This window comes from Acidobacteriota bacterium (assembly GCA_026707545.1).
Classification (GTDB): Bacteria; Acidobacteriota; Thermoanaerobaculia; order Multivoradales; family Multivoraceae; genus Multivorans.
Genome location: JAPOWR010000002.1, coordinates 288,357 through 344,727 on the forward strand (window position 1 = coordinate 288,357; position 56,371 = coordinate 344,727).

55 protein-coding genes (2 of these 55 only partly in view) are annotated in these 56,371 nt (G+C 68.8%); 43 read left to right on the forward strand and 12 right to left on the reverse strand.

Annotated elements, in window-relative coordinates; genetic code table 11:
* The 3 genes in view from dctP to OXG83_13460 are tightly spaced (at most 8 nt apart) and all read left to right on the forward strand, a layout consistent with a single transcriptional unit that may run on beyond the window.
* Window positions 1–700, forward strand: partial view of a TRAP transporter substrate-binding protein DctP gene (gene dctP, locus OXG83_13450; GenBank protein ID MCY3966034.1) — the 3' portion only. It extends 365 nt beyond the left edge of the window; 700 of the gene's 1,065 nt are visible here — the last part of the coding sequence; the start codon falls outside the window, past its left edge; its stop codon occupies window positions 698–700.
* A gap of 8 nt (window positions 701–708) precedes the next feature.
* Window positions 709–2,622 (forward strand): TRAP transporter large permease subunit, encoded by a 1,914-nt coding sequence (locus OXG83_13455; protein ID MCY3966035.1) that lies wholly within the window; start codon window positions 709–711, stop codon window positions 2,620–2,622.
* Complete coding sequence (locus OXG83_13460) at window positions 2,619–3,188, forward strand: hypothetical protein (GenBank protein ID MCY3966036.1); 570 nt, start codon at window positions 2,619–2,621, stop codon at window positions 3,186–3,188. Before OXG83_13455 ends, OXG83_13460 begins: the two co-directional genes overlap by 4 nt.
* 4 nt (window positions 3,189–3,192) lie before the next feature.
* Here OXG83_13460 and OXG83_13465 read toward each other — a convergent pair whose 3' ends face one another.
* The 3 genes from OXG83_13465 to recA form a co-directional block, all read right to left on the reverse strand.
* Window positions 3,193–3,483 (reverse strand): Smr/MutS family protein, encoded by a 291-nt coding sequence (locus OXG83_13465; GenBank protein ID MCY3966037.1) that lies wholly within the window; start codon window positions 3,481–3,483, stop codon window positions 3,193–3,195.
* 12 nt (window positions 3,484–3,495) lie between these two features.
* Window positions 3,496–6,438 carry a hypothetical protein gene (locus tag OXG83_13470; protein MCY3966038.1) on the reverse strand — a complete coding sequence of 981 codons (2,943 nt, stop codon included), beginning with the start codon at window positions 6,436–6,438 and terminating at the stop codon, window positions 3,496–3,498.
* Window positions 6,439–6,810: 372 nt separating this feature from the next.
* A complete protein-coding gene (recA, locus tag OXG83_13475) occupies window positions 6,811–7,884 on the reverse strand; it encodes a recombinase RecA (protein MCY3966039.1) in 1,074 nt (357 codons plus the stop codon).
* 181 nt (window positions 7,885–8,065) lie between these two features.
* On the opposite strand from recA, the gene murB reads away from it, so the two are divergent.
* A complete protein-coding gene (gene murB, locus OXG83_13480) occupies window positions 8,066–9,061 on the forward strand; it encodes a UDP-N-acetylmuramate dehydrogenase (GenBank protein ID MCY3966040.1) in 996 nt (331 codons plus the stop codon).
* A gap of 80 nt (window positions 9,062–9,141) precedes the next feature.
* Window positions 9,142–9,672, forward strand: a complete 531-nt coding sequence (locus tag OXG83_13485) for a hypothetical protein (protein ID MCY3966041.1) — start codon at window positions 9,142–9,144, stop codon at window positions 9,670–9,672.
* 34 nt (window positions 9,673–9,706) lie between these two features.
* On the opposite strand, the gene OXG83_13490 is transcribed toward OXG83_13485, so the two are convergent.
* Window positions 9,707–11,134, reverse strand: a complete 1,428-nt coding sequence (locus tag OXG83_13490; GenBank protein MCY3966042.1) for an undecaprenyl-phosphate glucose phosphotransferase — start codon at window positions 11,132–11,134, stop codon at window positions 9,707–9,709.
* A gap of 89 nt (window positions 11,135–11,223) precedes the next feature.
* On the reverse strand, window positions 11,224–12,363 hold the full coding sequence (locus OXG83_13495; GenBank protein MCY3966043.1) for a glycosyltransferase family 1 protein: 1,140 nt from the start codon (window positions 12,361–12,363) through the stop codon (window positions 11,224–11,226).
* A gap of 123 nt (window positions 12,364–12,486) precedes the next feature.
* Between OXG83_13495 and OXG83_13500 the strand changes: the two genes are divergently transcribed.
* From OXG83_13500 to OXG83_13630, 27 genes are all read left to right on the forward strand, one after another.
* On the forward strand, window positions 12,487–13,074 hold the full coding sequence (locus OXG83_13500) for a DUF177 domain-containing protein (protein ID MCY3966044.1): 588 nt from the start codon (window positions 12,487–12,489) through the stop codon (window positions 13,072–13,074).
* Between the two features lie 43 nt (window positions 13,075–13,117).
* Window positions 13,118–13,303 carry a 50S ribosomal protein L32 gene (gene rpmF, locus OXG83_13505; protein MCY3966045.1) on the forward strand — a complete coding sequence of 62 codons (186 nt, stop codon included), beginning with the start codon at window positions 13,118–13,120 and terminating at the stop codon, window positions 13,301–13,303.
* A 96-nt stretch (window positions 13,304–13,399) separates the two neighbouring features.
* Complete coding sequence (plsX, locus tag OXG83_13510; protein MCY3966046.1) at window positions 13,400–14,425, forward strand: phosphate acyltransferase PlsX; 1,026 nt, start codon at window positions 13,400–13,402, stop codon at window positions 14,423–14,425.
* A complete protein-coding gene (locus tag OXG83_13515) occupies window positions 14,422–15,465 on the forward strand; it encodes a ketoacyl-ACP synthase III (protein ID MCY3966047.1) in 1,044 nt (347 codons plus the stop codon). The genes plsX and OXG83_13515 overlap by 4 nt, the downstream gene beginning before the upstream one ends.
* 24 nt (window positions 15,466–15,489) lie before the next feature.
* The gene (gene fabD / locus OXG83_13520) at window positions 15,490–16,416 is read left to right on the forward strand and encodes an ACP S-malonyltransferase (protein ID MCY3966048.1); all 927 of its coding nucleotides are present in this window, start codon (window positions 15,490–15,492) and stop codon (window positions 16,414–16,416) included.
* A gap of 5 nt (window positions 16,417–16,421) precedes the next feature.
* Window positions 16,422–17,168: a 3-oxoacyl-[acyl-carrier-protein] reductase gene (fabG, locus tag OXG83_13525; GenBank protein ID MCY3966049.1), complete on the forward strand. Its 747-nt coding sequence runs from the start codon at window positions 16,422–16,424 to the stop codon at window positions 17,166–17,168.
* A 94-nt stretch (window positions 17,169–17,262) separates the two neighbouring features.
* On the forward strand, window positions 17,263–17,502 hold the full coding sequence (locus tag OXG83_13530) for an acyl carrier protein (protein MCY3966050.1): 240 nt from the start codon (window positions 17,263–17,265) through the stop codon (window positions 17,500–17,502).
* A 71-nt stretch (window positions 17,503–17,573) separates the two neighbouring features.
* Window positions 17,574–18,815: a beta-ketoacyl-ACP synthase II gene (gene fabF, locus OXG83_13535; protein ID MCY3966051.1), complete on the forward strand. Its 1,242-nt coding sequence runs from the start codon at window positions 17,574–17,576 to the stop codon at window positions 18,813–18,815.
* A gap of 84 nt (window positions 18,816–18,899) precedes the next feature.
* Window positions 18,900–19,601: a hypothetical protein gene (locus OXG83_13540; GenBank protein ID MCY3966052.1), complete on the forward strand. Its 702-nt coding sequence runs from the start codon at window positions 18,900–18,902 to the stop codon at window positions 19,599–19,601.
* Window positions 19,602–19,891: 290 nt separating this feature from the next.
* Window positions 19,892–21,433, forward strand: a complete 1,542-nt coding sequence (locus OXG83_13545) for a type I 3-dehydroquinate dehydratase (protein ID MCY3966053.1) — start codon at window positions 19,892–19,894, stop codon at window positions 21,431–21,433.
* Window positions 21,430–22,422 carry an ATP phosphoribosyltransferase regulatory subunit gene (locus OXG83_13550; GenBank protein MCY3966054.1) on the forward strand — a complete coding sequence of 331 codons (993 nt, stop codon included), beginning with the start codon at window positions 21,430–21,432 and terminating at the stop codon, window positions 22,420–22,422. Before OXG83_13545 ends, OXG83_13550 begins: the two co-directional genes overlap by 4 nt.
* Window positions 22,419–23,057 carry an ATP phosphoribosyltransferase gene (gene hisG, locus OXG83_13555; GenBank protein MCY3966055.1) on the forward strand — a complete coding sequence of 213 codons (639 nt, stop codon included), beginning with the start codon at window positions 22,419–22,421 and terminating at the stop codon, window positions 23,055–23,057. Before OXG83_13550 ends, hisG begins: the two co-directional genes overlap by 4 nt.
* Window positions 23,050–24,393: a histidinol dehydrogenase gene (gene hisD, locus OXG83_13560; GenBank protein MCY3966056.1), complete on the forward strand. Its 1,344-nt coding sequence runs from the start codon at window positions 23,050–23,052 to the stop codon at window positions 24,391–24,393. Before hisG ends, hisD begins: the two co-directional genes overlap by 8 nt.
* The gene (locus OXG83_13565) at window positions 24,390–25,505 is read left to right on the forward strand and encodes a histidinol-phosphate transaminase (protein MCY3966057.1); all 1,116 of its coding nucleotides are present in this window, start codon (window positions 24,390–24,392) and stop codon (window positions 25,503–25,505) included. The genes hisD and OXG83_13565 overlap by 4 nt, the downstream gene beginning before the upstream one ends.
* Window positions 25,502–26,101, forward strand: a complete 600-nt coding sequence (locus tag OXG83_13570; protein MCY3966058.1) for an imidazoleglycerol-phosphate dehydratase — start codon at window positions 25,502–25,504, stop codon at window positions 26,099–26,101. The genes OXG83_13565 and OXG83_13570 overlap by 4 nt, the downstream gene beginning before the upstream one ends.
* On the forward strand, window positions 26,098–26,766 hold the full coding sequence (hisH, locus tag OXG83_13575) for an imidazole glycerol phosphate synthase subunit HisH (GenBank protein MCY3966059.1): 669 nt from the start codon (window positions 26,098–26,100) through the stop codon (window positions 26,764–26,766). The genes OXG83_13570 and hisH overlap by 4 nt, the downstream gene beginning before the upstream one ends.
* Window positions 26,729–27,478: a 1-(5-phosphoribosyl)-5-[(5-phosphoribosylamino)methylideneamino] imidazole-4-carboxamide isomerase gene (locus tag OXG83_13580; protein MCY3966060.1), complete on the forward strand. Its 750-nt coding sequence runs from the start codon at window positions 26,729–26,731 to the stop codon at window positions 27,476–27,478. The genes hisH and OXG83_13580 overlap by 38 nt, the downstream gene beginning before the upstream one ends.
* Window positions 27,475–28,287, forward strand: a complete 813-nt coding sequence (gene hisF, locus OXG83_13585; GenBank protein MCY3966061.1) for an imidazole glycerol phosphate synthase subunit HisF — start codon at window positions 27,475–27,477, stop codon at window positions 28,285–28,287. Before OXG83_13580 ends, hisF begins: the two co-directional genes overlap by 4 nt.
* On the forward strand, window positions 28,284–28,937 hold the full coding sequence (gene hisIE / locus OXG83_13590) for a bifunctional phosphoribosyl-AMP cyclohydrolase/phosphoribosyl-ATP diphosphatase HisIE (GenBank protein MCY3966062.1): 654 nt from the start codon (window positions 28,284–28,286) through the stop codon (window positions 28,935–28,937). The genes hisF and hisIE overlap by 4 nt, the downstream gene beginning before the upstream one ends.
* Entirely contained in the window at window positions 28,934–30,430 is a 1,497-nt protein-coding gene (locus tag OXG83_13595; GenBank protein ID MCY3966063.1) for a chorismate-binding protein, read from the forward strand. Before hisIE ends, OXG83_13595 begins: the two co-directional genes overlap by 4 nt.
* Window positions 30,427–31,005, forward strand: coding sequence for an aminodeoxychorismate/anthranilate synthase component II (locus tag OXG83_13600; protein MCY3966064.1), 579 nt, complete (start codon window positions 30,427–30,429; stop codon window positions 31,003–31,005). The genes OXG83_13595 and OXG83_13600 overlap by 4 nt, the downstream gene beginning before the upstream one ends.
* Window positions 30,998–32,023 carry an anthranilate phosphoribosyltransferase gene (trpD, locus tag OXG83_13605; GenBank protein MCY3966065.1) on the forward strand — a complete coding sequence of 342 codons (1,026 nt, stop codon included), beginning with the start codon at window positions 30,998–31,000 and terminating at the stop codon, window positions 32,021–32,023. The genes OXG83_13600 and trpD overlap by 8 nt, the downstream gene beginning before the upstream one ends.
* A gap of 19 nt (window positions 32,024–32,042) precedes the next feature.
* The gene (locus OXG83_13610; protein ID MCY3966066.1) at window positions 32,043–32,879 is read left to right on the forward strand and encodes an indole-3-glycerol phosphate synthase TrpC; all 837 of its coding nucleotides are present in this window, start codon (window positions 32,043–32,045) and stop codon (window positions 32,877–32,879) included.
* Entirely contained in the window at window positions 32,876–33,520 is a 645-nt protein-coding gene (locus tag OXG83_13615; GenBank protein MCY3966067.1) for a phosphoribosylanthranilate isomerase, read from the forward strand. The genes OXG83_13610 and OXG83_13615 overlap by 4 nt, the downstream gene beginning before the upstream one ends.
* Window positions 33,517–34,731, forward strand: coding sequence for a tryptophan synthase subunit beta (gene trpB / locus OXG83_13620; protein MCY3966068.1), 1,215 nt, complete (start codon window positions 33,517–33,519; stop codon window positions 34,729–34,731). The genes OXG83_13615 and trpB overlap by 4 nt, the downstream gene beginning before the upstream one ends.
* Window positions 34,728–35,558, forward strand: coding sequence for a tryptophan synthase subunit alpha (gene trpA, locus OXG83_13625; GenBank protein MCY3966069.1), 831 nt, complete (start codon window positions 34,728–34,730; stop codon window positions 35,556–35,558). The genes trpB and trpA overlap by 4 nt, the downstream gene beginning before the upstream one ends.
* Before the next feature lie 216 nt (window positions 35,559–35,774).
* Window positions 35,775–36,461: a hypothetical protein gene (locus tag OXG83_13630; GenBank protein MCY3966070.1), complete on the forward strand. Its 687-nt coding sequence runs from the start codon at window positions 35,775–35,777 to the stop codon at window positions 36,459–36,461.
* A gap of 24 nt (window positions 36,462–36,485) precedes the next feature.
* On the opposite strand, the gene OXG83_13635 is transcribed toward OXG83_13630, so the two are convergent.
* On the reverse strand, window positions 36,486–36,905 hold the full coding sequence (locus tag OXG83_13635) for a PIN domain-containing protein (GenBank protein ID MCY3966071.1): 420 nt from the start codon (window positions 36,903–36,905) through the stop codon (window positions 36,486–36,488).
* Window positions 36,895–37,122 carry a hypothetical protein gene (locus tag OXG83_13640; GenBank protein MCY3966072.1) on the reverse strand — a complete coding sequence of 76 codons (228 nt, stop codon included), beginning with the start codon at window positions 37,120–37,122 and terminating at the stop codon, window positions 36,895–36,897. Before OXG83_13640 ends, OXG83_13635 begins: the two co-directional genes overlap by 11 nt.
* A gap of 115 nt (window positions 37,123–37,237) precedes the next feature.
* Here OXG83_13640 and OXG83_13645 point away from each other — a divergent pair, with 115 nt between their 5' ends.
* Window positions 37,238–39,559 (forward strand): carboxypeptidase-like regulatory domain-containing protein, encoded by a 2,322-nt coding sequence (locus OXG83_13645; protein MCY3966073.1) that lies wholly within the window; start codon window positions 37,238–37,240, stop codon window positions 39,557–39,559.
* 15 nt (window positions 39,560–39,574) lie between these two features.
* On the opposite strand, the gene OXG83_13650 is transcribed toward OXG83_13645, so the two are convergent.
* The 3 genes from OXG83_13650 to OXG83_13660 are packed head-to-tail and all read right to left on the reverse strand — an operon-like array spanning window position 39,575 to window position 44,586.
* On the reverse strand, window positions 39,575–41,059 hold the full coding sequence (locus OXG83_13650) for an Nramp family divalent metal transporter (protein MCY3966074.1): 1,485 nt from the start codon (window positions 41,057–41,059) through the stop codon (window positions 39,575–39,577).
* 23 nt (window positions 41,060–41,082) lie between these two features.
* Window positions 41,083–42,804, reverse strand: coding sequence for a VWA domain-containing protein (locus tag OXG83_13655; GenBank protein ID MCY3966075.1), 1,722 nt, complete (start codon window positions 42,802–42,804; stop codon window positions 41,083–41,085).
* Between the two features lie 24 nt (window positions 42,805–42,828).
* Window positions 42,829–44,586, reverse strand: coding sequence for a VWA domain-containing protein (locus OXG83_13660; GenBank protein MCY3966076.1), 1,758 nt, complete (start codon window positions 44,584–44,586; stop codon window positions 42,829–42,831).
* Window positions 44,587–44,753: 167 nt separating this feature from the next.
* Between OXG83_13660 and OXG83_13665 the strand changes: the two genes are divergently transcribed.
* The 8 genes from OXG83_13665 (at window position 44,754) to arfB (ending at window position 53,520) form a co-directional block, all read left to right on the forward strand.
* Window positions 44,754–45,746, forward strand: a complete 993-nt coding sequence (locus OXG83_13665; GenBank protein MCY3966077.1) for a DMT family transporter — start codon at window positions 44,754–44,756, stop codon at window positions 45,744–45,746.
* Between the two features lie 105 nt (window positions 45,747–45,851).
* Window positions 45,852–46,475, forward strand: coding sequence for a sigma-70 family RNA polymerase sigma factor (locus tag OXG83_13670; protein ID MCY3966078.1), 624 nt, complete (start codon window positions 45,852–45,854; stop codon window positions 46,473–46,475).
* Entirely contained in the window at window positions 46,472–49,363 is a 2,892-nt protein-coding gene (locus OXG83_13675; protein ID MCY3966079.1) for a FecR family protein, read from the forward strand. The genes OXG83_13670 and OXG83_13675 overlap by 4 nt, the downstream gene beginning before the upstream one ends.
* Window positions 49,363–50,313, forward strand: coding sequence for an ABC transporter ATP-binding protein (locus OXG83_13680; GenBank protein ID MCY3966080.1), 951 nt, complete (start codon window positions 49,363–49,365; stop codon window positions 50,311–50,313). Before OXG83_13675 ends, OXG83_13680 begins: the two co-directional genes overlap by 1 nt.
* Window positions 50,300–51,172 (forward strand): hypothetical protein, encoded by an 873-nt coding sequence (locus OXG83_13685; protein MCY3966081.1) that lies wholly within the window; start codon window positions 50,300–50,302, stop codon window positions 51,170–51,172. The genes OXG83_13680 and OXG83_13685 overlap by 14 nt, the downstream gene beginning before the upstream one ends.
* Complete coding sequence (locus OXG83_13690) at window positions 51,169–52,125, forward strand: ABC transporter ATP-binding protein (protein ID MCY3966082.1); 957 nt, start codon at window positions 51,169–51,171, stop codon at window positions 52,123–52,125. Before OXG83_13685 ends, OXG83_13690 begins: the two co-directional genes overlap by 4 nt.
* Entirely contained in the window at window positions 52,122–52,976 is an 855-nt protein-coding gene (locus tag OXG83_13695; protein ID MCY3966083.1) for a hypothetical protein, read from the forward strand. The genes OXG83_13690 and OXG83_13695 overlap by 4 nt, the downstream gene beginning before the upstream one ends.
* Window positions 52,977–53,097: 121 nt before the next feature.
* The gene (arfB, locus tag OXG83_13700) at window positions 53,098–53,520 is read left to right on the forward strand and encodes an alternative ribosome rescue aminoacyl-tRNA hydrolase ArfB (GenBank protein MCY3966084.1); all 423 of its coding nucleotides are present in this window, start codon (window positions 53,098–53,100) and stop codon (window positions 53,518–53,520) included.
* A gap of 3 nt (window positions 53,521–53,523) precedes the next feature.
* Here arfB and OXG83_13705 read toward each other — a convergent pair whose 3' ends face one another.
* Window positions 53,524–53,916, reverse strand: coding sequence for a hypothetical protein (locus tag OXG83_13705; GenBank protein MCY3966085.1), 393 nt, complete (start codon window positions 53,914–53,916; stop codon window positions 53,524–53,526).
* A gap of 62 nt (window positions 53,917–53,978) precedes the next feature.
* On the opposite strand from OXG83_13705, the gene OXG83_13710 reads away from it, so the two are divergent.
* On the forward strand, window positions 53,979–55,310 hold the full coding sequence (locus tag OXG83_13710) for a PQQ-like beta-propeller repeat protein (GenBank protein ID MCY3966086.1): 1,332 nt from the start codon (window positions 53,979–53,981) through the stop codon (window positions 55,308–55,310).
* Between the two features lie 104 nt (window positions 55,311–55,414).
* Window positions 55,415–55,642: a hypothetical protein gene (locus tag OXG83_13715; GenBank protein ID MCY3966087.1), complete on the forward strand. Its 228-nt coding sequence runs from the start codon at window positions 55,415–55,417 to the stop codon at window positions 55,640–55,642.
* A 61-nt stretch (window positions 55,643–55,703) separates the two neighbouring features.
* Here OXG83_13715 and OXG83_13720 read toward each other — a convergent pair whose 3' ends face one another.
* Window positions 55,704–56,371 carry the 3' portion of an alpha/beta hydrolase gene (locus tag OXG83_13720; GenBank protein MCY3966088.1) on the reverse strand. It continues 238 nt past the right edge of the window, so the window shows 668 of its 906 coding nt (coding positions 239–906); its start codon lies off the right edge, out of view — the gene reads right to left on this strand; its stop codon occupies window positions 55,704–55,706.

Below are 56,371 nucleotides of genomic sequence, written 5' to 3' on the forward strand. Positions count from 1 at the left end.
CCACGTCCTGAAGGAACTGACCCCCGGGCTGCGCGCGAAGCTGGACGAGAAAGGCTTCGTTCTCCTGGGTTGGGGCTACGTGGGCCAGGTGCACTTCTTCACGAATCGGCGGGCGCGCACCGTCGAGGAGATGCAGCGGCTCAAGATCTTCACCTGGGCCGGCGACGAGGCGATGACGGACTGGTGGCGGCAGGGTGGCTTCAAGCCGGTGGCACTCGCCGCCACCGACATCGTCACCGGTTTGCAGACCGGCATGATCGACGCCCTTGCGGTGCCGCCGATCTACGCCATGTCCGTTCAGTTCTTCAAGCAGGCGAAGTTCCTGGCCGACGTGCCGCTGATTCCGATGATGGGAGCCATCGTGGTCACGAAGCGCGCCTGGAATCGCATCTCGGAGGAGGATCGCGAGGTGCTGATCGCGGGCGGCGAACGGGCCGAGAACCGGATCTTCGACACGATTCCGACCCTCGAAGAGACGGCGATCAAACTGATGGGAAGTCAGGGGCTGGAAGTCGTTCAGATCGTGGGCACGGAGGTGGAGGACGACTGGAAGCGCATCGCCCGTGACTTCGCCGAGGACATGCGCGGGAGGACCGTCCCGGAGGCGGTCTTCGACCGGGCGACGGCGGTACGGGACGCGTACCGCAAGCAGCTGGAGGCCGAAGCGGCCGCCCCTGCCGCCTCGGACAGCGGCCGGTAGCGCCGCTCTTGACTGAGGGCGGCGCCGCGGCACCACTTCGGGCCGTCGTACGCCTCGCGCATCGCGTCGAGGACGGCCTCTCGAGCGTGCTGCTCGCCGCCATGGTGCTGCTGCCCCTGGCGGAGATCGTCGTCCGCCAGACGGGAACCGGCATCCCCGGCGCGCTTCCCTTCGAACAGCACCTGACGCTGTGGGTCGCCTTCCTCGGCGCGGCGCTGGCGGCGCGCGAGGGACGCCTGCTCGCCCTGGCCACCGGGAACTTCCTGCCCGAGGGGAGGTTCCGGGCGATCGCCGCGGTGTTCACCGGCGGTGTCAGCGCGATGGTGGCGACGTTGCTGGGCAGGGCCAGTCTGGATCTGGTGCAGATCGAACGCGAGGGTGGCATCGAGATGGCGGCCGGCGTTCCGGTCTGGGTAGGGCAGGCGGTGATGCCGGTGGGCTTCGTCATGTTGGCCCTGCGGCTGGCCTGGAAGTCGTCGGAACTCTGGGCGGGGCGAGCTCTGGCCGCGCTCGGCATCGTGCTGGGGCTGGCGATCGGCGGCAACGCCGAGGCGTTCGGAGAGCTTCCGGCAACCCCCTGGCTGGTCCTGATCCTGGCCTCCACGCTGCTCGGCGGTCCCATCTTCGCCGCCCTGGGCGGAGTGGCGGCGTTCCTGTTCCTCTCCGACTTCGTGCCGCTGGCCGCCATCCCGGCCGAGAGCTACCGGCTTGCCGTGTCGCCGACGCTGGCGGCGATCCCGCTCTTCACGCTGACCGGCTTCCTGCTCGCCGAGGGCGGGGCGTCGGAGAGGCTGCTGCGGGTGTTCCGCGCCCTGTTCGGCTGGGCGCCGGGTAGCACCGCCGTGGTGTGCGCCGTCGTCTGCGCGTTCTTCACTGTCTTTACGGGCGGTTCCGGCGTCACGATCCTGGCGCTGGGCGGCGTGCTCTTCGCCGCCCTCTCGGCCGATGGCTACCGTGAGCGCTTTTCGCTCGGACTGCTGACGTCGTCCGGTTCGCTCGGCCTTTTGCTGCCGCCCGCGTTGCCGCTCATCCTCTTCGGCATCGTCGCCGAAGTGCCGATCGAGGACCTGTTCATTGGCGGTCTCATCCCGGGGCTCCTGTTGATCGCGTTGATCGCCGCCTGGGGTGTCCGGGAGGGGTTGCGAAAGGGCGTTGCCGTGTCCGGGCCTTCGGTCGAGGATCTTCGAGGCCCGTTGGGGGCGGGTTGGTGGGAGCCACTCCCGCCCGCCCTGAAGCGGTTCCTGTCGGTCGTCCTCGAGATCGCGCGTGCGGTCTGGGCCGGCAAGTGGGAGCTGCTTCTTCCGGTCGTCATTCTCGTGGCGTTCTTCAGCGGCTACGCGACCCTGGTCGAAACGGCGGCCCTGGCGGCTCTCTACGCCTTCGTCGTCCAGTGCCTGGTGCACCGGGACGTGAAGCTGGGCAAGCCCCTGCTGGCCGTGTTCCGGCAATGCACCGTGCTGGTGGGCGGAGTGCTGATCATCCTGGTCGTCGCCATGGGCCTGACGAGTTGGCTGGTGGACGCCCAGGCGGCTCAGGGCCTCCTTGAACTGGTGCAGGACAACATCGAGTCGAAGCTCGTCTTCCTGCTGGCCCTGAACGTCTTCCTGCTCCTGGTCGGCTGCCTGATGGACATCTTTTCGGCCACCGTGGTCGTCGTGCCACTGATCATCCCGCTCGGTCTCGCCTTCGGCGTCGATCCGATTCACCTCGGGATCATCTTCGTCGCCAACCTGGAGTTGGGGTATCTGACGCCGCCGGTGGGCCTCAACCTGTTCCTGGCGTCCTATAGGTTTGAGCGGCCGCTCCTGAAGATCTATCGGGCCGCCGTGCCGGCGCTGATCATCCTCGGCATCGGCGTCCTGCTGATCACCTACGTCCCGGGATTGACCCTGGGCCTGCTGGAGTGGTTGGGTCGATCGTGAACTGGAAACTGTTGCAGAGCATCGCCGTCGTCTGGTCGGCGGTCTTCCTGGGGTTGGCGATCCTCACGATCGTCGGGGTCCAGATCGTTTCCCGCGACGTGCCGGGTCTGGTCTGGCTCCTGCACGCGTTGGTGGCCGTGATCGGCTTTCTTTCCGGTATTGCGGCGACCCGGCGCCGGGCCGAGATCGATGTCGAGCGGTGGAAGCTGGTGGACGACCCCGACCTCACTTCGGGCGAACGGGAACACGCGCACCGTGAGGCCGAGTCGCGGTTGCGGCGGGCCAGCGCCCAGTTCCTCCTCGGCGGCGTGACCCTGGGCGGCTGGCTGGCCTACCAGTTGCGGGCGGAACGCCCGGAAGCGGGCGCGGCGGTGACCCGGGTCCTCGGCGGCGAGACGCCGGACGTGCCGGCGCCGGACCAGACGCTGGCCGACGCCCTTGCGGCCGAGCCGGTCTATACCGTGAGCGCGTCCGACCTGCTGATCGCGACGCCGCTGATCGCCTTCGGCCTCGGCATGCTGCTGGCCCGGTACAGCGCGTCTCGCGCCGCGTCCCGGGACGGCTGAGCCTTCATCGAAGTCGGGCCACGGTGGCGCCCCAGCCGCCTCCGCCCGGGCCGCCGCTTCTGAACGATACGACCCGTGGATCCCGCTCCAGCACCTTGCGCACGATCTGGCGCTGCACCCCGATGCCGCGCCCGTGGATGATCCTCACCTCGCGGAACCCCTTCTCGTACGCGGCGTCGAGGTAGCTCTCGACCACGTCCTTCACCTCACGGGGCTGGAAGGGGTGGAGGTCGATCTCGTCGCCGATGGGAACCTCGACGATGTCTTCGGGTTGGAGTTCGTCTTCGGGAGCCATGCCTGGCTATGGCTAGAACAGCTTGAGCACGGCGATGAAGGCGCTCCAGCCGTCGTCGGGGCCGGCGAGGGCGGTGCCGACGTCCATGTTGACGACCGTACCCCAGGGGCCGATGAACGTGCCGACGATGCCGACGCCGGCGAGCAGCTCGTTGTCGAGGCCGGAGGCGGCGTCCGTGGCCCATGCGGCATCGCCCACCAGGTCGATCCGGAAGATCTCGCCCAGTTCAAAGCCGTAGGTCAGATGGGTGGCGGCTGCCCGCTCGGCGCGCACCTTGTCGCTCTGGTAGCCGTGGACGGTCACGTCCGAGAAGAACCCGAACTCGTACTTGCTGAAACGGTCGAGGTCGCTGCCGTCCACGTACTCGAAAGACAGGCCGACCTTCTGGAACTTCGGGAGATGCCAGGTCTTGGCAGCGCCGACGTTCCAGAGCGTGTAGCGATCCGGGGTCAGGTTGGCCCCGCCCAGGCCCCAGGGCTCCCAGTCCGCGCGCACGTTCCAGGTGCCGCCCGCCACCAGGCGGTAGCCGGAGCGGATGTAGCGGAGGGTGGCCCCCAGGCTGTGGCTCAGGTGATCCGAGGGCAGGACGAAGTCGTCGCCGGTCTGGTCGGCGCGCTGGAAGTTGTGCCAGGACAGCTCGTAGCGGAGGTCGAGCTTGGTGAAGCTCCCGAGGGGCCGGCCGAGACTGAAATCGATGTTCGGGCGCAGCCGTTCGACGGTCTCCTCCGGCGCTTCCATGCCGTCGCGGTAGAGGGTGTCCTGGCCGGCGAACGCCAGTGCGAAGACGTCGACGCCGGCATCCCAGCGCGATCCGAACAGGCTCGGGTTGGCGATGTCGGCCAGGATCAGCGGCCCGGCGATGAACAGGTCGGCCTGGGTGCCGGTGCCGCGCCAGTCGAATGAGAGCCAGTTCACGCCGCCGAGGGGCAGCGGGCCGTCCTGGGCCTCGTCGTAGAAGGCGCCGCCGAGGATGAACATCCGGGTCTTGTCGTCCTCCTTGACGACCCGTTCGCCGGTCTCGTTGTCGACGACCAGATAGCGAAGCCCTTCTTCCGTGTCGCGCACCATCGTCGCCTCGGAGCCCAGGGCCGCCTGACGGCGAGCTTCGAACTCGGTCGGGTTGATCTCGATGCCCGTCAGTTGGATCTCCCGTTCGACGATCGTGGTGGCGTTCAGGACCGAGAACAGTTGCTGGCCGATGAGGCGGTTCGGCAACCAGTACGACGACCGGTCCCAGGCCGCGGGCTCGCCGTTCGCGTCGAGCGGCGTGTAGAAGGTCGTCTCGTCGTTCGAGAGGACATCTCCGGTGAGGCCTAGCTGGACCGCCCGGGTCTTCACGCGGGCGAAGAGCTCGCGATCGACCCACACCGTGCCGCGGAACAGGCTGCGCCCTTCGGCCAGAGCGCCGGCCGGCTCGAAGTCGACGACCCAGGTGTCGCGGCCCTCGACGGTCGCGGTGCCGCGGAGCCGGTAGCGGTACTCCTTCGTGAAGGTGATCTCGGCCGGCATGGCCGCGGCCTTCTCCGGCTGGATCAGGGGGATCTCCGGGATCTTCTTGCGCCGCCAGCGGATCCCGTTGACGTAGAGCGTCTGCCAGACCCAGTCGAAGCCGGCCCCCTGACGGAAGAAGAAGGGGCCCTGGAAGGTCGCGTCGACGGACTGCACCCCGGTGCCGAGCTGGAAGCGCATGGACGTCGTGTTCGTGGCGGTGTAGTTCGCGATGCGCCGCGACTGGTCGTCTTCGAAGGCCTGCAGCCGCCTCAGGATCTCGCCCACCGGGACCTGACGCGTGTCGGCGACGGTCAGCGCCTCCTCGACGCTCGCCGCGCCCTCGAGACTGACCGCCAGGTCGCGGTCGAGGCGGAAGACGAAGGGCCCGTCGGTCTCGGCCAGCTCGAGTTCGTAGCCGCGCCGGGTGCGCCGTCCGCCGAACAGCAGGTCGGTTTCGCCGGTCGCCGGATCGAAGCGCGCAGGCGAGCCGATCTGCCGATCGTTGAAGCTGAGGGTCACCGGCGCTCCCGCCGCCGGTGGTGACACGACGATCCGCAAGCTCAGGTCCTCGCCGTGGACGAAGCTCCAGGCGTCGGCACCCGCGGGCGTCGAGTAGGGATCGTAGGCAACGTCGCCCGAGAACTCCTGGGCGATCAGCCGTGCGGCGCGAACCGCCGCGGCGTCGGCGTCGGGGTCGCCGGTGAGTGCGAACAGGGACAAGCTGGCACCTGCCTCCGCCTCGGCGGCGGCGCGCACCAGCAGGGCGCCGCCAGCGTCCGCGTCGGCGGCCGGACCGCGCTCGACCGCCATGAAGGCGTCCGGATCCAGGTCCCGGAGCAGTCGCCTGAGGGCGGCCAGATCGATCTCTCCGACCGCCGCGCCGGCACTGACCGAGACGCCGTCCAGATAGGCGTCGAGTTCCTGCCCATAGAGGCTGCGCATCAGCTCCGCATCGGCCGGTAACGACTGGGAGACGACGACCGCATCCGGTTGCGCGCCGGAGACCGCCACCGCGGCCCGCTTCAGAGCGAGGGCATACTCCTGGACCTGCACGGGCTCGTCCCGGAGCTCCACCGGCCAGACGAGCTGGAAGAAGGCGCCCGGCGAGGCCGTCCGCGCGAGATCGGCCAGTCCCTCCAGTTCCTCGGAAAGCTCGTCCCCGCGGTCCGCCGCCGGCGGCGGACCGGCGAAGCGGACGGCGTACCAGGGCACGGCGCCACTGTCGCGCAGCCTCGATGCCACCTCTGCCGCGTCGTCGATCGCGGCCTCATCCGTCAGATCGACGGGCCACTTGACCACCAGCAGCGCCTCCTCCGGCAACTCCGGCAGCGCACCCAGGATCTCCGCCGCTCCGCTGGGGTCCTCAGTCGCCAGACCGACACACGGATTACAGGGCAACTGCCCGGCGACCGGCAGTGCTGCAAGGAGCGCGATCGCCCCAACCAGTAGAGCTTGTTTCCTCATCGCTTCGGTTTCAGTTCCAGCCTCAGTGGCGGACCTTAGCCCGGATAACACTGTTGGGCGGCTCAGATTCCCGGACTCAATCATCCAGTCCGGCAGCTGCTGGTACGGCGGTCGTCATGCCAGGTTGCGCACCTGCCACTTGTACACGAGGGAAGCGCTTCGGCAGGCCGATGCCCTCCAGCCGGTCCGGAGTCCGGGGAGAGGGTCCCAGCGGGCTCGAAGCGAGCGACGCTCGACGCCGTTTGGGTAACCGACGCCTAACCGAAGCGAGCGGAGTGAAGTGAGCGCCACACCCTCGCATTCCGACTGAGCGCGAACGTCCGTTTGGGACCCTCTCCCCGGACTCCGGATCGGCGGGTGAGCTCTTGGTCCCTAGCCCGCCGCGGCCGTGCGGTCGCCCGACTCCTCAGCGGCGGCCGCGACGATGGGCGGGAGTCCCATCTCGGAGCGCAGGTGGGCTTCGATCTCGTCGGCGAGGTCGGCGTTGTCGCGCAGGAACTGCTTCGCGTTCTCCCGGCCCTGGCCCAGCCGGACGTCGCCGGCCGAGAACCAGGCGCCGCTCTTCGCGACGCGCTTGTGCTGGATGCCGAGGTCGATCAACTCGCCGACGCGCGAGATGCCCTCGCCGTAGTCGATGTCGAACTCGGCGAGCCGGAACGGCGGGGCGACCTTGTTCTTGACCACCTTGATTCGCACTCGCGAGCCGACCACCTGGTCGCCGTCCTTCAGCGCTGCGATGCGCCGGATGTCGATGCGGACCGACGAGTAGAACTTGAGCGCCCGGCCGCCGGTCGTCGTCTCGGGCGAACCGAACATGACCCCGATCTTTTCGCGGATCTGGTTGATGAACACCACGGTCGTTCGCGACCTGGCGATGATGGCGGTCAGCTTGCGCAGCGCCTGGGACATGAGGCGGGCCTGGAGGCCGACATGGGAGTCGCCCATCTCGCCTTCGAGTTCGGCGCGCGGCACCAGGGCGGCGACCGAGTCGATCACGACGATGTCGAGCGCGTTCGAGCGCACGAGCATCTCGGCGATCTCCAGCGCCTGCTCGCCGCTGTCCGGCTGGGAGACCAGCAGCTCGTCGATGTTCACTCCGATCTTCTCGGCGTACTCGGCATCCAGCGCGTGTTCCGCGTCGATGAAGGCCGCGGCGCCGCCGGCGCGCTGCGCCTGCCCGACGACCGACAGGGCCAGGGTCGTCTTGCCGCTCGATTCCGGACCGTACACCTCGACGACGCGGCCGCGGGGAAAACCGCCGGTGCCGATGGCATGGTCGACGGCGAGTGAACCGGTCGAGATCGACTCGATACCGAGGTTCTCCTGCTCGCCGAGGCGCATGATCGCGCCCTTTCCAAACTGACGTTCGATCTGCGTGAGCGCGCCCGAGATCGCTTCCTCGCGGCCGGCTTGCTGCTTGCGCGCCTTCGTGCGGGTTGGGGTCATGGGTTTCTTCGTTCCTCTCTTCTTGCAATGGCGCGTTGGCGGCGGCCCCGGCGTCGTCGACGCGGGGAGTCGTGGCTATACTTCCGCGCGACCGATGCGGCGCTCCCCTGGATCGTCAGACGGTTGAACGGAAGGCGGGATTCGGCCGCTGCGGACGCTCGGCGACGTGGTGTAGAACAACGTGACAGCCGACATCGACAAGGGCGCAGTCAGCGTATTGCAGCCCCCCCTGGCCGTCAACCGCGAACTCAGGGACCTGCTCGCCGTGGTTCCCGGCGTGAAGGTGCGCGAAGCCGTTCCGCTGGCGTCGGTGACGACGCTTCGCATCGGCGGTCCCGCGGACCTCTTCGTCCGCGTGGAGTCCGAGGCGGCGCTGCTCGCGGTCATGACCCTGGTCCGGGAGTGCGCGAGCGCCCTGCATCTGCACGGTCACGGCTCGAACGTCCTGTTTCCGGACCGCGGCATTCGTGGTGTGGTGTGCCGGCTCCGCGGAGAACTCGAGTCGGTCGAGGTGGAGGGCGAGACGGTGCGCTCCGGCGCCGGGGTCACGCTGGCCAGACTGGCGCGGGACACGTCGAAGCAGGGTCTGCTGGGCCTCGAGGCCCTCTCCGGGTTTCCCTCCACCGTCGGCGGCGCCGTGGTGATGAACGCCGGCTGCTACGGCACCGAGATCAGGGACGTTCTCACCGAAGTGCGCGTCGCGCGGCCGGGGCGGCCGGTCGAGACCGTTCCAGTGTTGCGCCTCGAGCCCGGCTACCGGACGACCAACCTGCAGGGGACCGACGCCGTCGTGACCCGGGCGGAGTTCCAACTGCGGAGCGGCGATGGCGCCGCCGCGCTCCGGAGGATCGACGAGCTGAATCGCCGGCGGTGGCGGAGCCTGCCGTCCGGCAAGCCGAATGCCGGCTCCGTGTTTCGCAACCCGCAGGACGACTTCGCCGGCCGGTTGATCGAAGCCTGCGGCCTGAAGGGGCTGCGCCGCGGCGGCGCCGAGATCAGCCAGCGGCACGCCAACGTGATCGTCAACCGGGAGAAGGCAGGCTCAGCCGATGTGCTCGAGCTGATGGTGGCGGCGCACCGGGCGGTTCGAGACCGGTTCGGCGTCGAACTGCGGCCCGAGATCGTGCTGGCCGGCGACCTGGCGGAGGAGTTCTGGGAGCGCGCCCGTTCCGGTTGACCGCCACCTGGACCGGGCGCGACAGGCTATCCTCATGGCTCCATTGTGATCGCGAGGCTGACGAAGCGAAGGGGGAGACGATGAACGGGACTCTGAATCGGACATGGTGGCGGCGACCGGAAGCGGTCCTGGGCCTGGTGGCGGCCGTCGCGCTGCTAGCCCTTGCCTGCGGCGGCGGTGGCGGCGTGGCCGAGGCGCGTGTCGGCTACATCGCCGAAATGCGGTCCTTCGCGGTTCAGGCCCCGGTCGCCGACGAGGCGATGGAAGCCGAAGCCGCCGAGGCCGACATGGAGGCCGAGGCGGAAGGCGAAATGCCGGCCGAGCCCGCCACGGTCGATGTTCTGCTCGACATCCTGGTGCACAACGAGGGTTCGGGAACGCTGGACGGGATCACCGTCGATCTCACGATCGCCGATCCGGACGGGGCAGAGAAGGAACGCCGGCTGCTCTGGATCGAAACCGCGGGTCTCACGAAGGGCTCCCAGTCGCAGGTCGTCTACGAACTGACCGGCGTCGCCTACACCGAGGGCGACGGTTTCCACGTCGAGGTCCGGCACCCGATCCCGATGGAAGAGCGCGGCGACTACCGGGAGTTCGACGGGGAGCAGTAGCGCAGCCAACCCCGTCGGCCGACTCCCGGCGGCGTCAGTAGGCGTTCTTGGTCAGACCCCGGCGCAGGGTCAGCCAGAGGATCTGGAAGTCGAGACGGAGACTCCAGTTCTCGATGTAGTAGAGGTCGTACTGGATGCGCTTCCGGATCGAGGTGTTGCCCCGCCAGCCGTGGACCTGGGCCCAGCCGGTCAGCCCGGACTTCACGCGGTGGCGCAGCATGTAGTTCGGGATCTCGTCGCGGAACTTGCGCACGAACGCGGGTCGCTCGGGGCGCGGGCCGACGATCGACATGTCGCCGCGGAAGATGTTCCAGAGCTGGGGAAGCTCGTCGATCGACCAGCGTCGCAGGAAGGCGCCGATGCGGGTGCGGCGGGGGTCGTTCTCGACCGCCCACACCGGCCCGGTCGTGGATTCGGCGCCCATGCGCATCGAGCGGAACTTGAGGATCATGAAGGAGTGGCCGTCGAGTCCCATCCGCTCCTGGCGGTAGAACAGCGGTCCGCGGTCCTCCAGCTTGATCAGCACCAGCACGACCGGCAACAGGGGCAGCAGGACGGTCATGGTCGCCACGGAGATGCCGATGTCCATCGTTCGCTTGGCCAGGCTCGACCAGCCCTCCATCGGCACGTGGGAGAGGTTGATCACCGGCGTGCCGTCCACGTCCTCCATCTCGGCGCGCAGCGTCGCGTACTGCAGGACGTTCGGCACCAGGCGAATCTCGATCAGCTCATTGCCGATCCGGTCGAGGAGGTTGAGGATCTTCCGGTGCGCCTCGAATGGCAGGGCGATCATCACCTGGTCCACGCTGTACCGTTCGATGGCGGCTTCGAGGTCCTCGAGGGTGCCGACCACGTTGACGCCGCTGACCGGCTCGCTGGCTTGCTTGGCCGGGTCGTCGTCCAGGAAGCCGACGACCTCGTAGCCGAGCTCGCGGTGGCGGACGAGCTTGGCCGCGATCTCCCCGCCGCTGTCGCCGGCTCCCACGATCAGGATGCGGCGCACATTGTGGCCGCTCCTCCGCACGACGCGCAGGAAGGCCCGGGTGACGAAGCGAAGCAGCGCGACCAGGAAGATGTCGCTGGCGACGAACAGGGCGAAGAAGGCACGGCTGTAGGAGAACGGGTCGTCGCTGCCGGCCTGGGTCAGCCGGTCGAACGTCAACACGGCCGTGAGGATCACGAGTGCCAGCATGGTCGCGACCACGATGCTGATCGCCTCGTCCACGCGGCTGTGTCCGCGGCGTATGCGGTAGAGGCCGTGGAAGTAGTAGACGATGGGCCAGATCAGCAGGATGAAGGGCAGCATCCTGAGGTAGGGCTCGAAGTCCGGTACGGACTTCGTCACTTCGATCACCGGCTGCACGAAGCGGAGGTACCAGGCGAGGAAGAAGGCGCCGACCGTGGCGAGGACATCGCCGGCGATGTTCAGCGTGGCGGTAACGCGGAGTCGCTTCTGGAGCACGGTGCTGAAGGTCGTATGAGTGGGACGCCCGACCCTGGCGGGCGCCGGATGTTAACAATCCAGCCAGGCCTCCCGCGGCTGGCCGATGCTCAGCTTGCCGTCTCCCCGAGCACGTCCCGGTAGATCGCGAGTGTGCTCTCCGCGGCGGTCTGCCACTGGAAGCCGGCGGCTCGGGAGGCGCCGCGGTCGGTGAGCTGCCGTGCGTGGCCCCGGTCGTTCATGCACCGCTCGATGGCAGTAGCGATCTCTTCCACCTCCAGGGGGTTGACGAGTTCCGCATAGCCCTGTGCGATCTCTTTGAGCGACGATGTGTTCGACGTGATCACAGGCACACGCGAGGCCATTGCCTCGACCACGGGCAGCCCGAACCCCTCGTACAGGGTCGGGTAGAGGAACAGGCTGGCTCCCTGATACAGGGCCGGGAGGACGCTTGCCGACACGTGGCCGACGAGCTGGACGTGGTCGCCGACGCCGAGCTGGCGGGCGCGGCGCTCCAGCTTGAAGTCGCTGCCGGGCCGCGCGCCGACGCAGACCAGGGGCGCGTCGAAGCCGGCCCGCGAGCGTGCTCTGGCGTAGGCCTTGATCACGCGGTCCAGGTTCTTGTGGGGTTTCGGATTGCCGACGAACAGCATGTACGGCTGACGGACGCCCACGTCCTTCAGGTGGGCGTCGAGCTCCTCCGCGCTCAGCAGCCTCCGGAAGCGATCCTCGACGCCGTTGTACACGACGTGGATCCTCTCTTCCTGGATGTCGAAGTAGTCGAGCAGGTCTCTCTGCGTGTTCCGGGACACGGCAATGATCCGGTCGGCTCGGCTGACGCTGTGACGGAACATGTGCTGGGCGTAGAGGGACGCGGCACGGCTGGGCAGGAAGCCGGGGTAGAGCAGGTGGATGATGTCGTGGATCGTGACCACCGTCGGGCAGGGGACGACAGCCGGTAGAACGTAGTGGGTGGCGTGGTAGAGGTCCAGGCTCGAGCGTGAGATGCGCCAGGTCATCATCGCGATCTCGCGCACCGAGTACACCGGGGACCGTTCGACGACAGAGCGGAAGTTCGGCGGCAGGTCCGCCGCGAAGTCGCGATCCTCGGGTCGGACGAACAGGACGTACTCGTTGGCGCCGGCTTCCCCCTCGGCCTCGATCCGCGCCAGTCCGTGGATCAGATTCGAGACGTAGACACCGATGCCGAAGTCGCGAACCTTGCGGGCGTCGATGCCGATGCGGGCCACCCGCCAAGCCTAGCGCCGGTCGCTCGACGCCCGCGCCGAGATTGACAGTTGCCGCAACGATTCGTAGCCTCTCTGGTTTGCGCGGTCGCGCCTGGCCGGAATGTGCGGGGGCCCTGGTTCGCGATGGCGGCACGCCTGGTGGAACGTGAGATGCACCTGCAGCTCGACCAAGCCCGCAACGGTCCGCTGCGCTGGCATGAACACCTCGAATCGGCCGCTGCCTGTTCCGGGAAGGACGGGGCCGGGCGGGACGGGGCGATCGTGCTGGGCAGCGTCGACTGCGAGGGCAGTCTTGTCTTCGTCGGCCCGGACTACCTGCTGGAGGGGACACTTCACTACAGGCAGAGGCTCCACTGTGATCGCTGCCTGACCGCGTACGAGCAGGAAGTTGACCTGCCGCTCGCCTTCGTCGTGACGAATCGGCATGACGATGTCTCCGCGACCGACGACGGCGCCGGTGCGCGCGAACTCGAGCCGGAGGACCTTTCGACGCTCAGTGCGGTAGAGGGGGCGGTCGACCTGGCCGTGCTGGTCCGGGAACAGGTGGAGCTCAACCTGCCGATGAAACCGATCTGCGATCCGTCCTGCCGCGGACTCTGCCCGCAGTGTGGAGCCGACCGCAAGAGGGAAGTCTGCACCTGCGCCGGGGAACGGCCGGACCCGCGCTGGTCGGGGCTGGAGGCGATCCGCGAACGACTTGGCGGAGTATGATGCCGCGCCGCCAGAGCGGCGGTGTGGAGAAAGGAATACTGGAATGGCAAATCCCAAACGGCGGCATTCGAAGGCGCGCCGTGACCGCAGGCGGTCGCATGACTACTTGAAGCGGCCGGCGGGGTCAGTGTGCCCGAATTGCGGCGAAACGAAACTTCCTCACCGCGCCTGCAGTCACTGCGGTCACTACCGCGGTCGCGACGTGGTCGACATGGAGGACGTGCTGTAGCAGCCCACCGGAGTCCCGCCAGGCGCTACACTGATGGTCTACCGACCCGGAGTTGACCCTGAATTGACGGATCGAGGTTCAGCGCGAACCCCAGCCGTGATCGCCGTCGACGCGATGGGTGGGGACCACGCGCCCCGAACCGCGGTGGAGGGCGCCCTGCTGGCGGCACGGAGGCGTGGGCTGCGGCTCCTCCTCGTCGGCCGGCGATCGATCCTGGAGGAGGAGATCGAGGAGTTCGGGCCCGGAACCGCCGTCCGGGACCGGGTCGAGGTGGTGCATGCCGGCGAGGTCGTCGGCATGTGCGAGTCCGCACTCGCGGTGCGCCGCAAGCGCGACTCCTCGGTTCGCGTCTGCGCCCGCCTGGTCAAGGAGGGGCGGGCGCAGGCCATGGTCACCGCGGGCAACACCGGCGCCGCCCTGGTCGCGGGGAAGATGGTGATCGGCGTGGCTCCGGGGGTCGATCGACCCGCACTGGCGGTGGCCATGCCGCGGCGCGTCGGTCGGACCATCCTGCTGGACGCGGGCGCCAACGTCGACTCCAAACCCGATCAGCTCCGCCAGTTCGCGGTCATGGGCCACTACCTGGCCCAGCAACTGCTGCGGATGAACTCGCCGCGCATCGGCCTGTTGTCGATCGGCGAGGAGGCCGGGAAGGGCACCGACCTGGTCCGTGAGGTGTTCAAGTCGCTCGACGCCACGGGACTCAACTTCGTCGGCAACGTCGAGGGCCGCGACGTGTTCAGCGGCGCCGCCGATGTCGTCGTCTGCGACGGCTTCGTCGGCAACGCGATCCTGAAGAGCGCCGAGGCGCTTGCGGAGTTCGTGGGCGCTCAGTTGCGCGAGGAGATGAGCCGCACCCTGCGCTCGCGGCTCGGCTATCTGCTGGCCAAGCCGGCCTTCGATCGTTTCAGGAGCCGGGTCGACTACAGCGAGTACGGCGGAGCGCCGCTACTCGGCCTGCGCGGCGGCTGCTTCGTGGCCCACGGGCGTTCGTCGGCCCATGCGATGTCGAGCGCAATCCAGCGGGCCGTGGAGTTCTGCGAGGCCGGCATCCACCTCAAGGTCAGCGCCAAGCTCTCGGAGGTCGACTTCGAAGCGGCGCCAAAGGCGGTCGCGGGATGACGAACGGGTTGAGGGGCGATTCCTCCAATCACACGCGGCGGGTCTGGATCGCAGGTACCGGAAGGGCTGTTCCTGATCGGATCCTGACCAATGCCGATCTCGAGAAGATCGTCGACACGTCGAATGAGTGGATCATCGCCCGTACCGGCATCGAGGAGCGGCGGGTGGCCGAGGACGACGAGTACACGTCGCAGTTCGCCGTCGGCGCGGCGCGGCAGGCGCTGGAGATGGCCGGTGTCGAGGCCGCCGACGTCGACCTGGTCCTCATTTCGACGGTGACGCCGGACATGCCATTTCCGTCGACCGCCTGCCTGGTGCAGGAGGAGATCGGGGCCAGGGACGCGACTGCCTTCGATCTGAACGCCGGATGCACCGGCTTCGTCTACGGCCTCTCCGTGGGTCATCAGTACGTGGCCAGCGGCGCCGCCTCGACCGCTCTGGTGATCGGCGCCGAGTCGCTGACGAAATACACGGACTACGAGGATCGCTCCACCTGCGTCCTGTTCGGCGACGGAGCGGGTGCGGTCGTGCTGCGAGGCGACGATCAGCCGGCGTCCGACGCGCGGAACGGGCTGCCGGGCGTCCTCTCCGTGGCGATCCACAGCGACGGTTCGCTGGCCCACCTGCTCGAGATGCCGGGCGGTGGCAGCCGCAATCCTCCAAACCGGCCGGAGACACTGGAAGCGCGGCTGCCCTTCATCCGGATGCTCGGGAACGAGACCTTCAAGGTGGCGGTTCGGACCCTCGCCGAGGTCTCCGGCGAAGTGCTCGCCGACGCCGGCCACGAGGCGGAAGACGTGAAGTGGCTTATCCCCCATCAGGCGAACCGCCGGATCATCGATGCCGTGGGTCGACGAATCGACGTGCCCTCCGAGCGCGTGTACGTCAACGTCCATCGCTACGGGAACACGTCGGCCGCGTCCATCCCGATCGCGCTGGACGAACTGAATCGCGACGGGCGGATCGGCTCGGGGGACCTGATCCTGATGGCCGCCTTCGGCGCCGGGCTGACCTGGGGCGCCGCCGCGGTCCGCTTCTAGGGCTGTCGTCGCGGGATTGTTCAGATGAGTGGGGTGGCGTACGTCTTTCCGGGCCAGGGCTCTCAGCGCGTCGGCATGGGCCGGTCGCTGGCCCTGGCCTTCGAGGAGGCGCGGGAAGTCTTCGAGGAGGCGGACGACACGCTTGGTTTCGCGCTCTCCGGGCTCTGCTTCGAGGGCCCTGAGGACGAGCTTCAACTGACGGCGAACACGCAGCCGGCGATCGTCGCAGTATCGGTGGCGGCGCTCCGCTGCTTTCGGGCTCGGGGTCTGGAGACGGAGACGCCGAACTTCGTCGCCGGTCACAGTCTAGGCGAGTATTCGGCGCTTGTCGCGGCCGGCGCACTCGAACTCGGCGACGCTCTGCGTCTGGTCAGGGCTCGGGGCGAGGCCATGCAGAAGGCGGTGCCGGTGGGCGATGGCGCGATGGCGGCGGTGCTTGGCTTGAGCGTCGAAGACACGGTGGAGCTGGCGGCCGAGGCGGCCGCGGACAGGGGCGGCGTCTGCCAGCTTGCCAACCTGAACGCGCCGGGTCAGATCGTGATCGCGGGTTCCAGCGAAGCGGTGGAGCGGGCGATCGAACTGGCGAGCGACCGGGGTGCGCGCCGCGCGATCCCGCTGCCGGTCTCGGCCCCCTTTCACTGCGCCCTGATGTCGCCGGCTCGCCAGGCCATGGAGCCGTTGATTCAGGCGGCGCCGATGGCGGACCCACAGGTACCGGTGGTCTGCAATGTGGATGCGGAGCCGGTGAAGAGCGCTTCCGCCGTTAGGTGCGCGCTGGTGCGGCAGATCGACGGCGCCGTCCGTTGGGTGGAATCGGTGACGGTCATGGCGGCGGACGGCGTGGGCCGGCTGATCGAGTTCGGGCCGGGCAAGGTCCTTTCGGGCCTCGCGCGTCGGATCGACCGGAGCCTCGAGGTGCGCGCGGTGGCCGGGCCGGACGACATGGAGTGACAACGGTGAGCATCTTCGATCTGAGCGGACGGACTGCCCTGGTCTCCGGGGCCTCGCGCGGCATCGGCCGCGCCTGTGCGGTGCTGCTGGCGCGGCAGGGCGCGCGCGTCGTGCTGGCCGCCCGGAACGAGGAACTGCTGGACGAGGTCGCCGGTGAGATCAGAGCCTTCGGTGGCGAGGCGCATCCCATGGCGCTGGATCTGGCCGATCATGAATCGCTGCCCGGTGCGGTACGGCAGCTTCCGGGGGAGTTCGCCGCGGTCGACATCCTCGTCAACAACGCCGGCATCACAGCCGACAACCTGCTGGCCCGGATGACCCTGGACCAGTGGCAACAGGTGCAGGACGTCAACCTGACCGGCGTCTTCGTGCTGACCAAGGCTCTCGTGCGGGGCATGATGCGCCGCCGTTACGGACGGATCGTCTCCGTGTCGTCCGTCGCGGGCGTCCTCGGAAATGCCGGCCAGGCGAACTATGCCGCCGCCAAGGCCGGGCTGATCGGGTTCAGCAAGTCGCTCGCGCGCGAGCTGTTGAGCCGGGGGATCACGGTCAACGTCGTGGCGCCGGGCTTCATCGAGACGGACATGACCGCCGCGATGCCGGAGGGTGCCGGGGAACGCTTCCGCGAGCAGTACGGCGTCATGCGTCTGGGAACGGTGCACGACATCGCTCCCGCGGTGCTGTACCTGGCGAGCGACGAGGCGTCCTACGTCACCGGCGAGGTCCTCTGCGTGAGCGGCGGGATGACGTGAGGGATTCCTGGCTCGGTTGGACGGATCGCCCTGGTGGTGGCATAGTCTTCATCCGTCAGCGGGCCGGAAACGCCAACCCCAGAGAGGAACGAGAATGTCCGTAGTCGAAAAGGTCAATAGCATCATCGTCGAGCAGCTCGGAGTCGATGCCGACGAAGTCACTCCGCAGGCGAGTTTCACCGACGATCTCGGCGCCGATTCGCTCGACATCGTCGAGTTGGTCATGGCCTTCGAAGAAGAGTTCGGCATCGAGATCCCCGATGAGGATGCCGAGAAGATCGGCTCCGTCAAGGAAGCCATCGACTACATCCAGGCGCACGGGAACTCCAACTAACTTCCAGAAGCCGGCGCCCTGGCCGGCTCCGGCAGTCCCGAGCGGATTCGCTGACGTACGGATTCGTGCCCATGAACGACCGCAGACGTGTCGTCATCACCGGTGTGGGCCTCGTGTCCCCGCTCGCCGTGGGCACGGAGGAAACGTGGTCCGGCCTGATGGACGGAAGGAGCGGCGTCGGTGCGCTGACGCGGGTTGACGCCTCCCTCTACACGACGAAGATCGCCGCCGAAGTGCGGGACTTCGACGCGGAGCGGTTCCTTCCCCGGAAGGACATCCGCCGGGTCGACCTGTTCATCCAGTTCGCCCTGGCTGCCGCGGCCCTGGCACGCGAGGACTCGGGGCTCGAGATCGACGACCGCAACGCCGACCGCGTCGCGACGGTCGTCGGTTCGGGCATGGGCGGACTGCCGCTGATCGAGCACATGCACGGCATCTGGCGAGACCGCGGGCCGCGCAGGGTGTCGCCGTTCTTCATTCCCGGCCTGATCGCCAACATGGCGTCAGGCCAGATCTCGATCCGGCATGGCGCGAAGGGGCCGAACACATGCCCCACGACCGCTTGTACGACGGGCCTGCACGGGGTGGGCGACGCCTTCCGCCTGATTCAGCACGGATACGCAGACGCCGCCTTCGCCGGCGGCACGGAGGCCACGACCTCCGACCTGGCGCTGGCCGGTTTCGGCGCGATGAAGGCGCTCTCGGTCCGTAACGACGAGCCGGCCAGGGCCTCCCGACCATGGGATGTCGGCCGCGACGGTTTCGTTCTCGGTGAGGGAGCGGGCGTTCTGATCCTGGAGGAGCGCCAGGCGGCCCTGGCCCGGGGCGCTGAACCTTACGCCGAAATCCTGGGCTATGGCATGAGCGCCGACGCGTACCACGTGTCGGCGCCCGAACCTACCGGCGACGGTGCGGCGCGGGTCATGCGGGCGGCGCTCGACGACGCGGGGATCGCGGCGGAGCGAGTCGACTATGTCAATGCACACGGCACGTCGACGCCGCTCGGGGACATCGCAGAGGTTCGGGCGATCAAGCGCGTCTTCGGTGACCATGCCTACCGGCTGGCGGTGTCCTCAACCAAGTCCTCCACCGGTCACCTGCTGGGAGCGGCGGGCGGCGTCGAAGCCGGCATCCTGGCGCTGGCCGTCCACCGCCAGGTGCTGCCGGCGACGCTCAACCTCGACCAGCCCGACGAGGAGTGCGACCTGGACTTCGTGCCCCACGAGTCCCGTGACGCGAGGGTCGACGTGGCCCTGACCAACTCCTTCGGCTTCGGCGGCACGAACGGCGCCCTGATCATGGCCAGGGCCTGACCGCGAAGTGCGCGCCCGAGGAGGCTGGTAGGATCGCCACATCCTCAGTCTCAGCAGGTGCCCCGCGCCAGAAAGGAAGTGGACATGGCCCCATCCACCACGTCGAACCCCGTCACCAGACAGGGAGGGTTGGCCCTGATCGTCGGTGTCGTCCTGTCGGTGCTCGCATCGCTCCTCTTTCCGGGCGGCGTAGTGGACCGTGTGGACCAGACCGACTTCCCGGCCGCCCTCGACGCGGCGGCGGCGAACGCCAGCCGCGCGCATCTGGCGTCCATGCTGTCGATCCTCGGGATGTTCCTCTACGGTTACGCTGCCTTCACATGGCTTCGCCTGGCCGAGCAGGGGCCCGGCGGTTTGTGCCTGCGGCTGGGGGCGTATGTAAGCGTGTTCGGGTGGAGCCTCTACGTCGTCGCGATGGGCATGCGGCAGTTCAGCGTCCACCTGATGCAGCGCGGCATGGAGGACCTGGCCCTCGGCACTTACGTGTCGATGGCCGGTATCGTCATCGCGTTGGTTTCCGTCTATCCGATCGGTTCCATTCTGGTGGGCCTCGGCCTTTCCGCCCGCTTCGGCTCAATGAGCATTTTCAAGCTGGCCTCCTATGGATTCGTCCTGCTCGGGGTCCTGGCAATCATCAACTTCCTGGTCCTGCAGCACGTGTCGGGGATCGAGCCGCTGGTGCTCCTCACGAACGACAACGCCCTGCAGGCGTTCGGTTCGCTCATCTTCGTCATCATCGGGATTGGGATGTACCGGGGTAGAAGCGAGCTCACATCAGAGGTCTGAGCAGCCCGTCCGCAGCAGCGGAAGCTGCTTGACAGTCCGCACCTTCCGGTACAGTATCCGGCCTCCCGGAGCCATTCCGACCCGTTCCACCCTCACCGCGTCATGAACTCACAGGACAGCACTTCCGCGTTCGTCGCTGCCTCCGTCGCTCCGGCGACCGGGGTCGTCGCGACGTCCTGGTGGGCTCACGGTCACGGCAAGGGCTGAACCCGGGCCAGGTCCCGGTACGCACGGTCCGGGACGAGGGTGAGCGAGAAGACCTCCTTCCGGATCGAAGGAGGTCTTCCCGTTTGAACCCGACAACCGACGAACCCCGAACCGCCACCCCTGCGGAGGTCGCAGCGCGTGCGACCTTGGTGGCGTCGTTGACCGAGGCGCCCAGCGCGTCCGGCGACGAGGTGCGCGCGCTCTCGGAGCTGGCGGACTGTCTGGAGGTGCGCGCGGACCTGGTCGGGGCGATCGATCCCGGCTGGCTCCGGGAGCGCTTCGCGGGGGAGCTTCTCTACACTCTGCGCAGCGAGGCGGAGGGCGGTCACGGGCCGGTTGATGCGGACCGCCGGGAGAAGCTGCTGGCGGCTGGCGCGGGGTACGACCTGATCGACCTCGAGGCGGACCGCGACCTGGTTTCCGGGGTGCTGGACGCCGTCGAACCACGCCGCCGCCTGGTTTCCTGGCATGGTCGAGCCGGTCACCTCAAGGCACTCCGGAGTCGGTTGAAGCAGGCCTCGGCCACGGAGGCTCGGCTCTACAAGCTCGTGACCGCGGCGGAGCGTTCCGGCGAGGAGTTGGCACCGCTCGAACTCCTGCTCGGGGAAGGCCGGGAGGATGTCGTGGCCTTCTCGATGGGCGCGGTCGGCGCATGGACGCGGTTGTTGGCGCCCCGGCTCGGCGCGCCCTGGGTCTACGGTGCGGCAGGTTCGGTGGCCGCCGCTCCCGGCCAGCCGTCCGTCGAACGTTTGCGGGCCGACTACGGCCTGCCGAGTCTGCCGCCGGTGGCGCGACTGTTCGGCGTCGTCGGACATCCTGCGGCGCACAGCATGTCGCCGCGGCTCCACAACGCCGGCTACCGGGCCCGCAGTCAGGCCGCGCTCTACGTCGCCTTCGACGCGCCCTCCTTCGAAACGTTCTGGGAGGAAGTCGTCCTCAGCGACTTCCTCGAGCGCGCGGGACTCCCTCTCGGCGGTCTGAGCGTGACGGCGCCGCACAAGGCCGCGGCGCTCGCCGCCGCCTCGGAGGCTGGCGATGCGGCGGTGCGCGCCGCGGGTGCGAACACTCTGCTTCCGGCCCCGGGCGCGGCGGCCGAAAAAAGGTGGCGGGCTGAGAGCACGGATCCGGAGGGTGTCGTCGGCCCGCTTCGCCGCCGGGGGATCGAGACGGCGGGCCGCACCGCCCTGGTCATCGGCGCCGGCGGCGCCGGACGGGCCGCCGTGGCGGGTCTCGCGGCGGCGGGCGCGGACGTCTCACTAGCCAACCGCACCGTCGAGGCGGGGGAAGCGGCCGCGGAGTCCCTCGCGGTGAGCTTCGTCCCGCTGACGGAGTTGGACCCCGGACCGTTCGACATCGTGGTCAACGCGACTTCTCTCGGGGGTCGTCCCGGCGATCCTCTTCCCTGCGATCCGGACGCGCTGCGCCCGTCGGCGGTCGGCGTCGAGTTGGTCTACGGCGGCGGACCTACGCCGTGGAGCCGGGCGCTCGGGGCACTTGGCGTGCCGGTCGTGGACGGACGGGAGGTCCTGCTACACCAGGGTCTGGCGCAGTTCAAGGCGATGACGGGTGGGCCGCTGCCGTTCGAGGTCGGCGCCGCTGCCCTGGGTCTGGAGACGCAGCGATGAAGATCTCCGCCGGCTTACCGACTGGGGTGTCGGCCGCCCTGTTCGACAGCGTGAAGCGACGCCGCCGGCTGGAGGCGCTTCTCTCGGGTCTGCTCGAAGAGAGGGGCTTCGCCGAGGTCCTGCTGCCCATCCTCGACTACTTCGAGCCTTACCGGCCGCTGCTGCAGGAACGGCTGCTCAAGCAGCTCTACCGCTTCGTCGACCGGGACGGCCAGTTGCTCGCCCTGCGCGGCGACTTCACGCCGATGCTGGCGCGGCTCCTGGCCCCCCACCTGGACGACCTGGAGCTGCCGCTTCGTCTCTATTACCGGGGCGATGTCGTGCGGCACCAGCCGCTTCGTCCCGGCCGGATGCGTGAGTACTCGCAGTTGGGCGCCGAACTGCTGGGCGGCGACCCCACCGAGGCGGACTTTGAGGTGGTGACGCTCTTCCTGGACCTGCTGCTTGGGGCCCGAGGCGAGGACTCAGGGGGCGGCGACGACGCCGCGGTCCGGGTCGTCCTCGGTATCGCCGGTGCGCTCGACGAGGCCCTGCTGGCGACGGCTGGAGACGGCGCCGCCGGCGAACTGGCGCTTCGGATCGCGAGCCGCGACCGCAGGGCCGCGGGCCGGGCTCGCCTGACCGAAGTCGTCGAACGGGGATACCCGTCGGACCTCTCCGTGCTGGGCGGAGCCGCCGAGGCGGTGACCGATCTCCTGGCGCTCCGCGACCGGCTGGCCGAGACGTACGAGGCCCGGAGCGTCCAGGTCGAGGTCGACCTCGCCGAGTTCGCCGCCGCCGCGCTCGACCCGAGGGTCGGAGTTTCGGCAGGTCCGCGCGGCTACTACGACGGCCTCATGTTCGCGGCCTACGCTCCGGGGACCGCCCTGGCTCTCGGGGTCGGCGGCCGCTACGACAAGGTGTTCCGGTCGCTCAGTGGCGACTGCTCGGCGGTCGGCTTCTCGTTCGGGCTCGACCTGCTGACGGAACTGGGAGATGTCGGAGCATGATCACGTTCGGTCTGCCCAAGGGACGCAACCTGGGACCGGCCCGCGACGCGCTCGCCGCTGCGGGCGTGGGTCTCGCCGACCTCGATGCTTCGCGCTTGCGCCAGCGCTTCAGCGACGAAGACGTGCTGGGGGACGAGATCGAGGTGCTGCTGCTCAAGGACTGGGATCTACCGCTCTATGTGGAGCATGGGATCGTCGATTGCGCGATCGTAGGGAGCGACGTGCTGGAGGAGACACAGCCCGACGTCTTCCAACCGCTGCGGCTTCGGTACGGCCGGAGCCGGCTGTCGCTGATCGCCGAGACGCCGGAACTGCCGCGCCGTGGCGGCCAGCTCCGGGCTGCGACGCGCTATCCAGCCTGGGCCGCGCGGCTGCTTGCCGCGCGCAACCTGCACGTCGAGGTTCTCCACCTGACCAGTTCCATCGAACTCGGCCCTCTGCTCGATCTGACGGACGTCGCCGTCGATATCGTGCAGACCGGCACGACGCTACGTACGCACGACCTGCACGAGGTCGAGGTCCTGGCGCAGGTGGCGCCGACCTTCGTCGTCAATCGGGCTTCGTTCCACGCCCACCGGCGCCGGCTCAGCCGGCTGCTGGGCGCCCTCGAAGAAGCGGGGGCTGCCGGTGACTGAGGTCGGCAGCAATCGAGCACTTGAAGTCCTGGCGGTTGACAGCCGCGCCGGGCGGGAACGCCTCGCACTGCTCGACCGGCGGGGCCGGAGCGATGTTGCGGCCGGGATCCGGCAGGCCGCCGGGGAGATCGTGGACGGCGTCCGCCGCGGCGGCGACGCGGCCCTTCTCGATGCGGTGCGGTGCTTCGACGGCTTCGAGGCATCCTCGGCGGCTTCGTTGCGACTGGACTCTGGCCCGCATCCGGAGTCGGTCGCCGTCGATCCCCACGTGGCCGAGGCCATAGAACGCGCGCGAGCCGCGATCGAGGCGTACCACCGGGCGCAGCCGCATGGCCCGGGCGTCCTCCGCCTCGAGCGGGACGGCGTTGCGATCGAGGAGCGCCGCCTGGCGATCCGCCGGGTCGGGATCTACGTGCCGGGGGGCCGGTTCCCCTATCCGTCGACGGTGCTGATGACCGCGGTGCCGGCACGGCTCGCCGGAGTCGAGGAACTCGTTGTCGCCACGCCGCCTCAGGCGTACCGGGGGAGTCCAGTGTTGCGCCATGTGCTGGACCTGGTCGGAGCGGACGAGGTCTGGGGCATGGGCGGCGCGCACGGCGTCGCGGCGCTGGCCTACGGCACGGAGTCGGTCCGGCCGGTCGACCTGATCGCTGGGCCGGGCAACGCCTGGGTGGCGGCGGCGAAACAGCTTGTTTCGCGTGACGTGGGCGTCGACCGCGATGCGGGTCCATCCGAAGTGGTCATCGTGGCGACCGACGGCGCTCCGGCCTCATGGGTCGCGGCCGATCTCCTGGCGCAGGCGGAGCACGATCCCCTGGCGGTCCCGGTTCTGGTCTCCGACTCCAGGTCGCTTGCCGATCGGGTGGCGTCGGAAGTGGACCGGCAGCTCGCCGGCTTGCCGACACGCGAGACCGCCGGCACCGCGCTCAAGGCCCACGGAGCGGCCTTCGTCGCCGTCGACCTGGACGGGGCGCTCGCACTCGCCGAACGGCTGGCGCCGGAGCATCTGCAACTGATCGGTGACGCCGCGGAGGCGCGCGCGGACGAAGTACGCAACGCCGGCGCGCTGTTCGTCGGCGCTTGGTCGCCGGTGGTGTTCGGGGACTACGTGGCCGGACCCAGCCATGTGCTGCCCACGGGCGGCAGCGCTCGCTTCGCCTCGGGCCTGGGCGTGGAGGACTTCGTGCGGCGCAGTCACACCGTTCGGTTCTCCGCCGAGGCCGCGGCGGACTGGGCCGGCGCCGCCGAGACGCTGGCGAACACGGAGGGTCTGTCCGCCCATGCCGCCGCGGCCAGGCTGCGCCGCGGGTCAGACGATCGGGAGACCAGGCGATGACCGGCCGTGCCGAGCGGGCGGCGGCTCTCGTGCGGCCGGAGGTGCGCGACCTGTCGCTCTACTCGCTGCACCAGGTCGAGGCCCGCTACAAGCTCGACCAGAACGAAGCGCCCTGGGACCTGCCGCGGTCGCTCAAGCGAGAGGCGCTGGCCCGGCTGGCCGACCGGCCATGGTCGGAGTACCCGGACTTTCACGCCGACCGGTTGCGCCGGCTGATCGGCGACTTGCACGAGTGGCCGATGGAGGGCGTCCTGGTCGGCAACGGCTCCGGCGAACTCCTCACGACCGTGCTCGAGGGCGTCGTTCGCCCCGGCCAAGAAGTGCTCATCTGCGATCCGAGCTTCAGTCCCTACAGGACGTTCGTCGCGCGCGCCGCCGGCGTGCCGCGGCACTTGGAACCGGCTCCCGACCTGGGTCTGCAGATGGACGAACTGCAGGCCGAGGTCGACCGCGACCCGCGGCGGCCCGTGCTCCTGTGCACGCCGAACAACCCGACGGGGGCGGCGGCGGATCCCGAAACCGTGGAGCGCCTCGCGCAGTCCCTCGACGCGGCGCTTCTGCTCGACAACGCCTACGGTGAGTTCTGCCGCCACGACTACCGGCCGCTGCTGCGGGCGAACCCGAACGTCATCCTGTTCCGCACCCTGTCCAAGGCGTGGTCCCTGGGCGGCATCCGTCTTGGCTACCTGCTCGCCGCGCCGGAACTCGTCTCGCAACTGATCAAGGTCAAGCTCGCCTACAACGTCGGCCGCGCCGCGGCCACCATCGGCGAGGTGGCACTGGAACACGCCGGCCGTTTCCCGCGCCGGGTCGCGGTCGTGCGGGCGCGGCGGGGGCAGTGGACGGCGATGCTCCGGGACCTCGGCTTCGAGGTCTTCGACTCGGAGGCGAACTTCCTGCTCGCTCGGCACCCGCGCTGCGCCGAGATCCGCAACGGTCTGGCGGCGGCCGGCGTGCTGGTCCGGGACGTGAGTGGTTACCCGGGCCTGGCCAACTGCATGAGGATCGGCGTCGGAGGCGGTCCGGCGCTGCGCGCCGTGCGGCGCGTCCTCGCGGGCATGCGGCCGGCACGTGCTGAAGCGATGGACTCTGAGGGGAGAGAGAAGTCATGAGGCGAGCTGTCATCGAACGCAGGACGTCCGAAACAGAGATCCGCGCCGAGCTGTCGCTCGACGGCGGGCCGAGCCGGCTCGATGTGCCGAACGGCTTCTTTTCGCACATGCTGGACGCGCTGTCCCGTCACGGCAGCTTGGGACTCGACCTCGAAGCCCGCGGCGACACGGATATCGACCTCCACCATACGGTGGAGGACGTTGGGCTCGTGCTCGGCGACGCTCTCCGGGAAGCTCTCGGTGACCGCGCCGGGGTGCGCCGGTTCGCACACGCCTTCGCACCGCTCGACGAGGCTCTGGCCCGCGCCGTGGTCGACCTCTCGGGCCGCGGTTCCTTCCATTTCCGCTTGCCTGCCGAACTCGAGCACGCGTGGGTCACGACCGAGTTCCCGCTCACGCTCGTGGGGGACTTCTTCGGCGCCTTCGCCGACCGCGGACGGCTGACGCTGCACTTGGACGTGCTCCGCGGCCGCAACCCGCACCACGTGGCGGAGGCGTCGTTCAAGGCGGTGGCTCTCGCCTTGCGTGAGGCGGTGTCGCTCGGGGCTGGAGCGGCCGCCGAGGTGCCGAGCACGAAGGGGAGTCTGACCGCATGACCGGCACGGAAGTGGCTGTGATCGACGCCGGGGTCGGCAACATCGGCAACCTGGTGCGGGCGCTCCGGCATCTGGGCGCCGAGGTCGGGATCACCTGCGATCCAGCGACGATTCGTGCTTCCCGCTGCCTCGTGCTACCTGGCGTCGGCGCCTTCCGCCCGCCGCGCGAGAGGCTGCGCGGCGCGCCCGAAGAGGCGATCCGGATCGCGCTGGAACGGGGCGCCTGCCTGCTTGGCATCTGCATCGGCTACCAGCTGCTGTTTGACAGCAGCGAGGAGTTCGGGACGACGGACGGTCTTGGCCTGCTCGGCGGGCGGGTCACCGAGCTGCCGGGTGGCGTGCCCCTGCCGCACATCGGCTGGAACCGCGTCTTCGGTATCGCGGAGCACCCCCTGCTCGAAGGCAGCACCGAGGACGATCACTACTACTTCGTCCACTCGTTCGCGCCCGAGGGCGTACCGGAGCAGTCGGTGCTCGGACGCTGCCGTCACGGCCGGAGCTTCCCCGCGATCACCGGCCACGGACGGGTCGCGGGTACCCAGTTTCATCCCGAGAAGAGCGGCGCCGTCGGCCTGCGGCTGCTGCGCAACTATCTGGCCTGGGCCCAGGAACTCGAAGGCGGCGCCCATGAAGGAGGCAACTGTGCAACTCCTGCCGGCGATTGACTTACGCGGCGGCCAGGTCGTTCGTCTCGAGCGCGGCGACGACGGGCGGCGGACGGTGTACGACGCCGATCCGTCGGGCGCGCTCCAGCGCTACTGCGAGGCGGGGGTGTCCCGCATCCACGTCGTCGACCTGGACGCGGCGTTCGGCGATTCGCCGCAGCGGGACGTCGTCCAGGAACTCGCGCGGCGGGCGGCGGAGGGCGGTCGCGCCGGCATCCAGCTCGGCGGCGGCCTGCGCGACCGCGAGGCGGTCGAGTGGGCCTTCGGGGCCGGCTGCGAGCAGGCCGTCGTGACCTCGCTCATCGTGCGTGACTTCGACGCCTTCGCCGGTCTCTGCCGCGACTACCCGGGACGCATGGTGGCGGCACTCGACATGGACGGCGGCGAGGTCCGGCTGGCGGGCTGGACCGAGTCGGCCGACCGGTCGCCGGCCGCGCTCTGCGTCCAGCTCGCGGATCTGCCGATCGCCGCGGTCCTGGTCACCGACATCTCGCGCGACGGGATGATGAAGGGGCCGAACATCGACCTCGCGTGCCGGATTGGCGACCTGGCCGGGGCGCCGGCGATCCTCTCGGGCGGCGTGCGTTCGGCGGCCGATCTCGAAGCCGCGGCGCGGCGGCCGGAGATCGAAGCCGCGATTGTCGGTCGGGCGCTCTACGACGGTTCGCTCGGTTTGGACGAGGCGATCGAAGCCTGCGGGAGCGTGCGATGAGAGCCACGATCGAGCCGACCGGCCTCACCCGGCGCATCATCCCCTGCCTGGATGTGGCCGCCGGGCGGGTCGTCAAGGGAGTGCAGTTCAAGAACCTCACCGACCATGGCGACCCGACGGAGGCCGCCGCGCGCTATGCCGCCGAGGGGGCCGACGAGATCGTCTTCCTCGACATCACCGCCGCGCCCGAGCGGCGCGACACGGACCTCGACTGGGTGCGGCGGACCGCGGAGCAGGTGTTCATCCCGCTCAGCGTCGGCGGCGGCGTGCGCAGCGTGGACGACGGACGCCGCCTGCTCCTCGCCGGCGCGGACAAGCTGGGGATCAACACGGCCGCGGTTGCCGAACCGGAGTTGCTCACCAGGCTCGCCGAGCGGTTCGGGAGCCAGTGCGTCGTGCTCTCGGTCGACGCGAAGCGGCGCGACGACGATGCGGCCGGCAACGGTCCAAGGTGGGAGGTCGTCACCCACGGCGGCCGCACGCCGACCGGTCTCGACGCGCTGGAGTGGATCGAGGAAGGAATCGAGAGGGGTGCCGGCGAGATCCTGCTCACCAGCATCGACAGCGACGGTACGAAGGAGGGTTACGACCTGGAACTGCTCCGCAGGGCATCGGCGCTGTCGCCGGTGCCGGTCATCGCTTCCGGCGGCGCTGGAACCCTCGAACACCTGGGCGATGCTCTGGATACAGGCGCCGCGGCGGTGCTGGCGGCGTCGATCTTTCACCAGTCCACGTACTCGGTCGGCGCGGTCAAGGAGTATCTCGACCGCCGCTATCCGATCCGCATTCAGACAGGAGTCACAGCGTGACCGAAACGACGATCGACCCGGCGACGCTCATGTACGACGACCGGGGCCTGCTGCCCGTCGTCGTCCAGGACGTGCTCTCGGGCGCGGTGCTGATGCTCGCCTACGCCAACCGGGAGGCGGTGGAACTCACGCTCTCCACCCGCGAGGCCCACTTCTTCAGCCGGTCGCGGCAGGAGCTGTGGCGCAAGGGCGCGACCTCGGGCAACACCCTCGCGGTGGTCGAAGTGCTCCAGGACTGCGACCGGGACGCCCTGCTGGTGCGGGCGCTGCCGGCCGGGCCGGCCTGCCACCTCTACACACGGAGCTGCTTCGAGCCGAACGCGGCCGAGTTCGAACTCGGCTGGCTTCGGCGCGTGCTCGCCGAGCGGTCGGAGGCGGCGCCGGAGGAGAGCTACACGGCGCGTCTCCTCGACCAGGGAGTCGACCGGATTGCGCGCAAGGTCGCGGAGGAAGCGGGCGAGACGGTGATTGCCGGCGTAAGGGCCGACGCGGAGCCGGATTCGGCCGGGCGTCGGAACGACCTCGCGGCCGAAGCCGCCGATCTCGCCTACCACCTGCTCGTGTTGCTGCAGGCGACCGGCGTCGAGCTCGGCGACGTTGCTGCCGAGTTGGGCCGCCGCCACCGCGGCGCGGGGGGGGCGTCGTCGTGAGTCGTCCCGCCGCCGCCATCGCCCACACGCGCGAGTTCCTGGCCGACACGTCGACGCCGCTCGGCGTCTACCGCAAGCTCACCGCGGCCGCGGAGGCGGACGCCGGGGCCCGGCGTTTTCTGCTCGAGAGCATCACCGGCGGCGAGCACGTCTCCCGGTACAGCTTCCTCGGCGCGCGTCCCTCGCAGGTCTGCCGCGTGTACCTCGATCGGCTGGAGACCGAGGACCTCCGGAATGGCGGCGGTATCGAGATCGAAACCGGCGAGCCGCTGCCGAAACTGCGGCGCCTGCTCGACGGCGTGAGCGCCGACCCCGCGCCGCCTTTGCCGTTCGGGGGCGGTTGGCTCGGCGCCTTCGGCTTCGACGCGATCCGGCTCGCCGAGCCGTGCCTCGTCGATCACGCGGCCGGCCGACCGCCGGACCCGTTCGGTCTGCCGATCGCGATCCTCGCTCGCTACGACGACGTGCTCGTATTCGATCACGCCCGGCAGCGGATCGTTGCGGTTGCAAACGAGATCGAGGGCGAGAGCACGGCCGCCGACGCCAGGGAGCGGCTTGACGCGCTGCAGGCGGTCCTCGAGAGTCGGGGTGAGGCGGCCACAGCGGCTCGGGTCGAGGACAGGGGAGTCAAGGCGGAGACCGCCGACCCCACCCTCAGCGACGAGGACTACTTCGCTGTCGTCAACAGGGCGAAGGAGTACATCGCCGCGGGAGACATCTTCCAGGTCGTGCTTGCCCGCCGCTGGGCGCTCGACCTGGACGTCGCGCCGACGACCGTGTACAGGGCGTTGCGGCTGGTCAACCCGTCGCCCTACATGGTGCTCTTCGAGTCGCCCGAGGTGTCGCTGATCGGCGCGTCGCCCGAGATGCTCGTGCGGCGGACGGGCCGGCGGCTGGAGATGCGGCCGATCGCGGGGACTCGCCCGCGCGGGCGAACCGCTGCCGAGGACCGGGTTCTCGCGGAGGAGCTCATGGACGATCCGAAGGAGTGCGCCGAGCACGTGATGCTGGTCGACCTCGGCCGCAACGACCTCGGCCGGGTCGCCTCTCCCGGCGCGGTCTCGGTCGAGGAGTTCATGGTGATCGAGCAGTACAGCGACGTGATGCACATCGTCAGCTCGGTCGAAGCCGAGCAGGCGGACGGCGCCGGAAGTGGTGCGGGGTCCGCCCTCGACGCCCTTCTGGCCTGTCTGCCTGCCGGCACTCTCTCCGGGGCGCCGAAGATCCGCGCGGTGGAGATCATCGACGAGCTCGAGCCGGAGGCTCGCGGCATGTACGGCGGCTCCGTCGGCTACTTCTCATTCGGCGGCGACATGGACACCTGCATCACGATCCGTACCCTGGCGATTACGAACGGCGAGGCGTCGATCACCGCCGGAGGCGGCATCGTCGCCGACTCGGACCCGGTGCGGGAAGCGCAGGAGACCCGTGACAAGGCCGCGGCGCTCTTGCGGGCGGTGGCCCTGGCGCGGGAGCTCGAGGGCCGGGCATGATCCTCGTCATCGACAACTACGACTCCTTCACCTACAACCTGGTCCAGATGCTGGGCGGGATCGGCGCGGAGCTGGAGGTGGTGCGCAACGACGTCGAGACCGTGCCCGAGCTGCTTGCGAGGAGGCCGGACGGCATCGTCCTGTCTCCGGGCCCGGGCCGGCCGGAGGACGCGGGCGTCTGCATCGACCTCCTGCGGGCACGCCCCGATGTGCCGCTCCTCGGCGTCTGCCTCGGGCACCAGGCGCTGGGGTCGGCGTTCGGCGGCACCGTGAGCAGGGCCAGAGTGCTGATGCACGGCAAGACTTCCGAAGTCGAGCACGGCGGTGTCGGCGTGCTCGCCGGCCTGCCGTCGCCCTTCGTCGCCACCCGCTACCACTCGCTGGCGGTCGAAGAGGACAGCCTGCCCGGGACACTGGAACCGCTGGCCTGGAGCGAGGACGGCACACTCATGGCAATGCGCCACCGCGAGCTGCCGTACTGGGGCGTGCAGTTCCACCCGGAATCAGTGCTCACCGATACCGGGCCGGACCTGCTGCAGAACTTTCTGGACATCTGTGAGGCAGCCGATGACTGAACTGGACCTATCAGCCCTCCTGCGAACGGCGATCGCCGGCGAGGATCTTCCCGCGACAACGGTGGAGGAGCTCTTCGGCCGCCTGATGGACGGCGAGCTCTCCGAGGTGTGGAAGAGCGCGTTCCTGGTCGCCCTGGCGGCCAAGGGCGAGTCGGTGGGCGAGATCGCGGGCGCCGCCCGCGCGATGCGAGCACGCGCGGCGCGGGTCGCGCACACGAGTTCCGGTGTGATCGACACGTGCGGCACGGGCGGCGACGGCCGCGGCACGTTCAACATCTCGACCGCGGCCGCCCTGGTGGCGGCGGCGGGGGGCGCGCGAGTGGCCAAGCATGGCAATCGGGCCGTCTCGAGCCGCTCCGGCTCGGCCGACGTGCTCGCCGCGCTGGGCGTGCGGCTCTCCGGCTACACGGAGCCGCTGGGGCGTTGCCTCGACGAGGTCGGCATCGTGTTCCTGTTCGCACCGATGCTGCACCCTGCGATGGCGCAGGTCATGCCGGTGCGCAAGGAACTCGGCGTGCGCACGCTCTTCAACGTGCTCGGGCCCCTGACGAATCCGGCGGGGGCGAAGAGGCAGTTGATCGGCGTCTTCGCGCCCGATCTGGTCGAACCGATCGGGCGCGTGCTACTCGAACTCGGCAGCGAGCACGCCTTCGTCGTCCACGGCGACGGGCTGGACGAGATGACGACCACCGGAACGACCGCGGTCGCCGAGGTTCGGAGCGGCGAGGTCAGCCTGTACGAAGTCCGTCCGGGCGACTTCGGCATCGCGGAAGCGTCGCCGGAGGATCTGGTCGGTGGCGAACCCGAGTTGAACGTCGAACTGATGCGCGGGGTACTCGGTGGCGGCGGAGGAGCCCTTGCCGACATCACGTGTCTCAACGCCGGAGCCGCTCTCTACGTCGCGGGACGGGCCGACAGTCTGACCGCCGGCGTAGCCGCCGCGTTCGAGATCCAGCGCTCGGGAGCGGCGGCCACGAAGCTCGAGGCACTGGTCGGCTGGACTGGCTGGGACGACTGAGACGGGGAGGCCAAGGTTCGTGTCCGAAGTACCCGACATCCTGCGGCGCATCTGCGATCAGCGTCGCCGGCGTGTGGCCGCTGGCGACCAGGGCGTTCAGCCGGGACCTGCTTGCGTGTCCGCAGCCCCGGGTCTCGCGCCCGACGCCCCCGGCCGCCGATTCCTCGACGCGATCTCCGAGCGCCGGGGGAGCGCCGTGATCGGCGAGATCAAGATGGGATCTCCGAAGCTGGGAGACCTGCGAGGGCGGTTCGATCCGGTCGGCCGCGCCGCGACCTACCGGTCCGCCGGAGCCGCCTGCCTCTCCGTGGTCGTCGAGCCGGACCACTTCTACGGCAGCTACGAGCTGCTCGCGGACTGCATCGCCGCCTCGGGCCTGCCCGCGGTGGCGAAGGACTTCGTCGTCTCCGATGCGCAGGTCGCCTGGGCGCGGGACGCCGGCGCCTCCGCGGTGCTGCTGATCGCGGCGCTCTACGACCCGCCGGAGTTGCGCCGGCTGGCGCGGCTCGCCCGTGACCTGGGCCTCGTGCCCCTGATCGAGACCCACGACGACGCGGACTTCGAGAAGCTGCGAGGCGCCGACTCCCCGGAGTGGGAGCTGGTGGGAATCAACAACCGCGACCTGCGCACGTTCGAGGTCGACCTGGAGCGCAGCGCCGACCGCATCGGCCGGCTTCCGTCTTCGGCGCTCAAGGTCGCCGAGTCGGGCATTCACTCGGGCGCCGATGTCACGAAACTCCGGCAAGCCGGCTTCGACGCTTTCCTGATCGGCGAGCGGCTCGTGCTGTCCGGCGATCCCGCCGCCGCACTCGCGGAACTCACTGGTGAGCAGGCAACGTCGGGGGTGACCCGATGAAGGTCAAGATCTGCGGCGTCACGACCTCCGCGGACGCCCTGCTCGCCGTCGACCTGGGCGCGGACTTCGTCGGCCTCAACTTCTATCGACCGAGCCCCCGCTGGATCGACATCGCGCAGGCGGCCGCGATCCGTCGCGCCGTGGGGGACCGCGCCCGTGCGGTCGGCATCTTCGTGAACCCCACGCGCGAAGAGCTCGAGACGATCGACCGCCGGGTCGGCCTGGACTTCCTCCAGTTCAGCGGCGACGAGAGCCCGGAACTGGTCGCCGAGTTCAGCGACCGCGCGATCCGGGTCCGGCGCGTCGGCGGCGCCGCCGCAAGGGACGCCGGGATTCCCGACGAGGACTCCTGGGCGGTCCTGATCGACCGCGCCCACGACCGCCTGTATGGCGGTTCCGGAGAGAGCTGGGATTACGCCGCGGCGGCCGGCTTCGTCTCATCGCCCGCCGCTGGCGGCAGGCCGCGCCGCGTGTTCATCGCCGGCGGCGTCCACCCCGGCAACGTCGCCCAGGTCGCTGCCGCGGTCCCCGGCGCCTACGCCGTCGACACCTGTTCGGGTGTCGAGGTCTCGCCCGGCCTCAAGGACCGCGTCAAGCTGGAGCGACTGTTCGCCAACCTCGCACAGGGAGTAGCACGATGAAGGTAAGAACACCCCTCGCCGCCGACGTCCTGGCGCCGGACGAGGGCGGCCGCTACGGGGTCTACGGCGGCCGCTACGCTCCCGAGACCCTGATGGCGCCGCTTGAGGAGTTGAGCCGCGCCTACGACCGGCTGCGGCGGAAGCGTTCCTTCACGCGGCGGCTTCGCCATCTGCTGGAGCACTACGTCGGCCGCCCGACGCCGCTCTACTTTGCCGAGCGATTGACCGAGCAGCTCGGCGGCGCGCGCATCTATCTGAAGCGTGAGGACCTGCTCCACACCGGCGCGCACAAGATCAACAACGCCCTGGGCCAGGTGCTGCTGGCCAGGGAGATGGGCAAGACGCGGATCATCGCCGAGACCGGCGCCGGCCAGCACGGCGTCGCCACCGCGACCGCGGCGGCTCTCCTGGGCCTCGACTGCGTCGTCTACATGGGCGAGGAGGACATGCGGCGCCAGCGCCTGAACGTCTACCGGATGCAGCTTCTTGGCGCCGAGGTGGTGGCGGTCGACGCCGGCAGCCAGACGCTCAAGGACGCGATCAACGAGGCGTTCCGCGACTGGGTGGCCAGCTTTGCGGATACCCACTACGTCCTTGGCACGGTCACGGGGCCGGAGCCCTACCCGCGCATGGTCCGGCAGTTCCACAGCGTGATCGGAGCCGAGGCGCGGCGCCAGTTGCGCCGTCTCGCGGGCACGGCGGATCCGGACGTGGCGGTCGCCTGCGTCGGCGGCGGCAGCAACGCGATGGGCCTGTTCTCCGCCTTCCTCGATCGGCCGGATGTACTGCTGGTCGGCGTCGAGGCGGGTGGCCGGGGGCCGGCCCTGGGCGATCACGCGGCGCGCTTCGCGGGCGGCACGCTCGGGGTGCTCCACGGTGCGCGGACGCTGGTGCTTCAGGACGAGGAGGGCCAGGTCGTCGGCACCCACTCGGTGTCGGCGGGACTCGACTACCCCGCGGTCGGACCCGAGCACGTGTTCCTGCACGAACACGGGCAGATCGAGTTCACCTCGGCCACCGACCAGGAGGCGATCGACGCCTTCCACCTCCTGTCGGCGACCGAAGGCATCCTGCCGGCGCTCGAGTCGGCGCACGCGATAGCCGAAGTCGAGCGGCGCGCGCCCGGGATGGACGGCGACCAGGTCATTCTCGTCAACCTCTCGGGCCGCGGCGACAAGGACGTCGAGTCCGTCCTGGAGTACGACGCATGAGCCCCCTTCGCAAGGGTAACTCGAGCGACGGCGAGATTGCGGCGGCCTTCTCCCGCTGTTCGCGCGGGAAGCGTTCGGCCTTCATCCCGTTCCTGGTGGCCGGTGACCCGTCCCTCGAGGCCACCCCCGACCTGCTGCGCGCCCTGGTCGCCGGCGGCGCCGACGTGATCGAACTCGGGGTCGCCTTCAGCGATCCGATCGCCGACGGGCCGACGATCCAGCGTGCCTCGCATCGGGCGCTCACAGCGGGCTCGTCGCTCAGCGCGGTGCTGGGGATCGTCGAGCGGCACCGGGAGGAGCTCGGGGTACCGATCGTCCTGTTCACGTACTACAACCCGGTCCACGCCCGGGGCGTCGAGGTGTTCGCCGCCCAGGCCGCCGACAGCGGCGTCGACGGGGTGCTGTGCGTCGATCTGCCGCCGGACGAGGGCCTGCGCGAACTGCAGCCGGCGTTGGGCGAACGAGGCGTCGATTCGATCTACCTGATCGCGGCCACCAGCACCCGGGAACGGATCGATCGGGCCGCGGCGTCGTCGAACGGTTTCGTCTACTACACCGCCCGCTCCGACGTGACGGGCGAGCGCGATGAACTGATCCCCACCCTGGCGCGGGAAGTCAAGCGCGTGCGCCGGCGGGTGCGCCTTCCGGTCGCGGTCGGTTTCGGTATCTCCACCCCCGAGCAGGTCGCGGAAGTGGCCCAGGTCGCCCACGGCGTCGTCGTCGGCAGCTCCCTGGTGCGGCTGGTCGAGGAGAACGCCGCCGAAGCGGATCTGGCGGCACGGCTCGAACGTCGGGTCGGCGAACTGACGGCACCGTTGCTCCGCTGAAGCGGGAAGCTGCATACCGCGTTTGATGAACGCGATCGCTGTCGGAAGGGCTCCGTGAGGGCCACCGACCGGCGAGCAGGTTGAAGAGTGTCCGGATCTGGCCGGTCTTGGACGAATCTGGCCGGAATCCGATAACTGGTGTCCGCTCTTCTCCCGTCTTCCTCCCTAGACTGGTCGAGGCGTTGATCCGTACAACATTCACAGGACAAGCCGGGAATGACGAGAATGAACGCGACCATGTTTGGAACAATGGCGCCGCTCGTCCTGATCTCGGCGGTCGCGGGTCCACCGCACAGATTCGCACGACAGGCGGCGGACAGCGTGGAACTCGGCGTCGCCTTGACAGTCGCCGTTGCGCGCGACGAGGTGCCGGCCGGTGACGTAGAACTTGAGTTCATCGAAGCGGCGACGCGCGAGCCCGTCGTCCTGTACATCGTTGAGGCGCCGGCGGGGGAGCAGACCTTCCAGGTGACCCTGCCCGTGTTCGACTCGCGATCCGGCTGGTTCGCATCGGCGCGGTCGCCTGGTTGGTGGAGTTCTACCGCGTACATTCCTGCGGACGAACGGGCCGTATCGCTGACCCTGGTTCCCGAGGGGCTTGTACGGTTCGCGGTCGACGGTATTGACCGCAAAGTGGACCGACTCGAGACCGGCGATGTATGGATCAGCGGCCGGGTCGGCGAAGGGGGCGTACACCTTGAGCCTGGGACCTACGGTGGCCCGTGCTTGGTCGATAGCAAGCCGCATCGGCGCGAGGTGCTGATCGTTTGCCCCTTTGCCCGGGACGAGACGGTGGACTTGCGGGTCCGGTTGGGGCCGTTTCTTCCTCTTGTGCGGTCCGAAGTGCCGATTGCCGCCGACACGGACCTGGGCTCGATCGGGCCGGTTCGAGGACCACCATGAGTGAGGATCGAACCCTGCTCGCAGTCAGAATGGGTTGGCGACGGTCAGCGATTCGATCTCCTGGCCGTCCTGCAGGTCTTCGCTGTAGAGCACGTTGCAGTTCGACTCCAGGGCCGCCGCGACGATCAGCGAATCGTAGAAGCTGAATCGCCACCGCCGGTGGAGGGAGAGGGCCGTTTCGTAGAGGGAGATGCTGGGGAAGACAGAGCACAGCGGATCCAGCACGTCCCGCAGGTAGCGAAGCGCCTGTTCGTCCGAGAGAGGGCGCTCGAACTTCCGTAGGGCAACGTTCAGGAACTCCTGCACGACCTGGGAACTGACCACTCCCTCGCCGGTCCCCAATGCACGCTCCACCAGGTTGCGAGCGAGAGCCTGCTTTTCCGGGTCGCGTTGATCGAAGGTGTAGACGAAGATGTTGGTGTCGAGGAAGAAGTCAGCGGGCATTCATCTCATCCCGGGAGAATCGACGGCCTGCCGAAACCTCGGTCATCGCGTCCATGAGTCGGCCGTACTCCCTGACTCGGCGTGCGCCCTGCTGGCTGCGGGCGTACTGGGCCAGCCAGGCACGGAACTCCGCGTTCAGCGTGGTCCTTCTTCGCCGGGCTTCTTCGCGAGCCGCGTCGATCAGCTTCTCGTCAGCACTGAGGGTGATGTTTCTCATGCTGCTTCCTCACCATTGCAGTGTACACGATTGCAAAGTGTACACGGTTCCAGTGCTGCATCAAAGGGTACGACTCCGGCGTGCTTCCGTAGAATCGTCGCGGCGGAACGCGAGGATGAAGTATCGCGCACCAGGCAGACAGTCTCTGGTCGCCGTGGTGCTGACCATTCTGGCCTTCGCGGCAGATACGTCGAGCGGCCCTGCCCAGGCCCAGACCGCGGACTACGTCGAACTCACGGTCCACCTGGACGCCATCGCGTCTCGCGATGAAGCGCCGTCGGGCGACGTGACGATCGAGTTTGCCGAGGCATCGACGCGCGCACCGGTGGCTTCCTTCATGATTGAGGTCGCTGCGGAGGACCAGAGTTTCCAGGTGGCCGTCCCTGAGGCCGAGTCACGGTCCGGCTGGGTCGCGTCCGCTCGGTCAGAGGGTTGGTGGAGTTCCACGGCTTACATCGCCCCGGACGACGAGGAAGTGTCACTGACCCTGGTTCCGGAGGGGGTAGTGCGATTCGCCGTCGACGGTACGGATCGGGGAGTCGACCTCCTGCGGAGCGGCCACGTCCGGATCGCCGGCCGGGTCGGCAATCGCGGCGTGCGGCTCGAACAGGGGAGCTATGGCGGCCCCTGCGAGGTCGACCGTCAGCCCGAACGGCGCGAGGTGCTGATCGCCTGTCCGTTCGCCCGCGACGAAACGGTGGACCTGCGCGTCCGCCTGGGCGTCTTCCTGCCCGTCTTGCGGTCTGAAGTGACCGTTGCGGCCGACACGGATCTGGGACTGATCGAGCCGGTTCGGGGGGCAGTGGTCACCGGGAGCATGGACTCGCAGGACGCGTCGAGCCACAGGTTCGGGATGAGGCAACGGGATGCTTATGGGGCATTCGGGTGGTCCTCCTGGACCGACACACGCGGCGTCTTCATGTTCGAGGGGCTTTCGCCGGGGTTGTATGAACTCAGGCTGGCCGGCTCGGACGGTGACAGTTGGTCGGTGCGTATCGGGTCGCTGAACGACCGGATCGACCTGGGACAGCTCCAGTCGGCGGCGGGGAATCTGTTGACCGTTTCCTTCCTGGCGCCCACTGTTCTGGAGATCGGCGACCTGAAGCCGATCATCTTCGCCGTGACGCTCGGGCCCAATGGTGACGTCGAGGGCTGGAATCGCGACTTCGAATTCGGGGAACGGCGAAGCGACGGTACCTTCGTATGGCGTGGTCTGCCGGCTGGCGACTATGAGGTGCACGTCGAGGACCGTCGAGGCAACCGATGGCACCAGGAGGTCATCCGTTTCTTCGGCCAGGATCACTACACGATCGAACTGGATGCCGTTCCGCTGGTCGGTCGGATCGAGCGAGGAGGGGAACCCCTCGAAGACGCGATGGTCTGGTTCGGCGGCATGTGGGGGTTCGAACGGATTTCCTTTCGGAGTCGGGAGGAGGGCCGCTTCAGCGGCCTGCTGCCGCGGGAGGGCTTCTGGCCGGTCGAGGTGACTCCGGCTCCTGGCTGCGATCCCTGCGAAGGCGGTTGGGACTCGGACGGTTGGGACGGTTTCGATGACCGCGAGGTCAACGACGCCGGCAACTTCGAGATCGCGGCCGATTCGGATGGCGTTGCGCGAGTGCGGATCGAGCTGCCGGGAAGCACGATCAGCGGCCGCGTCGTGCGGAGGAACGTCGCGACGGGACTCCTCGAGCCGGTGGAAGGCGCATACGTCTGGATGGTAGCGATTGATGAAGTGGCGGGTGAGCCGCTCGACCACCTGATGCCGGCCACGTGGCGCAGAAAGACCGATTCGTCCGGGACGTTCGAGATCACCGGTCTACCGGAGTGGGAGTACAGCCTCTCTGCCGAGGGCTGGATCGATGACCGCGAAGTCCGTTCGCGGGAGCTACAACTTCAGGTGGCGAGTGACGACCGGATCGAGGATGTGGAGCTGCTTCTGGAGGACCTGCGGCCCGTGTCCATCGTCGTCCGTGCGGGCGGTGTACCCGTGTCCGGCGCTCAGACGTTCGTCCACTTTCCGGCCGGGACACGACGCGTGGACTCGAACGGCTACACCGACGGCTCGGGCACCGCTCCTCACTGGTTACCGATGGAAGCGGAGGTGGTGGATGTCGTCGTCCGGGCTGATGGCCTCGGAATGGTCGGCTGGCGGTTCGAGATCCGGGATGACGCTCCGATCGGGGTGGAGATGTCGCCCGATCGCGGCGCTCTGCGCGTACCGGACTCGTGGGAAGCCTGGCTGGTCACGCCCGGGGGCGCCCTGGTCGATGTCGGCGACACCCTGGCCGCAATAGCTGATCGAGGCCAGGTTCAGAAAGACGGGGACGAGTTCGTGGTGATGGATCTGGCCCCGGGGACCTACTCGTACTGCTTGCCGGACGGTGTTTGCACGAGGGTCGACATCGTCCCCTGGGCCGAGAGCAGGGTCCGCGACTAGCTCTTCCCTGCTGGTCTAGCCGCCGGTCACCATCCGCGCGACCTTCTCCGCGACGGTGTACACCGCGAACGCGATGTACATCACCGAAGCGATGCTCACGAAGAGGATGTTGATCCAGCCGGGTCGCGCCGACTTCGGCAGCTTCGTCAGGTTCATGTACAGGAGCAGCGGCACGTAGACCGCCATGGCGAATCCGCCGATGAGCGCCGAGTAGAACAGGAAGTCGAGTCCCGCCGTCCCCCTTCTCTCGAAGAAGGCGACACTGGCCGTGCCGATGACGATCGTCGCGCCCACCAGGACGAGATACCACTTCTCCAGGGAGAGCCGGCGCCCGAACTTGAAGCTGGTGTGGAGCATGTCCGCGAAGATCCGGCTCCCCCCGTCCACGCCTCCCAACTGCGAGCTGAACAGCGCCGCCATGCCGACGACAAGAAACAGATAGTGCCCGGAGGTGCCCATCGTCTCTTCCAGCATCTTGGCCAGATCCCACACCAGGCTTCCGCGGCTGGGAACGAGACCTTCGGGATGCAGCACGGCGAGCGAGCCGAAGATGAACAGGAACATCGTGAAGCTGCCGAGGATCCAGAAGCAGAAGACCTGGTCCACCCACACGTACTTCATCCAGTCCCGGAAACGCCGGTGGTTCTCCTCCGACTCCGTATAAACGTAGCCGGCGTCTATCTCCTTGACCTCGTGCTTGTGTGTCGGGCTCATGAGGGGCGGCATGCGCTGCCCCATGCCGACCTTCTTTTCGCGCAGGTAGTACGCGTAGTAGAGATTGCCGAGACCGCCCAATCCCGCGAACACGAGCGCACCGAAGAACTGGCTGAATGCGAATGGCGGGCGCGCTTCGCCGTCGACCGGCGGGATCTCAACGGGAAAGTCCGGGAAGCGCCCCACATTCAGTAGACCGCGCCACATGTCACCGAAGAGATCCGCTGATCCGATCGTCCATACGACGTAGATCAGACCGACGACGATGATGGCGACCAGCCCCATGATGCAGCGTTCGACCGCGGTGTAGATGACCTTGGGCCCGAACAGAATGGCCGCGATCACGGCGAAGACGATGGCGGTCCACACCCACTCCGCCCAGAGCCACTCGGGGAGACTCGTGTTCTCGACGCCGAAGATCAGGCTCCGGAGGGAGACGCCGGTCTCGCGAGCCCAACCCGGAAGGAACTTCCCGACGACGACGAGAAAGACCCAGAGATAGACGATCAGCTTGACGACCCGGACCATGCCGATCAGGGGGCTTTCGCCGGTGACCACGGTCCACCGTCCAACCTCGACGTTGATCCAGAGTTGGAGGAAGATCCCGATCGCGGCTGCCCAGATGAGCTCCGCCCCGACGATCGATGTGATCCACGGCCACATGATCAGCTCGCCGGAGCCGATCGCGATTCCGGCCATGACGATGCCCGGGCCCATCATCTTCAGAAGCGCGGTCTTGCGCTTCGGCAGTTCAGCCTGCTTCAGAGGCGGGACGGGTACGGGCATGGGCGGGTCCTCGTCGACGGACGCTACCGCGACGGCACCTGCGCCACCTCCCGGACCAGGGACATCTCTCCCGTCGTCTCGTCCCGGACGCCGACGACGACCTGGTAGTCACCCTCGGCCAGACTCACCGAGACCTCGAAGCGAAAGGCGCCCTCGGTGGCCTGGACGTCGCCGGCAGGGCCCACGGGCACCGTCATCTGTCGCACCGGCGCGCGCCCGCGCCTGTCCTCGTCGACGGCGAGCAGGAGAAGACGGAGCGCGCCGCTCGGTCCGCCGTCGCCCGGCACCAGCAGGACGGCCTCTTCGGGTACGACAATGCTGACCGGTTGCCGGTGCACCTTCTTCTCCCGCGGGGTCGTCGCGCCCAGGTCGACCGCGACGCCAAGCGGATTCGGGGTGCTGCCGAGGTAGGCCGCGGAAATCAGTCGTTCCGCGAGTTGCTCGTCCTGGGTCTTGTCGCGGTAGGACCGGCGGTACTCCACGCTGCGGCCCCGAGCGGCGTGGGGCGCGAGTTCGACCTTCAGGCGGCGTACCTCGCCCGACCTTCGCTCGTCCGGGGAGAAGCCCAGGGAGTAGGTGGAGGCGAGCTGCTCGGTCACGTCGTCGAGCAGGTCGGCCAGGTCGTTCGAGTTGAGAAGCGCCTTGCCGCCGGTTTCAGACGCGAGCTGCTGCAGGCCGCCCTGGATGTTCGTCCAGTGCAGTCGGTCGTTCTGGTACGACGGCGCCCTTCCATCGAACGACATCGACTGGCTGAGTCCGGTGCGAATGCCGCCGGCGTCCAGCGTGAAGAGAGTGACGCGGTTCGCGTTGGCGTGCGCCGTGAGCTGCTGGAAGCGGCGTGTTTCGTCGTGGCGCTGAGCGGCCGCGTTCGTCTCGGGGACGATGCGCGGGTCGTTCGGGCAGAGGTCCTGGGCGATGTAGTCGAAGGCCGAGAGCCCGGGCTGCTGCGGCAGGCCGTCGCTCATGTAGACGATCGCCTTCCTCCCGGGGATTCCGGCCAGGGTGCTGGTCAGATCGGCGAGCCCGTCGGCCGCGATCGCGGCGCGATTCGCCTGCTCGACCGCGTACGTCTCGGCGAGCGCCACGAGCTGGCCGGTGTTCTGGCATCCCCGGCTGTTCACGTTGATGTCCTCCAGCGTGAACTGCCGGGACCGCTGGTTCCGGACGGCGCGGGCCAGTCCCTTGGGGCGCTTGGCCGCGGCCTTGAGGATCGCGTCGAGATCCCGGGTCGGCGGCACGACGACTTCCAGCCGGTTGACGAACCGCGCGAACATGAACCGCGCGTTCAGGGACCGCCACGACTCGACCGCCTTCTCCAGGCGCCTGAGCAGACGGGAGCGGTAGGGCGGGAAGAGGTTCGCGTCGTCCATGTAGAGGACGATCGTGAGCGAGGCGGGATCGGCCGCTGCCTCGGCTTCGGACGGCTCGGCATCGGCGGTCGGCGCGGCGGTCCGGTCCGCTGGCTCGGCCGCTTGGCCCAGGATCTCCGACTCGAAGAAGTTCGTGATCTCGACCGGTTCGCCGTCCACGTAGAGCTCGAAGTCGTCACGGGTCAAACCCCTGACCGGGCGGCCGCTGCGGTCCGTGACCACGACATCGACTTCGACGACCTGCACGTCGAGGGTGTCGATGAAGGTCTCGCTCGGCTGGGCCTGAACAGCGGCGGCGCCGGCGAGCACAAGCAGCGTCGCCGTCGTGGTGGATGGAAGATGGCTCTTCATGCGCGCGAGTGCGTTCTGCTGCAACGTCTGGCCTCCCTCGGCGGCCGCCTACTCCGGCGGCACGGATACTGGTTCGCGAATCAGGGACGTTAACCCCGTCGTCTCGTCCCGGATTCCGACCGCGACCTGATAATCCCCTTCGGGCAGGTTCATCGCGACTTCGACGCGGTAGTTACCATCCTTGGCCGCGACGCCCGCGGCGCCGCCGACGGTGATCGCCTTCTGCCGGACGGTGGTCCGCGCGCCGTTCTCGTCTTCGACGGCGACCAGCCAGAGGCGGAGTTGGGCGCTCGCGTTCGGCGACGCGCCGTCCCTGCCGGGCAAGCTCAGGATGGACTCCGCCGGCACGCTGACGCCGACGGTCAACTCGTGGATCTTCTTCTCCAGCAGCTTGGTGGCGCCGAACTCGACCACCGCTTCGAGCGGATTCTCCCGGTTGCCGAGGTACGCGACCGAGAGAAGCCGCTCGGCGAGCCGCTCGTCCAGTGACTTGTCGCGGTAGGTGCGCCGGTACTCGATCCTGCGGCCCTTGTCGGCGCCGGGCGCGAGTTGCACGGAGATTTGCCGCGTTTGGCCCAACCTGCGCTGCTCGGGAACGAAACCGAGGGAGTACGAGGCGGAGAGTTGACCGGTCATGTCGTCGAGGAGGATCGACAGGTCATTCGCGTTGATCAGGGCCTTGCCGCCGGTTTCGTTGGCCAGGAGGTGGAGCCCGCTCTGCGCGTTCATCGCCCGGAGGGTGGCGTTGTGGGGAGATGGGGCGCGAGTGGGGTTGTCGAACGAGATGTCCGGGGCTGCACTTCGGAGGCCGGCCGCATCCAGACCGTAGAACGTAACGCGATTGGCGTTGGCATGAGCGGAGATCCGGTTGAACCGGCGGCTCTCGTCGTACTGGACGATTTCCGACATCGTCTCCGAGGCCGCGGTGGGTCTCAGGTCTCTGCAGAGCTCGTTGCCCAGGAAGTCGAGAACCGAGATACCCGGTCGCTGGGGCAGGCCGTCGGTGACGTGCACCACGGTCTTCTTCCCCGGCACGCCCCCGAGGGTCGTCACCAGGTCGGCCAGCCCGTCGGCCGCGATCGCCGTGTTCGTCGCCTGATTGTCCGCGTGCTGCCTCGCCAGGGACAGCAGTTCGCCCCAATTGTCCACGCAGGGGCGGCAGAAGCGCGCCATCCTGCAGAACTCGTCGTTGTCGAGCATGTTGCTGATCGCCAAGCGGCGGGCGCCGTCGCCGTTCTGGATCGCGCGCGGTGACCCCTTGGGGACGCTGGCGGCTCCCGCGAGGATCGCGTCCAGGTCGCGGGTCGGCGGGACAAGCACTTCGAGCCGGTGGACGAACCGCGCGAGCATGAAGCTCGCGTCCATCGATCTCCACGGTTCGACCGCGGCCTCCAGGCGCCGCAGCAGGCGAGTGCGGTGGGACGGGAAGATGTTCGGATCATCGAGGTAGAAGACGACAGTGAGCGCACCTTCGTCCGCGGTGCCGAGGGTGTCTTCGCTGCGGACGACAGGCCGTTCCCTGTTGCGGCGTTCGGCCCGTTGCTCGACATAGATCGCCGACTCGTAGAAGTTCGTGATCTCGACCGGCTGGCCGTCGACATAGAGCTCGAAGTCCTCGCGTGCCAGACCCTTGATCGGACGACCCTTCCTGTCGGTGACGACGACGTCGACCTCGACCACCTGGACGTCGACCGACTCGACGAAGGGCTGGTTGGGCTGAGCTTGCAGTGCCCCTGCCAGGATGAGGCACAGCAACGACGCCAGGGCCGGCGCCGATCGCGGACTTCGCTCAGATCGGGTCACCATGCTGCCTCCCATGCTCCACCTGGAGCTTCGTTGGTCGATCCTGACGCGTGGTGGAAGCAACTTCCGTGCCGGCGTATGAGTTCCGCACCCATGCGGGAGCACGGTCCGCAGACTGCTAGCAGATCCCCGGCCCGGTACGATACAGGCTTGTTGCGGAGTCGTTTCCGATGACGTTGCGCTCGTCCGCGGCGTTCCAGGCGATCGTCGCCGGCATCCTCTTCTCGACTGGTGGCGCCGCGGTCAAGGCGACGCAGCTCGATGCCTGGCAGGTGGCCGGTACGCGCTCCCTGATCGCGGCTGCCGTCCTGCTGGTCGCGATTCCCGCGGCGCGGAGGTGGGCGGGTGGCGTGAGCCGGGCGAGCCGAGTGCCCGCGGCCATCGGCTGGTGGCGCAGCCCGCAACGGCGCCGCGCTTTCCTCCTCACCCTGGGGACCGGCTGCTGCTACTGCCTGACCCTGTTGCTGTTCGTCCACGCGGCGAAGCGGACGACGGCAGCCGAGACGATCTTCCTGCAGTCGACCGCGCCCCTGTTCGTGCTGCTGCTCTCGCCCCTCCTGTTGCGGGAACGACCGGACGGGCGGCAGCTTCTCTTCGTGCCGCTGTTCGGCGCCGGTCTGGTGATGGCGTTCTTCGGCGGCGCCGATGCCGCGGCCACCGCGCCGGATCCCCGGACGGGGAACGTGCTCGCTACATTCTGCGGCCTGGCCTACGGCCTGACGCTGATCGGTCTGCGCGCCGCGGGCCGGTCGCCGCCGGCGGGACGAGCGGCTGGTGCGAGCGGCGGTACGTCCTCTGCGGGGGACGGAGCTGCGGCCCGCGCTCCCGGGATCGCGGCCGCTGCCTGCGGCAACGTGATCGTCTGCCTCGCGTGCCTGCCGGTCATGGCGCCGCTCAACTCCGCCGCCCCCGGCGAGCTCCTGATCGTGGTGTATCTCGGCCTGTTCCAGGTCGCGCTCGCCTACGTCTTCGTGACCCGGGCCGCCCGCGTCCTGCAAGCTCCCGTCGTCGCGCTCCTGCTGCTCCTGGAACCGGCGCTCACCCCGTTCTGGGCGATGTGGTTCCACGGCGAGCAGCCGCACCTGCTCACCTGGCTGGGCGGCGGCGTCGTCGCCCTGGCGACGGTGCTGCTCGCGGCCGTGGTGCGGTCCGCGGAGGAGTAGGGCGCCCTCCCGTCTGCTAAACAAACGTCCGTTGCGGCGTCTTCAACCATGAACCCACCGGTGCGCGGTGTCGAGCCGCCACACACGGAGCCAAGGAGACGTCACTTGACGATCGCAAGCGTTTCGATGACCGAAGAGCCGCCCGCTGCGCCTCCTCCGATCCCGGATCCGGGAGCGACGCTGCAGGAACTGTTCGAGGAGCACAACCGGCTCATCTTCTACACGGCCTACCGGGTCACCGGCAACGCGACGGACGCCGAGGACGTGCTGCAGACGATCTTCCTGCGGCTCGTGAAGCGGCCGCCCGCGGCGCTTGTGCCAGGGAACGCCGGGGGCTACCTGAGGCGGGCGGCGATCAACGCGTCGCTCGACCTGCTCCGCTCGCGCAAGCGTTCCCGTCTGGTGGCGCTCGATCAGCAGGTGATCGAGGAGATTGAACCGGCGGTCGACGGGACGAGTGACCCGGATCGACGCTTCGCCTCGCGGGAACTGCGTGACCGGCTGCGGCGGGAACTGGCGAAGGTGAACCCACGCGCGGCGGAGATGTTCGCGTTGCGCTACTTCGAGGGCTACCGCAACTCGGAGATCGGACCGATGCTCGGCACCTCGCGGATGACGGTGGCGGTAACGCTGCACCGCCTGCGGAAGCGCCTGAGCCTGGCGCTGGCCGAGGAGCAACCGGAAGCGGAAGAGGAAGGACAGGCAGGCAAGGGAAGGATGCTGCGATGAGCAACCGCAACCAGATGAATCGGACCTTGATCGAAACCGCGGAGGCGATCGCCGCCGAGCAGCCGCCGGCCGGTGCCGCCAGCGCGGCAGCGGCGCGTGTGCAGAGTGCCCTCGCCGCCGCGACCGCGGATGCGGGAGCCGCCGGGGAACCGGGCGACGCCTCCTCGACGTCAGGGACCCTGACCTCCTGCGCCGACTACCAGGCACGGATGCCGGCCCTGGTCGCGGGGACGCTTCCCGAGGCCCAGCGCCTGCTGGTCGAGGATCACAGCCGCGAGTGCATTCCCTGCCGCAAGCACCTGCAGGCCGTGCGCGCGGGTCGCGCCGTTTCGGACTGGTCCGGACCGGCGGCGCCGGCGCGGGTCGGCCGCTACTACGCCGCGGCGGCCGCGGTGGTCGCCCTAGCAGCGGCAGGCGTCTGGACCTCTCAGCGCGTGCTGCAGCCGCCACAGGACGGGATCGTTCAGGTCCAGAACGTCGACGGCCGGATCTTCGTTGCCGGTTCCGGCAGTGACTCCGAACTCGTGCCGCTCGCGCCCGGAGACGCGATCGACGGCGGCGCCCGGGTCCGCACCGGTGCCGGCAGCCGCGGCGTGTTCGAACTCGTGGACGGATCGCGGATCGAGGCCGCCGGCCTGACCACGTTCCGCGTCGATGCCCGCCGTCGCGGCGACCGCATCCGGGTCGACCGGGGCAGCGTGATCGTCCAGGCGGCGGAGCAGGAGAACCGGTCGCTGGTCGTGTCGACCGAGGAGATGCTCGTGTCGGTCAAGGGCACGATCTTCGCGGTCACTCACGGCGTGAAGGGTTCGCGGGTCTCGGTGATCGAGGGCGAGGTCGAAGTCGAGAAGGGCCGCGAGCGGCACAGCCTGCTGGCCGGCGATCAGTTGCGGAGCCGGCCGACACTGATCGCGATGACGCTGCAGGAGGAGGTTGGCTGGAGCCAGGACGCCGACCGCTACCTGGCGGTGCTCGAAGAGTTCAAGTCGCTGCGCAGCGAGCTGAACCAGTTGATGGACGCGGCGCCGGCGCGGCACTCGACCCGGTTGCTCGACCTGATGCCGAGCGATACGAAGTTCTACCTGGCGATGCCGAACGCGCCGGCGACGCTTGGGGACCTGTTCGAGCTGGTGCGCTCGCGGATGGAGTCGAGCGAACTGCTCGCCGGGTGGTGGGAGGAGTTCGAGGCCTCCGACGAGGCGGGCACGATCGAAGACGTGGTCGGCGCTCTGCGCGGCCTTGGGGATGCGATGGGCGACGAGACGGTCGTCGCCGTCGTCGGTGACCTGGTCGAGGAAGACATGGCCCCCCTGGCGGTCACCGAAGTGACCGACTCCGCGGCCCTGCGTGAGGCGATCGAGGATCACCTGGCGGAACTCGCGCCTTCAACCGACGAAGCGCCGGTCAACATCGTCGACGACCTGGATTCGGCCACCGGGCAGGACGAGGGGCTGCTGCTGTGGATCACCGACGACCTCGCCGCGGCGTCGACTTCGCTGACCGCCCTGCGGACGGTGGCAGCAAACCGGGATGGCGCCGCCAACCCGTTCGTCGGCTCGCGCCTGCACGGCCGGCTGGCGCAGCGCTACGCGGAAGGCGCGGAGCTGCTCGCCGCGGTCGACTTGGCCGGCGTCATTGCCGGGATTCGCGACGCGGAGGAAGACGAGGAGAACGAACAGGAGGAAGAGGGCGACGAGGATGACGAGGACGTGGAAGAAGTCGCGGTCTTCGCCTTCACGGGGCTCGACAGGGTCCAGGACCTCGTCGTCGCCCGTACCCAGGACGGCGACCGGGCCGACATCACGGCTGCGCTGAGCTTTGACGGTGAGCGCTCGGGAATCGTGTCGTGGTTGGCTGAACCGGGTGCCAACGGAGCGCTCGAGTTCTTCTCGCCCGATGCGTCGTTTGTTTCCGCCGGCGTGATCGAGGATCCGCTCACGATCTATGACGAGCTGACGGGCTTCTTGAGCGAACACGGCATCGACATCGCCGAGCCGATGGCGGAGGTCAGGGCCGAACTCGGACTGTCGCTGCGCGACGACCTGCTCCAGCACGTTGGCGGCGAGTACGCGGCCGGCATCGACGGTCCGGTGCTGCCGGTCCCGGCGTGGAAGGCGGTGGCGGCCGTCTACGATGCGGATGCGCTGCAGAGTTCGATCGAGGTGCTGGTGGACAAAGCGGCCGAGGTCACGGGGAACCTGGACGGGAACGGGAATGCACGGCTCGTTCTCGACGAACAGGAGTCGGGCGGCCGCACCGTCTACCGTCTCGGCCTCGAGGTGGACGACGGCGACGGGGAGGACGACGAAGCGGGCGAAGGCGACGAAGACGCCACCGCTGGCGCGGCCATACTGCGCCTGCTCGAAACTCCCGAGATCTTCTACACGTACTTTGACGGGTACATGGTGAGCGCCTCCAACGTGGCAACGATCGACACCGCGATCCGGTACCGCGGCAGTGGCGCGTCGCTGACCTCGAGCCAGGAGTTCCTCGATCTGCTGCCCGAGAACGGCTACGCCGACTTCTCCGCGATGGTCTACAACCGGCTTACCGAGACGGCGAGCGAACTGTTCGACCTGCTGCCGACCGAGGTCGCCGGCGACGATCAGCAGGCCGTGGTCCAGGCGATCGAGGAACAACTGAACAGTCAGGGGCCGGCGCTCTACACGGTGTACGCGGGCCAGAGCGAGATCGTCGTGACCTCCAGCGGTCCGAGCTTGCTGGCCTTCACCGGGTTGGGCCCGCTGTTCGGACTCCCCAATCTCCTGGAGGGCCTGGAGTCGATCGACGACGGGGCCGATCCCGAGCCGGAGGGCGAGCCGGCGGCCGGCGTGGACGATCAGGTCGCGGAGAGATTGCCGGACACCCGCCTGAGGCCTGCTGCTTGATGAGTGAGGCGCCGCCGGTCATCGACCTCGACGGTCTCGGGGTCCGGTTCGGCCGGCACCAGGTCCTCGACGACCTGCGCGGCGCTTTCTCGGGCCGGGCGATCGGCCTCCTGGGGCCGAACGGCGCCGGCAAGACGACGCTGCTGAACACCCTGCTCGGCTTCTACAAGCCGTCGGCCGGCACCGCCCGCCTGTTCGGCATGGACATCCAGGCTCAGGGCCGGGAACTGCGGCGCCGGATCGGCTACATGCCGGAGCGGGACGCCTTCATCGCCGGCATCTCCGGCGTCCGCTTCGTGCGCCTGATGGGAGAACTCTCCGGGTTGCCGTCCGAAGCCGCCCTGGAACGCGCCCACGAGGTGTTCTTCTACGTGGGCCTGGGTGAGGCGCGGTACCGCAACGTGGAGACCTACTCCCTGGGCATGAAGCAGTTGCTCAAGCTGGCGCAGGGCATCGTCCATGGTCCCAGCCTGCTCTTCCTCGATGAGCCGACGAACGGGCTCGACCCGCCCGCCCGGCTCCGCATGCTGCGCCTGATCCGGGAGATCCGGGATTCGGGGAAGGCGAGGATCGTCGTCTCGTCGCACCTGCTACGGGACGTGGAGGAGTGCTGCGAGGAGGTGCTGGTGCTGAACCGTGGGCGGATCGCCACCTACTGCAACCTGGCCGAGGAGCGGCGCGCCAACCGCCGCTTCCTCGAACTCGATCTCGCCGCCGACCGCGAGGGCGCGGGGAGCAGCTTCCGGGCGGCGATCGAGGGGCTCGGCTGCGAGGTCGCGGTGGTCAACCGCCGCCGGATCAAGGCCGTGCTGCCGCCGGGCGTCAAGGTGCGCCACATCTACGCCTCGGCGATCGAGCAGGACGTGACCATTCGCCGTCTGGATCACAAGCGCACTTCGCTGGAGGACATCTTCCTCAAGGCGATGGAGGGCGACGATGGCCGTCTATGACCACGGCTACAAGGGTTACAGCGGCCCCCTGATGCCGGCCCGGACGCGGTTCCTCGTCATCAGCCGTTACGGTCTGCGCGACGTCTTCGCGTCGAAGCTCTTCCTGGCCTTCTTCGCCTTCTGTTTCGCCTGGCCGCTGGTGCTGCTCGTCGCCATGTACCTGCGCTACAACGCGGAGGCGCTGGCCCTGATCAACATCGATTCGGGCGACCTGCTCGAGTTCGTTCAGGTCAACACCTGGTTCTTCCAGAACCTCTTCCTGCGCGCCCAGCTCTATCTCGCGTTCATCGTCGTCCTGGTCGTCGGCCCCTCCCTCGTGTCGGCGGATCTCCGCAACCGGGCGATGCCGCTCTATCTCTCGCGGCCGCTGACCCGGACCGACTACGTGCTCGGCAAGCTCGTCGTGCTCGGCGTCCTGGTTTCCGCGATCACCTGGGCGCCGGGGCTGCTCCTGTTCGTCATTCAGGCGTCACTGGGCGGCCGGGAGTGGTTGCTGGAACATTGGCGGATCGCACCGTCCCTGGTCCTTCTGTCGGCGGTCTGGACGCTCTGCATGTCCTTGCCGATGCTGGCGATCGCGGCCTGGGTGAAGTGGAAGCCCTGGGCCCGGATCGTGTTCATGGGCGCGATTCTCACCGGCACGGCCTTCGGCGAGTTCTACAAGCAGTTCTACGACTCCTGGCTGGGTAGCATGGTCGTGGCGTTCGACGTGACGGACGCCCTCTCGGACGCGGTCTTCGGCGTCGAGTCGCCCGGCGAGATGCCGGCTGCGGCGGCATGGGTGGCTGTAGTGGGGCTGGCCGCGCTGTCGGCGGCCCTGCTCTACCGGCGCGTGCGCGCCTTCGAGGTCGTCAAGTGAGCGGTGCCCGCAACATCGTGATCCGCGACGTCTCGAAGTTCTATGGCGACGTGCTCGGCGTCAACCGGGTCGATCTGGAGATCGAGCCCGGCATCACCAGCCTGGTCGGCCCGAACGGGTCCGGCAAGAGCACGCTGATGAACCTGCTCGCGGGTCTGTTGCGGCCGACGCGGGGCGAGATCAGCATCCTCGGCCTCCCGGTCACCAGGCCGCAGGATCTGTTCCACCGCTTCGGCTACTGCACGCAGTACGACTCCTTCCCGCGCGGCGCCACCGGCTGGCAGTTCGTCTTTTCCTATCTGCTGCTGCACGGCCTGGACCGCGGCGAGGCGGAACGCCTGACCGCCCGTGCGCTGGATCGGGTCGGCCTCGTCGACTCGGCTCACCGCCGGATCGCGGGCTATAGCAAGGGCATGCGGCAGCGGATCAAGCTGGCCCAGGCTATCGCCCACGGGCCGCAGGTCATGGTGCTCGACGAGCCGCTCAACGGCCTCGATCCGATGGTGCGCGCCGAAACGATCGAACTCTTCCGTCAACTGGCGCGGGAAGGCCAGCACGTGCTGGTCTCGAGCCACATCCTGCACGAGGTCGACCTGCTCTCGGACCGCGTGATCCTGATCTCGAACGGGTACATCGTCGCCGAAGGCGAGGTGCCCGGGATGCGGGCGGAAGTCGAGGAAGTGCGCGAGCAGCCGCTGCAGGTGTTCGTGCGCTGCGATCGCCCGCAGTGGCTCGCCAGCCGCGCCTTCGAGCTGGACCACGTGACCGAAGTTCAGCTTCACGACGACGGCGGCGGCCTGCACCTGCGCACCCGGGACGCGGACCGCTTTCTGCGCCTGGTCGCCGAACTCGTCGCCGAGGGCGGCGTGGAGGTCGAAGCGGTCGGCCCGGCCGACAGCGACTTGCAGGCGGTCTACCGCTACCTTGTCCATGAAGAGGAGGAACCCTCGTGACGGTGGCCCAGGAGACGGCGGCGCGGACGCGCATCGACTGGGCGCTGCTGGCCCGACAGGTCGGGGGACTCGTGCGGTTGGAGCTGCGCCGGCTGCTCCTGACCCGCAGGGCGGTGATCCTGGGGCTCGCGTCGGCGGTTCCGGTGGCGATCGTCCTGCTCGTCGGCTCCATTCCGATCGGCGGCCAGACGGTGCTGGAGCGGTTCGGCAACCGGACCGTCTACGAGACGATCTTCGAGACGGTCTTTCTCGGCGCCATCCTGTTCTTCGGTTGCCTGTACGTGTTCTTCAACCTGTTCCGGGGCGAGATCCTCGAACGCAGCCTGCACTACCTGCTGCTGACGCCGCTGCGCCGCGAACTGGTCGTGGTGGCCAAGTACCTGGCCGCGGTCGCCGCCGTGGCCGTGTTGTTCATGGCCAGCACCGTGTTCAGCTACGTCCTGATCTACCTGCCCGTTGGTTTCTCGGGAGCGATCGAGGACCTGACCGCCGGCCCGGGTGGCGGTCATCTGGTGGCCTACCTGGGCGTGACCCTGCTCGCCTGCATCGGCTACGGCTCGCTGTTCACGCTGATCGGCATGGTGTTCCGGAACCCGATCATCCCGGCGGGCCTCCTCTACGTGTGGGAGATGCTGCACTTCCTCCTGCCGCCGGCGCTGAAGAAGCTCAGCGTGATCCACTACCTGAAGGGCTTGCTGCCGGTGCCTCTTTCCGACGGTCCGTTCGCCGTGGTGGTCGAACCGCCTCCCGCTGCCGTCTCCGTCCTCGGCCTGCTCGGCCTGGCCGCCGTCGTACTCACGGCAACCGCCCTGATCATCCGCCGCATGGAGATCCGGTACACCGAGGACTGACGAGGGGCGTGGCGGCCACACACTGGGTGCGCCGGCCTGGGTGCGCCGGCCTTCTGGCCGGTATTCGCGCGACGCCGCGAAGCGGCGAGCCCGAGTCGCCGCGTCTGAGAGCATAGGAACCATGGCCCCCATAGACATCGGCGGCCTGGAGATCCCCGAAACCGCCCTGACCTTCAAGTTCGTCCGCGCGTCCGGCCCAGGCGGGCAGAACGTGAACAAGGTCGCGACGGCCGTTCAGTGCCGGCTCGACCTCGACGCGGCCGGCATCGAAGGCCCGTTGCGCCAGCGCCTGCAACGCCTGGCGGGGAAGCGCCTAACCGTGGCAGGTGAGATCGTCGTCTTCTGCGACACTCACCGCACGCAGGCCCGGAACCGGGAGGCGGCGCTCACGAGGCTTGCGTCGATGATCGAAGAAGCTGCTGTCGAGCCTCGGCCGCGGGTGGCCACTCGACCGTCCGCCCGCGCCCGGGCGAGACGGCTGGAGGCCAAGAGGCAGCGCGGCGCAACGAAGCGGCTACGCGGTCCGGTCGGCACCGACGAGTAGCTTCTATCTCAGCGCCTTCCGGCACGAGACCGTCGTGAACCGTCCGCGGTCCGCGGTCACCAGGTCGACCTCGATGTCCTGGCCGCGAGTCAGCTCGTCCCAGACGGGATGGTCGAGTGGAGGGCAGGCGATCTCGCCGGCCATTTGCTCCCGCTGGCTCCCCGTCATGTTCATCAGGTCGCCCGCGAACTCGGGAATCACCTGGACCCGGTGAATGAGCCGGTCCACCCGTTCCAGCTCCCGGCCCACCCAGACCCGGTTCCAGCCGGGACGCAGCCGCGTCGGCGGGAAATCCAGGCCGTGGCGGTAAACGAGGTCGGCACTGACGTGGGGTGGAGAGCCGCACGAAAGAGGCGCCAGCGCGGCGACGATCAGCGGCAGGACGAAGCGGCGCATCGCGTCGGACAAACTACCGCACTTCACGAACCCGCGACACCCCGCGGGCTAAGCTCCAGCGCATGCGAACCAAACCCCTGCTCGCTTGCCTCGCGCTGGGCCTCGCGGTGGCGCCCAGCGCACCAGCCGATGACTGGCCGCAGTGGCGGGGCGCCGAACGCCGCGGCATCTGGCACGAGGACGGCATCCTCGACCGGTTCCCCGAGGACGGCCTCCACTTCGTCTGGCGAGTGCCGATCGGCCCGGGCTACGGCGGTCCGGCGGTGGCCGGCGGGCGCGTGTTCGCGACGGATTTCGAGCGGTTGCCGGGCAACCGCGGCCGCGAGCGCCTCCTGGTGCTAGACGAGGCGACCGGGAAGGAGCTCTGGGAGCACGCCTGGGAAACCGGCCTCGCCGGCCTCATGCCCGCCTACTCGAACGGCCCACGGGCCACGCCGACCGTCGACGGCGACCGCGTCTACGTGCTCGGTTCAGCCGGCTATCTGGCGGCGCTTTCGGTCGAGGACGGCCGCGTGCTCTGGCGGCACGACCTGGTCGAGGACTACGGGGCTCCCGTGCAGGCCTGGGGCTTCGTCGGCGCCCCACTGGTGGATGGCCGGCAGATCATCACGCTGGTCGGCGGCGAGCCCGACGCCATGGTCGTGGCGTTCGATCGGGAGAACGGTCGCGAACTCTGGCGCTCGATGGAGGTCGGCAACGAGCCGGGCTACAACCCGCCGGTCATCTACGAGCTGGGCGGCAGGCGGCACCTCATCGTCTGGCATCCGAAGGGCATCGCCGGGCTCGATCCGGACGGCGGCGAGGTGTTCTGGCAGTTCCCCTACGACGTGGAGTACGGGCAGACGATCGCCACACCGATCCAGGACGGGAACCAGCTCCTCGTGTCGTCCGCGTCGCATGGTTCGACGCTGATCGAAGTCGCCGGCGAGTCAGATAGGAAGCCTCGGGCCAGGATCGCCTGGAAGGGCAGGAGCAGCAGCAAGGAGGACCTCGACGGCCTTCATGCATTCAACTCCACGCCGGCCTTCGACGGCGACATGATCTACGGCATCGGCGGCCAGGGTGCACTGCGCGCCATCGACCGAGCCACCGGAAAGGAAGTCTGGGCGACCTTCGGACCCAGCGAGGACGCGCGCATCGCCACCGCGTTCCTGGTCAGGAACGGCGACCGCTACTTCATCAGCAACGACCGGGGCGAACTGATGATCGCCCGGCTGAGCCGGGACGGTTACCACGAGATCGACCGCACCCGCCTGCTCGAACCCACGACGCCGAGCAGACGTGTCCGCCGCGAACTGGGCAAGCTCCTCTGGGTCCACCCCGCCTACGCGAACGGCCACATCGTGCACCGCAACGACCGGGAGATCGTTAGGGCGTCATTGCTGGCGGAGTGACGTTACAGACTGGGTGCGCCTGCGTCCCGCCGGCATCCGCTCGAGCCACCAAGCGACGTGGTCAGCTACGGTTCTGCTGGTCTTGTGTGCGCTAGTTTCGACTCATGCGTTTGCACATCGCGTTAGACGACGATCTCGTGGCGGAACTCGACCGCCGTGCAGGTCCGGGGCAGCGTAGCGCTCTCATCGCTCGACTGATCCAACGCGGACTCGATGACGAACGGCGCTGGGATGACATCGAGTCGGCGCTCGGCGGCATCTCCGACACGGGCCACGACTGGGACCACGACCCGGCGGAGTGGGTGCGACGCCAACGGCACGGCGACCGGTAGCCCTCAGGCTGACCTCGAACGCTCCTTCCGGGCTGCGACTGGCCTAGTCCCTTCTCTTCCGTTACGAGGCCGCCTCCATGACGCACCGCTCCACGAACGGCATCATCGCCGCGACGCACTCTGCCGGCTGCTCAAGCTGGAGCAAGTGTGTCGTGTCTGGCACGAAGTCGTAGTCGAGGGCCAGGATCTCCCCGAGATCCACCGTGGGCAGAAATGAGAAAGGCACCGTGGGATCGGAGCCGATGATCTTCGCGGGACACGAAACGCGGCTCAGGTCCGCGGCTCCTGCCCATCGAGGGCCTTCCAGAGAAATGGTGGCTTCGTACTCCCTCGGGCAGCGCAGTACGTATCCGTCGCCGTTCGAGGCTTGCCGCAGCGTGGTGCGCGCGATGAGTTCGGGCGCGCCGGGGCAGAGAAGCTGGAAGGCGGGCGCGCGCAGTACCCGGTCCACGAACTCCTCGCGGCTTGGGAAGCGTTCGCGACGCCTCAGAGCGGCCTCGCCCAGTTGGCGGAGCATCGTCCCCACCTTCGCGACGTCCTCGGTCCGGCAGCCTGGCGGGCAGACGACCGGGTCGAACAGAACGAGCGCCGAGTAGGCCGACTCGCGACTGGCGTGGATCAGCGCCGTTTGGGCCGATACGGAGTGGAACACCCCGATCTTCGGCTTGGCGCCGAAGTGCCGATCGATCGCCTCTGCGACGCACATGTGGTCGTCGACGAACGTTCCGA

Coding starts and splice junctions, on each gene's coding strand:
- OXG83_13675 (MCY3966079.1), top strand. CDS start 46,472: ATGAGCAACCGCAACCAGATGAATCGGACCTTGATCGAAACCGCGGAG.
- OXG83_13685 (MCY3966081.1), top strand. CDS start 50,300: ATGGCCGTCTATGACCACGGCTACAAGGGTTACAGCGGCCCCCTGATG.
- OXG83_13485 (MCY3966041.1), top strand. CDS start 9,142: ATGAACGGGACTCTGAATCGGACATGGTGGCGGCGACCGGAAGCGGTC.
- OXG83_13530 (MCY3966050.1), top strand. CDS start 17,263: ATGTCCGTAGTCGAAAAGGTCAATAGCATCATCGTCGAGCAGCTCGGA.
- OXG83_13650 (MCY3966074.1), bottom strand. CDS start 41,059: ATGCCCGTACCCGTCCCGCCTCTGAAGCAGGCTGAACTGCCGAAGCGC.
- OXG83_13550 (MCY3966054.1), top strand. CDS start 21,430: ATGAAGATCTCCGCCGGCTTACCGACTGGGGTGTCGGCCGCCCTGTTC.
- OXG83_13680 (MCY3966080.1), top strand. CDS start 49,363: ATGAGTGAGGCGCCGCCGGTCATCGACCTCGACGGTCTCGGGGTCCGG.
- OXG83_13635 (MCY3966071.1), bottom strand. CDS start 36,905: ATGCCCGCTGACTTCTTCCTCGACACCAACATCTTCGTCTACACCTTC.
- OXG83_13645 (MCY3966073.1), top strand. CDS start 37,238: ATGAAGTATCGCGCACCAGGCAGACAGTCTCTGGTCGCCGTGGTGCTG.
- OXG83_13565 (MCY3966057.1), top strand. CDS start 24,390: ATGACCGGCCGTGCCGAGCGGGCGGCGGCTCTCGTGCGGCCGGAGGTG.
- OXG83_13465 (MCY3966037.1), bottom strand. CDS start 3,483: ATGGCTCCCGAAGACGAACTCCAACCCGAAGACATCGTCGAGGTTCCC.
- arfB (MCY3966084.1), top strand. CDS start 53,098: ATGGCCCCCATAGACATCGGCGGCCTGGAGATCCCCGAAACCGCCCTG.
- OXG83_13540 (MCY3966052.1), top strand. CDS start 18,900: ATGGCCCCATCCACCACGTCGAACCCCGTCACCAGACAGGGAGGGTTG.
- OXG83_13470 (MCY3966038.1), bottom strand. CDS start 6,438: ATGAGGAAACAAGCTCTACTGGTTGGGGCGATCGCGCTCCTTGCAGCA.
- OXG83_13500 (MCY3966044.1), top strand. CDS start 12,487: ATGGCGGCACGCCTGGTGGAACGTGAGATGCACCTGCAGCTCGACCAA.
- OXG83_13600 (MCY3966064.1), top strand. CDS start 30,427: ATGATCCTCGTCATCGACAACTACGACTCCTTCACCTACAACCTGGTC.
- trpD (MCY3966065.1), top strand. CDS start 30,998: ATGACTGAACTGGACCTATCAGCCCTCCTGCGAACGGCGATCGCCGGC.
- hisF (MCY3966061.1), top strand. CDS start 27,475: ATGAGAGCCACGATCGAGCCGACCGGCCTCACCCGGCGCATCATCCCC.
- trpB (MCY3966068.1), top strand. CDS start 33,517: ATGAAGGTAAGAACACCCCTCGCCGCCGACGTCCTGGCGCCGGACGAG.
- OXG83_13710 (MCY3966086.1), top strand. CDS start 53,979: ATGCGAACCAAACCCCTGCTCGCTTGCCTCGCGCTGGGCCTCGCGGTG.
- trpA (MCY3966069.1), top strand. CDS start 34,728: ATGAGCCCCCTTCGCAAGGGTAACTCGAGCGACGGCGAGATTGCGGCG.
- OXG83_13630 (MCY3966070.1), top strand. CDS start 35,775: ATGACGAGAATGAACGCGACCATGTTTGGAACAATGGCGCCGCTCGTC.
- OXG83_13515 (MCY3966047.1), top strand. CDS start 14,422: ATGACGAACGGGTTGAGGGGCGATTCCTCCAATCACACGCGGCGGGTC.
- fabF (MCY3966051.1), top strand. CDS start 17,574: ATGAACGACCGCAGACGTGTCGTCATCACCGGTGTGGGCCTCGTGTCC.
- OXG83_13705 (MCY3966085.1), bottom strand. CDS start 53,916: ATGCGCCGCTTCGTCCTGCCGCTGATCGTCGCCGCGCTGGCGCCTCTT.
- rpmF (MCY3966045.1), top strand. CDS start 13,118: ATGGCAAATCCCAAACGGCGGCATTCGAAGGCGCGCCGTGACCGCAGG.
- OXG83_13580 (MCY3966060.1), top strand. CDS start 26,729: ATGAAGGAGGCAACTGTGCAACTCCTGCCGGCGATTGACTTACGCGGC.
- fabD (MCY3966048.1), top strand. CDS start 15,490: ATGAGTGGGGTGGCGTACGTCTTTCCGGGCCAGGGCTCTCAGCGCGTC.
- OXG83_13615 (MCY3966067.1), top strand. CDS start 32,876: ATGAAGGTCAAGATCTGCGGCGTCACGACCTCCGCGGACGCCCTGCTC.
- OXG83_13660 (MCY3966076.1), bottom strand. CDS start 44,586: ATGGTGACCCGATCTGAGCGAAGTCCGCGATCGGCGCCGGCCCTGGCG.
- recA (MCY3966039.1), bottom strand. CDS start 7,884: ATGACCCCAACCCGCACGAAGGCGCGCAAGCAGCAAGCCGGCCGCGAG.
- OXG83_13570 (MCY3966058.1), top strand. CDS start 25,502: ATGAGGCGAGCTGTCATCGAACGCAGGACGTCCGAAACAGAGATCCGC.
- hisG (MCY3966055.1), top strand. CDS start 22,419: ATGATCACGTTCGGTCTGCCCAAGGGACGCAACCTGGGACCGGCCCGC.
- OXG83_13665 (MCY3966077.1), top strand. CDS start 44,754: ATGACGTTGCGCTCGTCCGCGGCGTTCCAGGCGATCGTCGCCGGCATC.
- hisH (MCY3966059.1), top strand. CDS start 26,098: ATGACCGGCACGGAAGTGGCTGTGATCGACGCCGGGGTCGGCAACATC.
- OXG83_13715 (MCY3966087.1), top strand. CDS start 55,415: ATGCGTTTGCACATCGCGTTAGACGACGATCTCGTGGCGGAACTCGAC.
- OXG83_13640 (MCY3966072.1), bottom strand. CDS start 37,122: ATGAGAAACATCACCCTCAGTGCTGACGAGAAGCTGATCGACGCGGCT.